We start from the raw sequence: 56,867 nt of genomic DNA, 5'->3' as shown, positions 1-56,867 counted from the left end.
GCTGACTCCGAGCCTGTTCACTTTGCGTACGACCCGAGACGCAGGTTTCCGTTTTCGCGCCGGGCAGTTTGCGAGGTTGGGAGTGACCAAGGATGACGGCACTACCGCATGGCGGGCCTATTCCATGGTGTCTTCGCCGTTCGATGAGTTCCTCGAGTTCTTTTCCATCGTGGTGCCCGGCGGGGAGTTCACCAGTGAGCTGAGCCGGCTCAAGGCGGGCGATACATTGCTGGTGGACCGCCAGGCCTTCGGCTATCTGACGCTGGACCGGTTCGTTGATGGCCGGGATCTCTGGCTGTTATCCACAGGCACCGGGGTGGCGCCGTTTCTGTCGATCCTGCAGGACTTTGAAGTGTGGGAGAAATTCGAACGGATCATCCTCGTCTATAGCGTGCGGGAGGCGCGGGAACTGGCCTATCAGCAGCTGATCGCCGAACTTATGCAGCGTGACTACCTGGCCGAGTACGTTCACAAGTTCCAGTTCATCCCCGTGGTGACGCGCGAGCCGCATGCCGGTGCCCTGAACGGGCGCATCACCACCCTTATTGAAAACGGCGAGCTGGAGCAGGCGGTAGGTGTCGCGCTGGATCCGGCCCATTCGCGGGTCATGCTCTGCGGCAATCCACAGATGATCGATGACACCCGGGCGCTGCTCAAGGAGCGGGGCATGAGCCTCAGCCTGACGCGGCGGCCAGGGCAGGTGGCGGTGGAAAACTACTGGTAAGGAAACGGCGCCCTCAGGCGCCGTTTCAGTCTTCAAGGCCGGTTGTTCTGGGCCTTGAGCAGATCGCGGATCTCACCCAGCAGTTCTTCTTCCTTGGTTGGCACCGGCGGCAAGGTCGGAGCTACTGCCTCTTCGCGTTTCAGGCGGTTGATGGCTTTGACACCCATGAAAATCGCGAAGGCGACGATGATGAAGTCCAGAATGCTCTGGATGAACTTGCCGTAAGCCATCACGACCGCAGGGGCGTTGCCCTCGGCGGCTTTCAGGGTTATCGCCAGGTCACTGAAGTCCACCCCGCCGATCAGCAGGCCGATTGGCGGCATGATCACATCACCGACAAACGACGAAACGATCTTGCCGAAGGCCGCACCGATGATGATACCGACGGCCATGTCGACCACATTGCCTTTGACCGCGAAGGCCTTGAACTCGCTGAGCACGCCCATAGTTATTTCCTTGTTACAGATGAGTTTGGTGTACGCAGTGTAAATCAGCAAAACGCGTCCTGCGCGAAACACCTTCTTACAATGCTCGCTTTTATCGACACATCAATTCGCGATTAGTTTGCAAAGTGCCACTAATCGCGCGCGATTTACTCCGTAAAGTACTGATTGAGAAGCCATTTTTCTCAATCGCGGGAGTGTGGATTTTCTATTTATGTTCGCCGTCGTGACTCTCTAGCCTCTGGTTGGCGCACCTGGATGCGCCTCAAACAACAGAGGAACCTGAAATGAATTCCATGCTTGCCTCCGGGGATTTCCCCTCCGCCGTACCGTCGGCGTATTGGCCGCCAGTCTGCTGTCCTTTTCCGTAAGCGCCGCACCCCTGACCCGGGACAACGGTGCAGCGGTAGGCGACAACCAGAACTCGCAAACCGCCGGTGCCAACGGCCCGGTGCTGTTGCAGGACGTGCAACTGATCCAGAAGCTGCAGCGCTTCGACCGCGAGCGTATTCCCGAGCGCGTGGTGCATGCCCGGGGCACCGGTGCTCATGGCACGTTCACGGCGACCAACGACTTGAGCGACCTGAGCAAGGCCAAGGTGTTTACCGCCGGCCAGGTCACACCGGTGTTCGTGCGTTTTTCGGCGGTGGTGCACGGCAACCACTCTCCGGAAACCTTGCGTGACCCACGGGGTTTCGCGACCAAGTTCTACACCGCTGACGGTAACTGGGATCTGGTCGGTAACAACTTCCCGACATTCTTCATCCGCGACGCGATCAAGTTTCCGGACATGGTGCATGCCTTCAAACCAGACCCGCGCACCAATCTGGATGACGATTCCCGTCGCTTCGACTTCTTCTCCCATGTACCTGAAGCCACTCGTACATTGACCGAGTTGTATTCCAACTCAGGGACACCGGCCAGTTATCGTGAAATGGACGGCAACAGCGTGCATGCCTACAAGTTGATCAACGACAAAGGGGAGGTGCATTACGTTAAGTTCCACTGGAAAAGTTTGCAGGGGATCAAGAATCTCGATCCTGAACAAGTCGTAAAAGTTCAGGGGCGCGACTACAGTCATATGACAAATGACCTGGTGGCGAATATCGAAAAGGGTAACTTTCCGAAGTGGGACTTATACATTCAGGTTCTGAAACCGCAAGACTTGTCCAAGTTTGATTTCGATCCACTTGATGCAACCAAGATTTGGCCCGGTATTCCAGAGCGAAAAGTTGGACAAATGGTCTTGAACCGTAATCCATCGAACGTCTTCCAGGAAACTGAACAAGTGGCCATGGCACCTTCGAATGTTGTGCCGGGGATTGAGCCTTCGGAAGACCGTCTGCTGCAAGGCCGGATATTTGCCTATGCCGACACCCAGATGTATCGCCTTGGTGCCAATGCCCTGCAATTGCCGATCAATGCCGCCAAAACCGCCGTCAATAATGGCAATCAGGACGGCGCGATGAATGCCGGTGCGAGCACGTCGGGCGTCAACTATCAGCCAAGCCGTCTGCAACCGCGTGAAGAGACGCCTGGTGCGCGATACAGCCAGGCCGCGCTGCAGGGCAGCACGCAACAGGCGAAGATCCAGCGTGAGCAGAACTTCAAGCAGGCTGGTGATCTGTATCGCTCGTTCAGCAAGAAGGAGCGCCAGGATCTGATCGAGAGCTTCGGTGGGTCGCTGGCGAGCACCGATGACGAGAGCAAGCACATCATGCTGTCCTTCCTCTACAAGGCCGATCCGGAGTACGGCGCCGGTGTGACCAAAGTGGCCAAAGGTGACCTGGATCGGGTCAAGGCCCTGGCGGCCAAACTGGCCGACTGATTCCGGCCCTATCAAACCCCGGCAATCGCCGGGGATTGATCGACAACAGCGCCGCGCGTCTGGCCAGCGGGGAAATGCGCACCGACGCGCCGCGCTGATCGGCAACGGCTGCGTTATCATCGTGGTTTTTGCCGGGGGTTCAGATGGCCAAGGCCAAGCGCATGTACGGCTGCACCGAGTGCGGCGCAACCTTTCCCAAGTGGGCCGGGCAGTGCGGCGAATGCGGCGCCTGGAACACCCTGACCGAAACCATGGTCGAGAGCGGCGGTGCCGCCGCCCCGAGCGGACGCACCGGTTGGGCCGGGCAGCAAGCCCAGATCAAGACCCTGGCCGAAGTCAGCATTGAAGAGATTCCGCGTTTTTCCACTGCCTCCGGCGAACTGGACCGAGTACTTGGCGGCGGTCTGGTGGACGGTTCGGTGGTGCTGATCGGCGGCGATCCCGGTATCGGCAAGTCAACGATTCTGCTGCAGACCCTGTGCAACCTCGCCAAGAGCATGCCGGCGCTGTACGTCACTGGTGAGGAATCCCAGCAGCAAGTCGCCATGCGCGCACGTCGACTTGGGCTGCCGCAGGATCAACTGCGGGTCATGACCGAAACCTGCATCGAAACCATCATCGCCACCGCCCGCCAGGAAAAACCCAAGGTGATGGTGATCGACTCGATCCAGACGATCTTCACCGAACAACTGCAATCGGCACCGGGCGGCGTGTCCCAGGTGCGCGAAAGTGCGGCGTTGCTGGTGCGTTATGCCAAGCAAAGCGGCACGGCGATTTTCCTGGTCGGCCACGTGACCAAGGAAGGCGCACTGGCCGGCCCGCGCGTTCTGGAACACATGGTCGATACCGTGCTGTATTTCGAGGGTGAGTCCGATGGGCGGTTGCGTCTGCTGCGGGCGGTGAAAAACCGTTTCGGCGCGGTCAACGAACTCGGCGTGTTCGGCATGACCGACAAGGGCCTGAAAGAAGTCTCCAACCCTTCAGCGATTTTTCTCACCCGCGCTCAGGAAGAAGTCCCGGGCAGTGTGGTGATGGCAACGTGGGAAGGAACCCGGCCGATGCTGGTGGAAGTCCAGGCGCTGGTGGATGACAGCCATCTGGCCAACCCGCGTCGGGTGACGCTGGGTCTGGATCAGAATCGTCTGGCGATGCTGTTGGCGGTGTTGCACCGGCATGGCGGCATTCCGACCCACGATCAGGACGTGTTCCTCAACGTGGTCGGCGGGGTGAAGGTGCTGGAAACCGCGTCCGACCTGGCGCTGATGGCTGCGGTCATGTCGAGCCTGCGCAATCGGCCGTTGCCTCATGACTTGCTGGTGTTCGGTGAAGTCGGTTTGTCTGGTGAGGTACGCCCGGTGCCGAGCGGTCAGGAGCGTTTGAAAGAAGCCGCCAAGCACGGCTTCAAGCGCGCGATCGTGCCTAAAGGCAACGCGCCGAAGGAAGCGCCGGCAGGGTTGCAGATCATTGCGGTGACGCGTCTGGAGCAGGCGCTGGATTCACTCTTCGAGTGATCAAAGCTCCATTAACGCGCCAAGCTCCCGTTCGAGCTCGGCCTCATCCCCGAGGTTGAGCTCGATCAGACGTCGCAGGCGCTGGATCGATTCCAGGCTGATGTGCCGGCACTGGAAGCCCAATTGCCCGTGATCGTCGTGTGCCAGTTGCACGTCCATCTGGATGTCGGTGTCGTCGCTCAGGTGAATGTCGACGTTGAAGTCCTGCGTTTCATCCCCCAGCCACGGCTCCGGCCGTTCGATCAACAACCCCTTGAGCGACAGGTCAATCAGCTTCACCGGCCAGATGTATTCACCCTGGCTCAATTCGGTTCTGGCATCGAACGCGATACGTTTGAAGCGGCGACGCTCGGACGGGTGCTCGCTCATGGCGCGATCCTCTTGACGGTACGCTGACTATAGACCCGCCACGTCAAACGCTGCCAGTCGGGCAGGGCGTCAGACCAATGTCGGGTATGGTCTTTGCCGCCAGTAGCGCTAAACTCGGGGTGGCTGTCTTTCTTGTCCACCCTGGCTGGAATAATAAAATGAAAAATAATAATAGCCCGCTGCGCCACTTACCCTGGCTAGTGCTGGCAATCGTAGGAGCGTGCGCCCTGGGCGTAGTGGCATTGCGCCGAGGCGAGGCGATCAACGCCTTGTGGATCGTGGTCGCCGCCGTGGCCATTTATCTGGTTGCGTACCGTTACTACAGCCTGTTCATCGCAAACAACGTGATGCAACTCGATCCACGCCGGGCCACCCCCGCCGTGCTCAACAACGACGGTCTGGACTACGTTCCGACCAACAAACACATTCTCTTCGGACACCACTTCGCGGCCATCGCCGGTGCGGGACCACTGGTCGGCCCGGTACTGGCGGCGCAGATGGGCTACCTGCCCGGCACGCTGTGGCTGATCGCCGGCGTGGTGCTGGCGGGCGCGGTGCAGGACTTCATGGTCCTGTTCATGTCCACCCGTCGCAACGGTCGTTCTTTGGGCGACATGGTGCGTGAAGAAATGGGCCGCATCCCCGGCACCATCGCGCTGTTCGGCTGCTTCCTGATCATGATCATCATCCTCGCGGTGCTGGCGCTGATCGTCGTAAAAGCCCTGGCCGAGAGCCCGTGGGGCATCTTCACCGTGATGGCGACCATCCCGATCGCGATGTTCATGGGCATCTACATGCGCTACATCCGTCCGGGTCGCATCGGCGAAATCTCGGTGATCGGCGTGATTCTGCTGCTCGGCTCGATCTGGCTGGGCGGGCAGATTGCCGCTGACCCGGTGTGGGCCAAGGCCTTCAGCTTCACCGGCGTGCAAATCACCTGGATGCTGATCGGTTACGGCTTTGTCGCGGCCGTACTGCCGGTCTGGCTGATCCTCGCGCCACGTGACTATCTGTCCACGTTCCTGAAGATCGGTACCATCATCGCCCTGGCGATCGGCATCCTGGTTACCATGCCCGAGCTGAAAATGCCGGCGCTGACCCAGTTCGTCGACGGCACCGGCCCGGTATGGAAGGGCGGTCTGTTCCCGTTCCTGTTCATCACCATCGCTTGCGGTGCGGTATCGGGCTTCCACGCACTGATCTCGTCCGGCACCACGCCGAAACTGCTGGATAACGAAACCAACGCCCGCTACATCGGTTACGGCGGCATGCTGATGGAATCGTTCGTGGCGATCATGGCCATGGTTGCCGCTTCGGTGATCGAGCCTGGCGTTTATTTCGCCATGAACAGCCCGGCTGCCGTGGTCGGTGGCGATGTGGTGGCCGTTGCAACTGCAGTCAGCAATTGGGGTTTTGCAATTACCCCGGATGCGCTGCAAGCCGTGGCCCACGACATTGGCGAAACCACCATCCTGGCCCGTGCCGGTGGTGCTCCGACCCTGGCGGTCGGTATCGCGCAGATCCTGCACAGTGTCCTGCCGGGTGAAAACACCATGGCGTTCTGGTACCACTTCGCGATCCTGTTCGAAGCGCTGTTCATCCTGACCGCTGTGGACGCCGGCACCCGTGCCGGGCGCTTCATGCTGCAGGATCTGCTCGGCTCCTTCGTGCCGGCGCTGAAGCGTACCGAATCCTGGACCGCCAACCTGATCGCCACCGCCGGTTGCGTGGCGATGTGGGGCTGGTTGCTGTATCAGGGTGTGATCGATCCGCTGGGCGGCATCAACACCTTGTGGCCGCTGTTCGGTATTTCCAACCAGATGCTGGCCGGTATCGCGCTGATGCTCGGCACCGTGGTCCTGATCAAGATGAAGCGCCAGCGCTACATCTGGGTCACCCTGCTGCCGGCTGCCTGGCTGCTGATTTGCACCACGACCGCAGGTTTCATCAAGCTGTTCGACGCCAACCCGGCCGTCGGCTTCCTGTCGCTGGCCAAGAAATACAGCGATGCACTGGCCGCAGGCCAGGTGATCGCACCGGCCAAGAGCGTCGAGCAGATGCAGCACGTGATCTTCAACGCTTACACCAACGCAACGCTGACCGCGCTGTTCCTGTTCGTGGTATTCAGCATCCTGTTCTATGCGCTCAAGGTCGGCATCGCCGCCTGGGGCAAAAAAGAGCGTACGGATAAAGAATCGCCATTCCAGGCCCTGCCGGACGCGTAACCAGAGGATTGCACCATGTTCAATGACCTGAGTCGCCTCGGTAAATACCTCGGTCAGGCCGCGCGCCTGATGGTCGGCATGCCCGACTACGACACGTACGTCGAGCATATGCAAACCAAACACCCGGACAAACCGGTGATGAGCTACGAGATGTTCTTTCGCGAACGTCAGGAAGCCCGTTACGGTGGCAAGGGTGGGCCGAAGTGCTGTTGAGCCGCTGATCGCGGTTCACCGGAAGTGAGGTGGGAGCAGGTCTTTCGGCCTGCTCCCATTTTTATTTGTGCAATTGAAGGAGATCCAGTTTGTCTTCTCCCATCCCGGTCACGGTGCTCAGCGGTTTCCTCGGCGCCGGCAAGACCACCTTGCTTCGTCATCTGTTGAAAGCCGAGCACGGTCTGAAAATCGCCGTGATCGAAAACGAATTCAGCGACGCCGGCATCGACACCCAACTGCTGGGCGACGAGCCGGTGCAAGTCATGACCCTGGCCAACGGCTGCGTCTGCTGCACCATCCACACCGACCTGACCAAAGCCCTGTACCTGCTGCTCGAACGGCTGGACAGCGGTGAAATCGCCTTCGATCGGCTGGTCATCGAGTGCACTGGTCTGGCCGACCCGGCCCCAGTGGCGCAGACCTTTTTCATCGACGAAGAACTGCGCGAGCGTTACCTGCTCGACGGCATCATTACCCTCGTCGACGCGGCCCACGCCGAGCTGCACCTGACCCAGACCATCGCCCAGGCACAGATCGGTTTTGCCGACCGCTTGCTGGTGAGCAAGACCGATCTGGTGGACGAGGCCGCATTCACTGCGCTCAGCGAACGTCTGACCCGCATCAACCGCCGTGCGCCGATCCGTGTGGTCGAACACGGCAACATCGATCTGGCCGAATTGCTCGATGTGCGCGGTTTCAACCTGAATGCCGATCTCGGTGGCGGGGTGAGTCTGCGGCCGGTCAGCAAGGCGCCGTCCATCGACCGGATTTCCAGCCTGGTGCTGCGTACTGATCAGCCGCTGGATATCGATCAGCTCAGCGAATTCATGAATGAACTGCTGGAAGAGCACGGCAAGCAACTGCTGCGCTACAAAGGCGTGTTGAACATTGCGGGTGAGGATCGGCGGCTGGTGTTTCAGGGCGTGCTGAAACTCTACGGCTTCGACTGGGACACCGAGTGGGCCGAAGGCGAGGCGCGGGAAAGCGTGATCGTGTTTATCGCCGACGATTTGCCGGAAGAGAAGATCCGGGCAGGGTTTGCCAAAGTGGCGGCGAACTGAGTCCGCCGCTGTCTCAGTGCGTGGAGCCGCTGAGAATCGTCTGCTCCAGATGATCCAGATGACGGTTCATCAGCGACACGGCCTCGGCGGTGTCATCACGCTCGATCGCCTCGACGATCCGGGCGTGATCCTGCCAGCCGCAACAGCTGTGCGTGGTTTCAGTGCATCGCGCAATCGCCAGTGAGGTCAGCGGCACCAGCGTGCCGAGAAAATGCGCCAACGGTGCATTGCCCGCCATTTTCGCCAACTGCAAATGAAACTCCCCGGACAGACGAATTGCCGCACCGCGTCGGTCTTTATCCACAGCCTGGCGCTCACGCTCGATCAGGGCGCGCAGGCGTTTCAGATCTTCAGCCTGCGCATGCTGACAAGCCAGCCGCACCAGCGTGTTCTCGGCCAGACGCCGGGCGTGCAAGGCCTGGCGGGTCTGTTCGACGTCCGGCGCAGCAACCCGCGGCCGATGGTTGGCCCGCAGCACGATGATCTGTTCGTGGGACAGTTGGGTCAGCACCCGACGCACGTCGGCGCGGCTGACACCGAACATCTGCTTCAGGCTCTCCTCGGTAAAACGGCTGGCGGCATCGAGGCGTTGTTCGAGGATCGCGTCGAACAGTCGCGGATACAGATCCTCCACCGGCGCGTGCAGGCGGGAGAAGGGCAGGGCCGCCGAGGTCTGGCGAGGTTGCGACGGCGTGGCAAGACTGTTCATGGCCGGTCTCCAGTGTGAGGTGTTTCAGGTGTTCAGGTTGTCATCCGGGATATTCAGCTCGATGCCCATGCGCTGGCCTTCACGCAGGATGTGCCGACGCATCTCGGCGCTGGCCTGGGCGCTGTTCTTGCTGCGGATCGCGCGCACCACGGCTTCGTTTTCCTCAAGGCGTTCGGCCAGATGCTCCGGCGAATTGCGCAGCACTTCGGCGCTCTGCTTGAGGGCGTTGCTGGTCTGCTGCACCACGCTCTGGAAAATCGGGTTCGAAGTCAGGGTGAACAGTTCTTCGTGGAAGGCGATGTAGGCGCTGACCCCGGCCTCGCTGTCACCGGCTTCGAGGGCTTCGCGCATGTCCATCAAGGTCAGGCGCAGCTGTCCGACTTCCTTGCTGCTGATCGACTGCGCCACCAGACCGACGATGAACGGTTCGAGGGTGTAGCGCAGTTGCAGTACGTCTTCGAGGCTGGCACCGGCCACGGCGCTGTCGTGGCTTTGGTTGTCACTGGCCTGGGCGTCGAGCACCACCACGCCTTTGCCCGGCATCGAACGTACCAGACCGAGGGTTTCCAGGACGATCACCGCTTCGCGCAGGCTCGGGCGGCTGATGCCCAGTTGTTCGGCCAGTTCGCGCTGGCCCGGCAGCATCTCGCCGGAGCGCCACTGGCCACGGGCGAGGGCGGCCCGGAGTTTTTCTACCACTGAGTTGACGACGGTGGATGTAGTAATCACGTGTTCGCTCCATGCGCCGTGCCTGCATGTGCGCAGGCACGGCGCTCATTCAGAATTCTTTGGCCGCCGCTTGAGCGGCCGTTTTTCTCGGCTGAAAGTTATAGCCCTGCTCGCCGTTGAGCACCTTGTTCGCCCGTTGTACGTCGATGTCCTTTTCCCAGCGGGCGATGGCCACGGTGGCGACGCAGTTGCCGATCAGATTGGTCAGTGCCCGGCCGATGCCCATGAACCAGTCCACCGCCAGCACCAACACCAGACCGACTACCGGAATCGCCGGAATCGCAGTCAGCGTGGCCGCCAGAATCACCAGCGCCGACCCCGGAATGCCGTGGGCGCCTTTCGAGGTGATCAGCGACACCAGCAGAATCGTCAGCAGATCGGTCATGGCCAGCGGCGTACCGGTAGCGTTGGCGATGAACACGATGGCCAGTGTCAGGTAGATCGAAAAGCCGTCGAGGTTGAACGAGTAACCGGTGGGAATCACCAGCCCGACGGTCGAGCTGCCGATGCCCAGGTGTTCCAGTTTGCGCATGATCTGCGGCAGCACGGCGTCGGAGGACGCAGTGCCCATGACGATCAGCAGTTCTTCGCGCAGGTACTTGAGCAGCGGCCACATACGCAGACCGGAGGCACGCATCACCAGACCCAGAATCACGCTGACGAAAGCGATGCACGTCAGATAAAACAGGCCGACCAGACTGCCCAGATGTTGCAGGGAGTCGAGGCCATATTTGCTGGTAGTGAAGGCGATGGCGCCGAACACGCCGATCGGTGCCAGGCGCACGATCATGCCCATGATGCGGAAGATCACATGGCTCAGTTCGTTGATCAGCCGCGAGATCCCGGAGGCGGCTTCGCCCACCAGATTCAACGCGCTGCCGAACAGCACTGAGAACAACAGCACTTGCAGGATATTGTTGTCGGCAAAGGCGCCGAGTACCGAGGTCGGGATCAGGTCCATCAGGAACTGGGTGGTGGTGTGCATGTGCTGGCCGCGTTCGGCGATGTCGCCCATGTCGGCGGCGGACAGCTGCTCCAGATGGATGTTGGCGCCGCTGCCGATCCCGGTGCTGAAGGCGAACACCAGACCGATCACCAGGGCGATGGTGGTCAGCACTTCGAAGTAGATCACTGACTTGAGGCCGATGCGCCCGACCTTCTTCAGGTCGCCGGCGCCGCTGATGCCGCTGACCACCACGCAGAACACGATCAGGCCGATGAGCATCTTGATCAGTTTGATGAAGCCGTCGCCGAGCGGTTTGAGCTGGGCCGAGTATTCAGGAAGGGTCAGTCCGCAGACGATGCCGAGCACCAGTCCGAGAACCACTTGGAGGAAGATTGAACGCGAGCACCATCTGAGCATGGGAGGAATCCTGGTCGGTGTCCTGGCTGCCGTGCGCGGGGCGCATCAGATTCAGGACTTAATTATTGTGGTCTTACCGGTATGTCCAGTGCGGGTGCAGTCTAGGCGCTGTTTTTTACGGATCGCAAGTGAAAAATGACGAATTGGCATGACCGGTCTGACCAGTTGGGCGCAAGGCCCCGACTTTGAGCCATTCGTGGTTCGAAACTTTTTTACGGGCGAAAAAAAACCGGCCATCGCTGGCCGGTTTTTCATGCTGCGGTTTCAGCGTCGCAATTAAGCGCCGTATACCGGCAGTTTCTTGCAGATGGCTTTGACTTTCTCACGAACGGCGTCGATCACCGCTTCGTTGTTCAGGTCAGCCAGGATGTCGCAGATCCAGCCCGCCAGCTCTTTGCACTCTGCTTCCTTGAAGCCGCGAGTGGTCACGGCCGGAGTACCGAAGCGCAGGCCGGAAGTGACGAACGGGGAGCGTGGGTCGTTTGGCACGGAGTTCTTGTTCACGGTGATGAACGCTTTGCCAAGAGCGGCGTCGGCGTCTTTACCGGAGATTTCCTGCTTGATCAGCGACAGCAGGAACAGGTGGTTTTCAGTACCGCCGGAAACCACGTCGAAACCGCGCTCGATGAACACGCCGGCCATGGCCTGGGCGTTTTTCACCACTTGTTGCTGGTAAGCCTTGAACTCAGGCTGCAGCGCTTCCTTGAAGCAGATCGCTTTGGCAGCGATCACGTGCTCCAGCGGGCCACCCTGGGCGCCCGGGAAAACGGCGGAGTTCAGCTTCTTCTCGATGTCGGCGTTGGCCTTGGCCAGGATCAGGCCACCACGTGGACCGCGCAGGGTCTTGTGGGTGGTGGTGGTCACGACGTCAGCGAAAGGAACCGGGTTCGGGTAGACGCCAGCGGCGACCAGACCGGCCACGTGAGCCATGTCGACGAACAGGTAGGCGCCAACCTTGTCGGCGATGGCGCGGAAGCGCGGGAAGTCGAGGATCTGCGAGTAGGCAGAGAAACCGGCCACGATCATTTTCGGCTTGTGTTCAACAGCCAGGCGCTCGACTTCGTCGTAGTCGATCAGACCGTTGGCGTCGATGCCGTACTGGATGGCGTTGTACAGCTTGCCGGAGGAGGAAACGCTGGCGCCGTGGGTCAGGTGACCGCCGTGAGCCAGGCTCATGCCCAGGATGGTGTCACCGGCCGACAGCAGCGCCAGGTAAACAGCAGCGTTGGCCTGGGAACCGGCGTGCGGCTGAACGTTGGCGTAGTCGGCACCGAACAGCTCCTTGGCGCGGTCGATGGCCAGTTGCTCGACAACGTCGACGTACTCGCAACCACCGTAGTAGCGCTTGCCCGGGTAGCCTTCGGCGTACTTGTTGGTCAGTACCGAGCCTTGAGCTTCCATCACCGCTGGGCTGGTGTAGTTCTCCGAAGCGATCAGCTCGATGTGTTCTTCCTGGCGCTGGGCTTCTTGCTCCATGGCGGCAAAAAGATCGGCGTCGTACTTGGCAATAGTCAAATCACGGCTGAACATGGCGGTCCTCAAGGATCGGGGGCAGAAAAGGGGGGCATTCTAACCCAACGGGTTTTGGATGGCATATGAAACGACATCATGTCGCAGACAAGTGGCATTCAAGCAGCGGCAAGCTTCAAGCTGTAAGCCCTGAGCAGAAGCTTATCCGCCGTTAACTTGTAGCTTGTTACGTGAAGCCTGTAGCTGCTCCAGGTCAATCGAACATGAACAGCGCGTCATTACTGAACTGCGCTTCGAAGCGGGTGGCCGGCATCGGTCGCCCGAACAGATAACCCTGAACCTCGTCGCAACCGTGCTCGCGCAGGAAGTCCAGCTGTTCATGGGTTTCCACACCCTCGGCGATTACCGCCAGGTTGAGGCTGTGGGCCATGGCGATGATCGCCCGGGCAATCTGCGCGTCCTGCTCGCCGGACGGCAGGCCGTCGACGAAGGTGCGGTCGATCTTCAGCACGTCGATCGGGAATTGCTTGAGATAGTTCAGCGACGAGTAACCGGTGCCGAAGTCGTCGACCGCGATGCTCAGGCCGAGGTTCTTCAGGCCGGCAAGGATCTGCATCGCCTCGCTGACTTCACGCATCAGGATACTTTCGGTCAGTTCCAGCTCCAGGCACGCCGGCGGCAGGCCGGTTTCCTTGAGGATGGTGGCGATCCGCGTGCCGAGCTGGCCGTCGGAGAACTGCCGGGCGGAAATGTTCACCGAGACCTTCGGCACGCGCACGCGGCTCTGATGCCAGGTCTTGAGTTGACGACAGGCTTCGCTGATCACCCAGTCGCCGACGTCCACCACCAGCCCGAGTTCTTCGAGCACCGGAATGAAGTCCCCCGGCGGCACCAGCCCGCGACGCGGATGACGCCAGCGCAGCAGGGCTTCGGCGCCGGTCAGGCGTTTGCCGTCGCCGCTGAACTGCGGCTGGTAATACAGCACGAATTCGTTCTGTTCGAGGGCATGACGCAGGTCGCTTTCCAGTTCCAGGCGTTCCAGCGCACTGGCGTTCATGTCGGCCTGATAGAACTGGAAGTTGTTCTTGCCGCGCTCCTTGGCGTGGTACATCGCGGTGTCGGCGTTCTTCATCAGCTGACTGAGTTCGTTGCCGTCCTGCGGGCTCAGGGCGATGCCGATACTGGCGGTGACGAAGAATTCGCGACCCTCCAGCACGAACGGCCGCACCAGGCTGCCAAGAATCTGCTCGGCCACATGGATCGCACGGTTCAGCGCCATCTCTCGGCTGGAGCGGTGCTGCAGCAGCAATGTGAATTCGTCGCCGCCCATCCGCGCCACGGTGTCGTCATCGTCGACGCAGGCCAGCAGCCGGGTGGCCATATCCTTGAGCATGCGGTCGCCGGCGGCGTGACCGAGGGAGTCGTTGATCGGTTTGAACCGGTCGAGGTCGAGGAACATCAGCACCACCCACGACTTCTGCCGGTCCGCCGATTGCAGCGCGGTATGCAGGCGATCCTGGAACAGCGTGCGGTTCGGCAGATGGGTCAGGGCGTCGTAGTAGGCGAGGCGGTGAATGCGCTGTTCGCTGGCCTTGCGCTCGCTGATGTCGCTGAAGAAGCACACATAGCTGGCCAGATCGCCTTCGTCATCGAGCACCGCCGTAATGCCGACCCACGCGGGGTAATGCTCGCCGTTACGGCGCTTGAGCCAGACTTCGCCTTCCCAGGTGCTGTGCTGATGCAGTTGCTTGAGCACGTAACGCAGGTGTGCATCCTGTTGTTCGTCGACGGTGAGCATGTTTGGCAACTGGTCGAGCACTTCGCTCACCGCGTAACCGCTGACGCGGCTGAACGCCTCGTTGGCCTGAACGATGTAACCGGCCGGGTCGGTGATCAGGATCGCTGACGTCGAATGCTCGAATACCGTGGCCGCCATGCGCAGGTCTTTTTCGGCGCGGCGCTGCTGGCTGATGTCGCGACCGACCCCGAGCACGCCTTCGAAGGCGCCATGTTCGTCCCACACCAGCACCAGGCGCAGTTCGATCGGGATCTTGCGGCCATCGGCGCGCAGGCAGTCGAACAGGAACATCTGGGTCTGCACCTGACTGCGCAGGATTGCCAGTTGCTCGGGCTTGTCCAGGGCTTTGCTGACCCGGTCCATCAGGTGGTAGATGCCGTTCAGTTGCTGCGGGTTGGCGATGGTCGATTGCCAGCCGTTCTGGAAAATCCACTCGGCATCGTAGCCCAGCACCGCTTGCACCGACGGGCTGACGTAATTGAGCGACAGCTTGCTGTCGGTGGAGAAGATCACGTCGCTGATGCTTTCGGCGAGCATCCGGTAGCGCTGCTCGCTGTCGCGCAGGGATTCGCTGGCCTCGATCTGCTCGGTGATGTCCTTGGCCACGCCGATGATCCGCGTGACCTGATCGTGTTTGTCCCGGGCCAGCGCCTGTTCGCGGATATCGAAACGCCGCCACTTGCCGTCGCGATGACGGAATCGCAACTGGCATTGCAGTAACTGGCTGTAACCGGCGTGACGCTGCATCTGCCGCGAGCGGTGGTAATAGTCGGCGTCTTCCGGGTGCAGGAGGATTTCCCAGAAATACTCGCCCATCTGATGCAGCTCGCTGCGGTTGTAACCGAGGGTCTGGCCCAGGTGGTGGTTGCTGAAAATCATCCGCTGGCTGATCACATCCTGCACGTACAGGTGATCTGGCACGGTGCGCACCACGTCCGACCAGAAGCCTTCGCGCTCCAGCAGCGACAGTTCGATCAGCTTGCGGCTGGTGATGTCGTTGATGCTCAGGATCACGGCTTTGTAGTCGTGCTGTTCGTGAGGCAAACGCAGCACCAGCCACAGGTGCTGGTCGCGGCCGTTGATGTCCGGCAGTTTGATTTCCAGTTCCAGCTGCTTTTGTTGCTGGAGCACGGCGTCGAGCACCTGATTGCCGATGGCGCACTGACTGTGCGGGTGACCGTCGATCAGCAGCTGCCAGGCGTGGTCGCAGGAATTGACGTTGAGCAGTTGCAGCGCCACCTGATTGACCTCGGTGACTCGCAGTTCCTGCAGCAATTGCTGGCGTTGCTGCGGCTGGTCGAGCCAGGCCTTGAGCTGGTCGCTGGTCTGGATCTGGGCCTTTTCGAAAACCTGTTTCAGTCCCGAAAGATCCAGCACGCACAGAGCCACACCGGTGCCTTCGAAAATGTCCTGATAACGGCGGCGTCCTTCATGCACCTGGCGCTGACGGCGGCGCATGTTGAGCAAGGCAATGAACGGCAGCAGGGACAGCGCCAGGCCCAGCAGGCATTTGCCGATAAACGCCGGCAGCAGCTCTTCGAGCACATGTTGCCGGTCGAAAAGCCCGCGCAGTTGCCAGTCGCTGCTGCTCAGCGGCACCGTCAGCACGCTGTTGGCCAGATCTTCGGGTGTCAGTGTGCTGGCCTTGGTAGAAGGCAGGCCTTCGTCACGACTGATGATCTGGTGATTGATGCGGTTTTCCACCAGCCACAGCGGGCGGATGCCGGTCTCGCCCTGTTTGGTCAGCGAGGCAAAGAAGGTCGGGGTCAGGCGCAGCGCCCAGTAGCCGCGCGTGCTGCCGCTGGCCTGATGCAGCAACAGATGCACCACCGAGCCGTCATCGGCGTTGCTGAAATAATGTGCCTGGGCGTGGCTGCGGCGCACCAGATCGCTGAGGTAGTCGGCGTCCTTGCTGTCGGTGGCGCTATCGCTGAGGATTTTCCCCGACGGGCTGAGCAAGGCCATGCTCTGCAGGTCAGGCAGGGATTTCTGCAGCTTGCGCAACAGCGCCTGCTGTTCGTCGGCAGACTGAGGCTGTTCGACGATCGGTAGCAGATTGAGCGCGATCTGCGCGTTCAGCGACATGTTGAGGCTGACTTGCGAGGCGAGATCGGCGGTGTAATCGATGGTGTACTGACGCTGGTTTTTCTGGGTTTCGCGCAGTTGATCGAGCAGTTGCCAGAACAGCAATGCCAGCAGCATCAGCACCAGCGTCGCCAGCGCGCCTTTCAATGTTCCGCGCAGGGACGAGCCGGGCGCCGGTTGGGTGCTGCTCACAGAGGCTGGCGGAGTGACATTGGACAAGCTGTAATCCTGCGGTTTGGCTGGACTGGCGCGACGTGCACTATAAGCCGGACGCCCAAAGGGCGGCTAGCATGCCTTGAGTTGTGGCGAAGTGCCAGCCCCGCTCGGCTGGACTGCCTTCTGTCATTAAGGTAGCTTTGCCGGTTACGCGGGAGCGTTCCAGCTCCTAGACTCAGACTTTTTCAGCGCGCACGCATTGATGGCCATCAAGTGGTCAAGTGAACGACGCGCATCGGTCTGGCCGGGCATCGCCTGCGCTCCAATCATTCATCTGTCACTGACCCAAGGTTCTCCATGGCTCAATACGTCTTCACCATGCATCGGCTGGGCAAAGTTGTTCCGCCGAAGCGGGAAATCCTGAAAAACATTTCTCTGTCCTTCTTCCCGGGCGCCAAGATCGGCGTACTCGGCCTCAACGGTTCGGGTAAGTCCACGCTGCTGAAAATCATGGCCGGCGTCGACACCGAATTCGAAGGCGAAGCACGCCCGATGCCGGAACTGAACATCGGTTATCTGCCGCAAGAGCCGCAACTTGATCCGACCAAGACCGTGCGTGAAGTGGTCGAGGAAGCGGTCAGCGTGATCAAGGACGCGCAAGCGCGTCTGGACGAGGTCTACGCCGCCTACGCCGACCCGGACGCCGACTTCGACAAGCTGGCCGCCGAACAGGCCAAGCTCGAAGCGATCCTGCAGGCCAGCGACGGTCACAACCTGGAGCGTCAACTGGAAGTCGCCGCCGATGCGCTGCGTCTGCCGGCCTGGGACGCGAAAGTGGAACACCTGTCCGGTGGTGAAAAACGTCGTGTGGCCCTGTGCCGTCTGCTGCTGTCCGCCCCGGACATGCTGCTGCTCGACGAACCGACCAACCACCTGGACGCCGACTCCGTTGCGTGGCTCGAACACTTCCTGCACGACTTCCCGGGCACTGTGGTAGCGATCACGCACGACCGTTACTTCCTGGATAACGTTGCCGGCTGGATTCTGGAACTCGACCGCGGCGCGGGCATTCCTTACGAGGGCAACTACTCGGGTTGGCTGGAAGCCAAGTCCGATCGTCTGGCCCAGGAATCCAAGCAGCAATCGGCTCACGAAAAAGCCATGAAGGAAGAACTGGAGTGGGTGCGCAAAGGCGCCAAGGCCCGCCAGTCGAAATCCAAGGCACGTCTGCAGCGCTTCGAAGAAATGCAGTCGCAGGAATTCCAGAAGCGTTCGGAAACCAACGAGATCTACATCCCGGCCGGTCCGCGCCTGGGTGACAAGGTCATCGAATTCAAGAACGTCACCAAGGGCTACGGCGATCGCGTGTTGATCGACAACCTGTCGTTCTCCATGCCGAAAGGCGCCATCGTCGGCGTGATCGGCGGTAACGGTGCCGGTAAATCGACCCTGTTCCGCATGCTGATGGGCAAGGAAACTCCGGACTCCGGCAGCATCGAGATCGGCGAAACCGTGCAACTGGCCTGTGTGGACCAGAGCCGTGAAGACCTGGACGGCAGCAAGACTGTGTTCCAGCAGATCTCCGACGGCTCCGACCAGATCCGCATCGGCAACTACGAGATCCCGTCGCGTACCTACGTCGGTCGCTTCAACTTCAAGGGCGGCGATCAGCAGAAGTTCGTCAAGGACCTGTCCGGTGGTGAGCGCGGTCGTCTGCACCTGGCGCTGACCCTGAAGGAGGGCGGCAACGTCCTGCTGCTCGACGAACCGTCCAACGACCTCGACGTTGAAACCCTGCGTTCCCTGGAAGAAGCCCTGCTGGACTTCCCGGGCGCCGCCATTGTGATCTCTCACGACCGGTGGTTCCTTGACCGCGTCGCGACGCACATCCTGGCGTACGAAGACGACTCGCAGGCTGTGTTCTTCGAAGGCAACTACACCGAGTACGAAGCCGATCGCAAAAAGCGCCTCGGCGAAGCAGCGGCCCAGCCACACCGGGTACGCCACAAGAAACTGGCCTGATTTCAGGTTGGTTGCATGAAAGAGCGGAGCCTTCGGGCTCCGCTTTTTTTTGCCTGCAATCCGTCGTGATTTATAGCGTGTGTACTATTTGTTTTCATAAATGCGACATTTTTGTCTGTTGCTGTGTACAGATCGTTTGTTACAGTCCGGCTCAATCTCTTCCAACGACAACAAATTTGCCGAGACTTTTCCCATGATCGAATCCGTCGAATCCTTCCTCGCCCGTCTGAAAAAACGCGATCCGGATCAACCCGAATTCCACCAGGCCGTCGAAGAAGTCCTGCGCAGCCTGTGGCCGTTTCTCGAAGCCAATCCGCACTATCTGACCTCGGGCATTCTGGAGCGCATCTGCGAGCCGGAGCGGGCGGTGGTGTTCCGGGTGTCGTGGGTCGACGATCAGGGCAAGGTTCAGGTCAATCGCGGCTTCCGCATCCAGATGAACAGCGCCATCGGCCCGTACAAGGGCGGTTTGCGCTTCCATCCCTCGGTGAATATGGGCGTGCTGAAATTCCTCGCCTTCGAACAGACCTTCAAGAACTCCCTGACTTCGTTGCCCATGGGCGGCGGCAAGGGTGGTTCGGACTTCGATCCGAAGGGCAAGAGCGACGCCGAAGTCATGCGTTTCTGCCAGGCGTTCATGAGTGAGCTGTACCGCCACATCGGCGCCGACGTGGACGTACCGGCGGGCGATATCGGTGTCGGCGCACGGGAGATCGGTTTCCTGTTCGGCCAGTACAAACGCCTGAGCAACCAGTTCACCAGTGTACTGACCGGCAAGGGCATGACCTACGGCGGCAGCCTGATCCGCCCGGAAGCCACGGGTTTCGGTTGCGTGTATTTCGCCGAGGAAATGCTCAAGCGTCGCGAGCAGACCGTCGAAGGCAAGCGTGTGGCGATCTCCGGCTCCGGTAACGTCGCGCAATACGCGGCCCGCAAAGTGATGGACCTGGGCGGCAAGGTGATTTCCCTGTCCGATTCCGAAGGCACGCTGTATTGCGAGGCCGGCCTGAGCGAAGAGCAGTGGCTGGCGCTGCTGGAGCTGAAAAACGTCAAGCGTGGGCGGATCAGCGAGTTGGCGGCCGCATTCGGTCTGGAATTCCGCGCCGGTCAGTTGCCATGGTCTTTGCCGTGCGATATCGCACTGCCGTGCGCCACCCAGAACGAACTCGACGCTGAAGCTGCCCGCACCCTGCTGCGCAACGGCTGCATCTGTGTGGCCGAGGGCGCGAACATGCCGACCACCCTTGAGGCTGTGGATATCTTTATCGAGGCGGGCATTCTGTTCGCGCCGGGCAAGGCATCGAATGCCGGCGGCGTGGCGGTCAGCGGTCTGGAGATGTCGCAGAACGCCATGCGCCTGCTGTGGACGGCGGGCGAGGTGGACAGCAAGCTGCACGGGATCATGCAGTCGATCCACCACGCCTGTGTGCATTACGGTGAGGAAAACGGCCGGATCAACTACGTCAAAGGCGCGAACATCGCCGGCTTCGTCAAGGTCGCCGACGCGATGCTGGCGCAGGGCGTGGTTTAAGCACTGTGCTTCAAGAACGATCGATGCGGATCACTTCGATCAGTTGATTGCCGGCCGGACGCTGCCACAGCACTTCGTCGTTGAGTCGCGCGCCAAGCAGCGCGCGGCCCAGCGGTGAGGCCCAGTTGATCAGGCCGTTGGCGGCATCGGCCTGGTCTTCGCCGACCAGTTGTACCCGGCGCTCGGTGTTGTGTTCGTCGGCGTAGGTCACCCAACTGCCGATCTGCACTTTTTCGTTGGAAGTCGGTGCGGGGGCGACCTGAGCGCTGCCGACCCGTTGATTGAAATAACGCAAATCCCGCTCGAGATCGGCCAGCCGCTGTTTGTCGGCCTGTTCGCCCATGGCCGTTTGTTCTGCGTGCAGCGTCTGCAGCTCGGCGACTTTCGCCTGCAACTGGGCAAGCCCCTGTGGCGTGACATAATTGGGCTGCTTGCTGACCTGCCGTTCGACCGGCTGATCGGCTTGCGCAGCGGCGTTGTCTTCGTTGACGAAAGCACGGCTCATGGTGACCTCCTGTGACAACCGTTGGGCCATGGTCGCAGGCTAAAGGTTTCGCTGGATGTCTGGAAACGACCTACTGCGAACGATAAGCCCGCGCGGCGCCCTGATCCCTCTGTTGCTGCCAGGCCCGCTCGCGCTCGTCCCAGTGTTCGTTGCGATACTCCTCGCGATCCTTGTTTTCCAGCATCGCCTGGCACTGGCGGAAACCGTCGCTCCAGCCCTCGGCGTATTGCGGATCCTTGAGATAGCGCGGCACGTTCTTGCGAAACTCGCCGCTGATCGAACCGGCTGCCTGACGACCGCTGATGCAACCGTCATCGAAACCGTCGGCGAACGCCGGTGGATAACCCTTGGCGATCAGATCTTCGTGGGTGCTTTGACAGCCACCCAGCAACAGCAACACACCCACAAATCCCGCACACCGCCACATCTGACTCTCCCGCGCCGTTCTCCGGCTTACAGGGAAAGTCTAGAAGCGGATTCGTCGACGGGGTGTGAAAGGAAGATCAAAACCTCAGTAGTGATACCACTTCACCTCAAGCATCACTTCGGTCTCCGGCGTTGCCAGATGGCTGAATTCACGCTGGGCACTCAGGCGCAAGCCCAGGTTGCGGGACAATTCCCATTGTTGATTCAGGCTCAGGCTGCGGCGCACTTCGCCGTTGAAGAAGTAATCGCCCTTGGCCTCGACACTGAGATTGCCCAACGGGTTTTTCCACAACACGCCGGTATTGAACCCGCCTGCGGGGGAAACGAATCCGGCGAAATCATTATTGTGTTCAACGCGCACCGTGCCGAGGGCAAATCCCAGTACATCGTCACCCAGGGCCCAGGTTCCACCGCCGCCACCGTTGACATGGCTGACCAGCGTCTCGTCGTCATGCTTGCCCGGCACCCGCTCCAGACCTCCGGTGACTTGCCACGACAACGGCTGCAGCAGCGCATTGCGCGGCGTCAGCGAGCGGATGGTCGCCAGATCCAGTTGCTGGAACTGCCAGTGATTGCCTTCGTACTGGCGCAGTTTCATCTGCAGGATTTCGATCTGCGCGCCGAGGGGGAAACTCTCGGCGTTGTCGTTGAGGTCGTGATAGGCCATGCGCAGACCGTACTCGCCAAACGCGCGGTCGCCACGAGTGCCGATACCGGCCTGCCAGGTGCGTGATTCGTGGCCGTCCTCGGGCAGGCCCGGTTGCGGGATTTGCAGCTCCGGTGCCGGGTTCTTGTTGATCGCCCGCAGCAATTCGAAACTGCGCTGGGCCCGTTGCGGATCGCGCTCCTGGCCGTTGGCGCGGTAGCGTTCCAGTCGATAGGCAGCGTCGACGATGAGGGCTTGCCGGTCACGGGGCAGGGCCATGAAAGCCGGATCCTGCAACTGTTGCTGGTCGGCGCTGACTTTCAGCACCCAGTCCTGTTCTTCGCCGGTCAGGGGCTCGGCGCGGCTGAGCAATTCACGCTCGCGGGACGGGCGGTATTCGATGTGCTCGACCAGTCCGGCTTCTTTCACCGCTTTGACGGTGTCGGTGGGGATCGCGGTCAGCGGGAATTGTTCGGTCAGGCGCAGGCTCGGACGGGCGACCTGCAACAGTTCGAGCAGGCGATAGGAGCAGTTTTCATCGAAGAAGAAGTAGTCGAACTGAATCTGCTTGAGCTCCCACACATGTTCGACCATCCGTGCGGTTTCGGCTTGTGTCAGGTTGAGCCGGTACTCCCACAGGTCGCGGTTTTCCAGGCTGCGGTACTCCGAGAGTTTTTCCTGATACGGCACCAGCGCGAACAGTCCCGGATAACCGCCCATCAGACCTTTCCAGGCATACAGGATGCTGTTGTCCGAGCCTTCGATATAGGCGCCGAAATTGATCGCGTAGCTGAGCAGCGAAGTCTTGTCGCTCTGCACATCGGCCTGATCGATGCGCAGCAAGGTGTGGCCGAACATCGACGACGGGCTGTTGAGGTAGGCCGCCGGGAAAATCATTACCGCGCTGTGGGGCGAGACATCCTTGAACCATTTCTTGAATTCGGCGCAGTCCGGCGCCGGCAGGTCGGTCAGGTTGAGCTGATCTTTCAGCCAGCGCGTGCGGGCCGGGTAGACGCACTGGGCGTGTTGCTCACCAAGACTGGCCGGGGCGTACAGAGCCTGGACGGTGGCGGCCAGTTCATGGTCGGGGTGTTCGTTGCCGTCGGCGGCGAGGAAGAACTTTTTGTCGCTGACGTAGCTGCGCCAGCCGCCGAGCTTGGCGGTTTCGTAATGGCCGAGGGAAATCCAGAAGCGGTCGTTGGCCAGTTGCTGCAAACGTTGAGGGTCGATGTGGGGCGCGGCGGACAGCGGGGCGCAGACACACAGCGCCAGCCAGGCAAGGCGTTTGAGCATAGGTGGCAACTTAAGTCGAAAGAAACAAAAGACCCAGGGAGGGCGGGCCGAAAAAACAAAACCCGCTTCCCGAAAGAAGCGGGTGGGGTCGAGCTTAAGCCTGAGTCGCGTACTTGGCCAGACGAGGGTCTGCTTTCAGCACGGCCAGGGTGTTGGTATGCACGTCTTCGGCGGTCACGTCAGCCTTGCTGAAGATCTGCTGGAAGTGCTCGTGAGTGACGGCGGCGAAGTGCGCACGGTCTTCCGGCGCCACGCCCAGTACCACGGCATAGGTCGTCAGCGCTTCGCCGTTGCCTTTTGCCATGTCTTCGGACAGCTCGTTCATCATGCCATTCATGGCAAACCAGGATTTGCCACCGTAGGTCAGCGAGGCGTTGGTGGAGCAACCGTTGGTGCCCGACGTCATGCCGAACGTGGCGTTGCCCGAGGTGCCGTTGGTGGTGGATGCCAGGAAGTGAGCCGGGGTGCCACGCTGACCTTCGAACAGCATGTTGCCCCAGCCGCAATCCGGACCGCCTGGCGCCTGAGCCATGGCGTTGATGGATACAGCGGTGAAGAGAGTACCGAGAAGAATCCGTTTCATAGCTTTGTTCTCTTTTATGTGCGTACCAATGGACAGGGTTCTGGCCCCGCTCTCTACATCAAAACGCCACTTGGCGAGTTTTCGTACAGACCTTCTGGCGCCAGTGGGCCGGTATTAGTTCCAGCCGCGCAGTTTGGAGTTTAGGCAGGTTCCCGTGGTTCCGTGATTTTTTGCAGCATATTCGTGATCCAGCCCGGTTTTGCGGGGCCGGCCTTGGGGTTGGCCGGTTGTCTATGCTTTGTCGTGTGGCGCGCCTTGCCAGTGGGGCACGGGCAGCGCCAGAATGCCGCTATCTGCCCCGCCTGATTGTTAAGGAAGCCCGATGCCTGATCCTGTTGCTGCCAGCTTGCGTCTAGCGCCCGAAGCGCTGACCCGTCCGTTTTCCGCTGAACAGTTCAGCTTCACTACCACCAATGATCTGGAGCCCTTTCGCGGTGTGCTTGGCCAGGAACGTGCGGTCGAAGCCTTGCAGTTCGGTGTGGCCATGCCACGCCCCGGTTACAACGTATTCGTCATGGGCGAGCCCGGCACCGGCCGTTTCTCGTTCGTCAAACGCTACCTGAAGGCCGAAGGCAAACGCCTGCAGACCCCGGCGGACTGGGTCTACGTCAACAATTTCGACGAGCCGCGCGAGCCACGCGCCCTGGAGCTGCCATCGGGCAGCGCTGCGGCGTTCATCGGTGACATCAACGGCTTGATCGACAACCTGCTGTCGACTTTTCCTGCGGTGTTCGAACACCCGTCCTACCAGCAGAAGAAGAGCGCCATCGACCGCGCCTTCAACCAGCGCTATGACAAGGCACTGGACGTCATCGAGCGTCTGGCCCTGGAAAAAGACGTCGCCCTGTACCGCGACAGCAGCAACATCGCGTTTACCCCGATGCTTGAAGGCAAGGCGCTGGACGAAGCCGAATTCGCCCAGTTGCCGGAGTCCGAGCGCGAACGTTTCCACGAGGACATTTCCGGCCTCGAGGAACGCCTGAACGAAGAACTCGCCAGCCTGCCGCAATGGAAGCGCGAATCGAGCAACCAGCTGCGTCAGCTCAACGAAGAAACCATTACTCTGGCGTTGCAGCCTTTGCTCGCACCGCTGTCGGAGAAGTACGCGGAAAATGCCGCGGTCTGCGGTTACCTGCAAGCGGTTCAGGTCTATCTGCTGAAAACCGTGGTCGAGCAACTGGTCGACGACAGCAAGACCGACGCCGTTGCACGCAAGCTGCTGGAAGAGCAATACGCGCCGAGCCTGGTGGTCGGCCATCCGGCCAGCGGCGGTGCGCCGGTGGTGTTCGAGCCGCATCCGACTTACGAAAACCTGTTCGGCCGCATTGAATACACCACCGATCAGGGTGCGCTCTACACCACGTATCGTCAGTTGCGTCCCGGTGCGTTGCACCGCGCCAACGGTGGTTTCCTGATCCTTGAAGCGGAAAAAATGCTCGGTGAGCCCTTTGTGTGGGATGCGCTCAAACGCGCCCTGCAATCGCGCAAGCTGAAAATGGAATCGCCACTGGGCGAGATGGGCCGTTTCGCGACCGTGACGCTCAACCCGCAGTTCATTCCGTTGAATGTCAAAGTCATCATCATCGGTGCGCGTCAGCTGTATTACACGCTGCAGGACCTCGATCCGGACTTCCAGGAGATGTTCCGTGTCCTGGTGGATTTCGACGAAGACATCCCAATGGTCGACGAAAGCCTGGAGCAGTTCGCCCAATTGCTGAAAACCCGCACGTCGGAAGAAGGCATGGCGCCGTTGACCGCCGACGCGGTGGCGCGTCTGGCGACTTACAGCGCACGTCTGGCCGAACACCAGGGGCGTTTGTCGGCGCGGATCGGTGATCTGTTCCAACTGGTCAGCGAAGCGGATTTCATCCGTCACCTGGCCAACGATGAAATGACCGACGCCGGCCACATCGAGCGCGCCCTGAAAGCCAAGGCTACCCGTACCGGCCGGGTGTCGGCGCGGATTCTCGACGACATGCTGGCGGGGATCATCCTGATCGACACCGACGGCGCGGCGGTCGGCAAGTGCAACGGCCTGACAGTGCTGGAAGTCGGCGACTCGGCGTTCGGTGTGCCGGCGCGGATTTCCGCCACGGTGTATCCGGGCGGCAGCGGCATCGTCGACATCGAACGCGAGGTCAACCTTGGCCAGCCGATTCACTCCAAGGGGGTGATGATTCTCACCGGGTATCTGGGCAGCCGTTACGCTCAGGAATTCCCGCTGGCGATTTCCGCGAGCATCGCCCTGGAGCAATCCTACGGTTATGTCGATGGTGACAGTGCGTCGCTGGGCGAGGCGTGCACGCTGATTTCGGCCTTGTCGAAAACCCCGCTCAAGCAGTGCTTCGCGATCACCGGTTCGATCAACCAGTTCGGCGAAGTGCAGGCGGTGGGCGGGGTCAACGAGAAGATCGAAGGCTTCTTCCGTCTCTGTGAAGCGCGCGGGCTGACCGGTGAGCAGGGCGCGATCATTCCGCACGCCAACGTCGCCACGCTGATGCTCGACGAGAAAGTGCTGGCGGCGGTGCGCGCCGGGCAGTTCCACGTTTACGCGGTGCGTCAGGCGGATGAAGCGCTGAGCCTGCTGGTGGGCGAGCCTGCCGGTGAGCCGAACGAGGAGGGCGAGTTCCCGGAAGGCAGCGTCAACGCGCGCGTGGTGGAACGTCTGCGAGTGATTGCCGAGATGATCAGCGAAGAAGACTTGAAAGAAGCCGAGAAGGAACTGGCGCAGGAGGCACTGGCCGAGGCCAAACCGGCGTAAGCTAGGCTGCAGTCAGAAAAATGGGAGCCTGTGCTCCCATTTTGTTTTGTCGCGAACGTCGGCAAATGTGCCATCACTCTGGCGTCAATATTCACACAATGACCATTCGGCGCCTTCTGGTTCTGCGCGGTTGGCGCGGCGGACTTTTCTTCTATTCTCAGCTCAAGGACATCGACAGTATCACGGGATCGAAACAGTCCTTCAGCAAGGGCTGAACACCGGCTTTACCGAGGGTCGCCGCCATGTCGCGCAACCTCTGCCTCACCCGTCAGTGCCTGGGTCTCGTGACCCGAATCGAATGCGCCATCAAGCCGTTGGCCGGCGATACCGGCATGTGGACTTTACTCTTCGCCGCCGGCATGGCCGGTGAACAACCTTCCGCCATCAAGGCCCAGGGCCCGTTCCACGGGCCGGTCGCCGCCGAATCGATCCTCGATACCATCGTCGAAAGCCTGACGATGCACGGCTACGAACTGGCCAATGATCCGCAGATCTGGTCCTTGCACCTGCAAGCCCAGTTGCGGCAGATCAACGGCGGGCGCGGACGCAATCTCGGCGTTTTCGATCATTAGCGACGATCAAGGTGCAGCGCCCTGGGTCTGCGCCTTCTCAAGCTTGACCTCAAAGCCGTACTGCACGGTGGCGAGGTCGGTTCGCTGATAGGTTTCCACTTGCGTCGGGCGGCCGTAGAAATAATGCACGCCGAACAGCGCCGGGCCTTCTGCGCTCGTGTCGTGGCTGACCGAAAGGATCTGCTTCAGGTAATTGCCGCTGTCGTCCTTGACGAAGAACCGCCATTCGTTGGCCGGAAACAGTTTCAGGTCCACCACCAGTTCGTTGTTCCTGATTTCCAGGCCTTTGGGCAATGCCTTGGCTTCGTAGGACTGTTTCGCCACCGTGGCGAGGAACAGGGGCATCGAACCGACGGCCACTGCCGGGGTTTCCGGGAACAGGTTCAAGTCATACGTGATGGTCGCTTGCAGCGGATCCACCTGATAGGCCTCGGCTGGCAGTTCGATCGGCTCGTCGAGTTTGCCGTTGTGTTTTTCGGTGAAAAACGTCACCGGGCTTTCGCCGGGCGCCAGGTCGTCGCCCAGCAGTTCGTCATTGAAGGTCTTGCGGTGATCGAACTCGATGCGCGCGGCGCTGGGTTCTTCGACCGATTGACGGATATGGATGCTCTTTTTCAGTTCATCTTCGGTCAATGACGCACCCTTGAGCCAGTTGGGGGCCTGGTCGTCGTAGACGGTGATCGCCAGATCCAGCGGCTGCACGGTTTTCGCCGTGGTGTGCGAGTCGAATTCGCGGATCGGCAGGTCCAGTGGCTTGCGGGTGACTGTCGCCTCGGAGAAGTCCAGCACGCTGACTTCAAGGGTGTCGATCGGGCCGTTGAAGTAGACCTTGTTATAGCGGCGCGTATGCTGCTGTTCGAAGTTGCGCTGGTCGTCGTTCAGCTGTTTCTCGAGATCCTCGCTCCAGGCCTTTTGCTGTTGCAGGTGCGCCAGTTGTTTCTGGTAAAAACCGACCTGCTCGGGGCTTTCGTTGATGGCGCCGGCGCGCACCAGATATTGCCCGGTTGTATCGCGGGCCTGGACGATCAGCGGATTGAGCTGCGTGCTGGCGACTTCCGGGGCAAGCGGCAGGCTGTTGCTGAATTCGACTTCGGCGTAGTTCTTTTCCAGCTTCAGCAGTTTCACGCTGAGGTTGGCGTCGGTTAGGGTCTGGCCGACGTCTTTTTTGCCCAGATCGAAACTGTGCAGGCGTTTCGGGGCGATGACTTCCACCTGACCTTGCAGGCTCACGGGACGCGGCCGGGTTTTCTTGTCGACGTCCAGACCTTCGATGAACGGGTAGGTCACGGTCAGGTCGTCGGGATTGGTGACGTTGGAACTGGACGGGCTCAACTGGATGCCCGGATCGGTTTCCGACCATTCCGGCTGGTAGGCGATGACTCGTTTGTTGCTCAGGGTCACCGATTGCCATTCCACGCCATGGGGGAAGAGGAACCCGCCCGGAATGTTGAGATTGAAAGGGAATACCGGCTGCAGGTCGGTGAGGTAATCGGAGCTGGCGTCCTTGTGCAGCACGAACAGGCCGTTGATGAAGGTGTCGACCAGCGCTTGAGGCGTCGGGTAATGCTTGAGGACGCCGAGGGCGTCTTCGCCGTATTCGGTCCTGGGCGGTTTGTTGTCGAGACGTTGCTGCGCGCGCTCCAGCAGCAGTAGCGAGCCGCCGAGTTCGGTCACGGCATCCTTGAGCTTGGGATCGGTGATGGCGTCCAGCGACTGTTCGAACTGCGCGGTCTTCTGTTCGAGGCTGAGCGGGTGTTTTTTTTCTTCACCGGGTGAGCAGCCTCCGACCGATAAGGCGAGGCAAATTCCGGCAGTCATTAACGGCAATCGCACATCCATTTCCAGTCGTCCTGTCCACTGTCGCTGGGCTGTCAATGGTTTGGACACTAGCAGAAAAACTTTGACACACACACGCAGGTGGCGGATTTTCGGGCGGTTTCTGGCTGTCATGGGGGGCTGATATACTCGCCGCCGATTACAACCCCCTTGTGTGAGAGTCAATGGAACGCTTTATCGAAAATGCAATGTACGCCACGCGCTGGCTGCTGGCGCCGATCTACATCGGGCTGTCCCTCGGGCTGCTGGCGCTGGCATTGAAATTCTTCCAGGAAGTGTTTCATGTCATTCCCAACGTGTTCTCCATGGCCGAGTCCGAGCTGATTCTGGTGCTGCTGTCGCTGATCGACATGGCGCTGGTCGGCGGCTTGCTGGTGATGGTGATGATTTCCGGCTACGAGAACTTCGTGTCCGAGCTGAACATCGACGAAGGCAAAGAGAAGCTCAGCTGGCTGGGCACCATGGACTCCTCGTCGCTGAAGATGAAAGTGGCGGCGTCGATCGTGGCGATTTCCTCGATCCACCTGCTGCGGATCTTCATGGACGCCAAGAACGTCGATCCCCAGCATCTGATGTGGTACGTGATCATCCACATGACCTTCGTGGTCTCGGCGTTTGCCATGGGTTACCTGGACAAGCTCACCAAGCACTGATGAGTTGTCGAAAGCTGTAACAAAACCGCCCGTCTGTTGCGAAACAGACGGGCGGTGTCGTTTGTGGCTTGTGCTTTGGTGCGCCGAGGCATATCCCTGTAGGCGTCCCGGCTCGCCACAGCGTGAGGTGCGCTCATGAACCTGCAAGAGTTGAATGCGTTTGCCATCGCCAGGAAGGTCGATGAGCTGAACCTGATCTCCATGGAGGGTGGAATCTACTTGCTCGAGGCGCGGATGCATGGCGCGGCGTACCCGTTGAGCGATCCCCAGGGCAAGATGCTGATGCTGCGCTCGGTGGAGCATGCCCGGGATGTCCTGCACAACTTTCCGGTGCTGCCGTTCAACCTGGTCCACACCTCGGTGCACGACGAAATGTGCGGACTTGGTGCCAGTGCGGAAGAAAGCCTGAAAGTCCCGCTGGCCTGGCGCTCGGCACTGTAGGCCCGAGGGCCTGATCAATGGCGGAACATCTGTGCTAGTCTGCTCGCCCTTTTGGTTCCGGGCGCGCCGGGACGCGCTGTGCACGCACGGCATGTCCTGAGGCCGTCCGCACAGCGGAGCAGTGTCATGTCCGAAGTAAATCTGTCCACCGACGAAACCCGCGTCAGCTACGGTATCGGCCGTCAGCTGGGTGACCAGCTGCGCGACAACCCGCCACCGGGTGTCAGCCTGGACGCCATCCTGGCCGGTCTGACCGACGCATTCGCCGGCAAGCCAAGCCGCGTGGGTCAGGAAGAGCTGTCCGCCAGCTTCAAAGTGATCCGCGAGATCATGCAGGCCGAAGCCGCTGCCAAGGCTGAAGCCGCCGCTGGCGAAGGTCGTGCGTTCCTGGCTGAAAACGCCAAGAAAGACGGCATCACCACCCTGGCTTCCGGTCTGCAATTCGAAGTGCTGACTCAGGGCGAAGGCGCCAAGCCATCCCGTGAAGACAACGTGCGTACTCACTACCACGGCACACTGATTGACGGCACTGTGTTCGACAGCTCCTACGAGCGTGGCCAGCCTGCAGAATTCCCGGTTGGCGGCGTGATCGCCGGCTGGACCGAAGCCCTGCAACTGATGAATGCCGGCAGCAAATGGCGTCTGTACGTGCCGAGCGAACTGGCTTACGGCGCTCAAGGCGTTGGCAGCATCCCGCCGCACAGTGTTCTGGTGTTCGACGTCGAGCTGCTCGACGTTCTGTAATCCCGTTACCCTGCACAAGCGTGGCTTGTGCAGGGTTTCTCCGCCGTCCTCATACTTCGATCTTGTGATGCAGCTCACTGGTCGGGCGCAATGCCCGGGCATAGCAGAACAGGAACAGATTGCGCACCAGCTCCTTGAGCACCATCGGTTCGCTGGAACTCAGGCCGCTGACGTCCAGATCCCCTTGATCCTGTAATTCATGCAGGGCTTCTTCTTCCAGTACCGCGCAGACTTCACCGGTTTCCCGATGCAGGATCCTGAGGTATGGGTGCGGGCGATCCAGCCAGGCGTCGATCAAATAAGTCATGGTTCTCATCTCCATTGAAAGGTTTCAATGAGAATAATTCTTATTCGTTAAATAGCAAGCGCCTATTGGCGGTTCGTGATTTTTTATGGGTAAAGATTGCGTAAGGTCAAAACGGCTGGCGTTTGGCTATTGCGTGGTTTTGCTGGGGATAGCGGGGGAGGGTGGAGCTCCATCCCACGGCGGGCGCGGGATGGAAGACAGCAGACTCAGACTTTTCTGACGAACTCGGATTTGAGTTTCATCGGGCCGATGCCGTCGATCTTGCAGTCGATGTCGTGGTCGCCGTCACACAGGCGGATGTTCTTCACCTTGGTGCCGACCTTGACCACCAGCGAGGTGCCCTTGACCTTCAGGTCCTTGATCACGGTGATGGTGTCGCCGTCCTGCAGGACGTTGCCGACCGAATCTTTCTTCACGGCATCATCGGACGCCACTTCGGCTTCGCCGCCGGCAGACCACTCGTGGGCGCACTCCGGGCACACCAGTTGGGTGCCGTCTTCGTAGGTGTATTCGGAATTGCATTTCGGGCAGGGTGGCAACGTGCTCACTAAGGCTCCTTGGTTTGAGGATCGCTAAAAGTCGCACATTGTATAGGGTTTTAATCCCTGATGGCAGGCAACAAAAAACCGCAGGCTCCATCGGAGGCTGCGGCTTTTTGATGATGCGGCGTTGATCAGTGCGTGCGGGCGACCGCGAACTCGCTCAGTTCAACCAGTGCATCGCGGTATTCGCTGGCCGGCAGCGCTTCGAGGCACTTGATCGCACGGGCCACATAATCGCGAGCCAGTTGTGCGGTGTACTCCAGCGAACCGGACGCTTCCACGGCAATGCGGATGCTTTCCAGGTCTTCGATCCCGCCTTTCTGGATCGCCTGGCGTACCAGTGCGGCCTGCTCTGGCGTGCCTTCGCGCATGGTATAGATCAGCGGCAGGGTCGGCTTGCCTTCGGCCAGATCATCACCGACGTTCTTGCCCAGGGTTTCGGCGTCGCCCTTGTAATCGAGCAGGTCGTCGACCAACTGGAATGCCACGCCCAGGTGATCGCCGAAGGTACGCAGGGCTTCGCTCTGCTCGGCGGTCGCACCGGCCAGCGCTGCGGCGCTGTGGGTCGAGGCTTCGAAAAGCATCGCGGTCTTGCCGCGAATGACTTCCATATAGGTTTCTTCGGTGGTGCTGGCGTCACGGACCTTGGACAGCTGCAACACTTCGCCTTCGGCGATGATGCGCGTGGCCTGGGACAGGATCTTCATCACCGGCATCGAACCCAGTTCGACCATCATCTCGAACGAGCGCGAATACAGGAAATCGCCGACCAGCACGCTCGGGGCGTTGCCCCACATGGCGTTGGCGGTCGAGCGGCCACGGCGCATGCCGGACATGTCGACCACGTCGTCATGCAGCAGGGTGGCGGTGTGCAGGAATTCGATGGTGGCGGCCAGCAGACGCAAGTCGTCGCCTTCGCGACCGAGGGCCTTGCCGCACAGCAGCACTAATAAAGGACGCAGGCGTTTACCGCCGGCCGACGTGATGTAATCGCCGATTTTCGATACCAGCGGCACTCGGGAAGTCAGCTGCTTCTTGATGATGCCGTCGACGGCGCTAAAATCGTCCGCCACCGCGCGGTAGAAAGCTTGGGGTTGCATCAGCGACAGGTGCTCCAGAAGGGTTGCGCGGCATGCTAGGACCCACGTCCGGGCCTGTCAAGGCGCGATGGACGGCCCCTTGCATGAGTCTTGTAGCTTGCGTACAATCGCGCACCCTGAACTTCCTGGGCAGCACCTGCCTTACGCAATTGCACTTGGGCCGTTCCAGCCCCATGCAGCCATGCCAGCCAATACCTCTTCTTATAAAGAGCTGGGTGAGCAGGATTATCGGAGAAATACCATGTACGCAGTAATCGTTACCGGCGGTAAGCAATACAAGGTCGCTGAAGGTGAATACCTGAAGATCGAAAAACTGGAAGTCGCTACTGGCGAATCCGTGACTTTTGACCGCGTTCTGTTGGTCGCCAATGGCGACGACGTGAACATCGGCGCACCTGTTGTTGCTGGCGCAACCGTCAAGGCTGAAGTGATCTCCCAAGGTCGTCACGATAAAGTCCGCATCATCAAGTTCCGTCGCCGTAAGCACCACATGAAGCGTATGGGCCACCGCCAGTGGTTCACCGAGATCAAAATCACCGGTATTCAGGCTTAATTACAGCCTAATTCCTCACTAGGAGAATTGAACTCATGGCACACAAAAAAGCTGGTGGTAGTACCCGTAACGGTCGCGACTCAGAAGCCAAACGCCTTGGCGTGAAGATGTATGGCGGCCAGGTCATCAAGGCCGGCAACATCATCGTGCGTCAGCGCGGCACCCAATTCCACGCTGGCTACGGCGTTGGCATGGGTAAAGATCACACCCTCTTCGCGAAAATCGAAGGCGTGATCAAGTTTGAAGTAAAAGGCGCCTTCGGTCGTCGTTACGTGAGCGTTGTCGCAGCCTAACTGCGAGAGTGCTGGAGAAGCCCTGTCTTGCGACGGGGCTTTTTCGTTTGTGGGGTGAGTCTCTTGCAAAGCTGTTTGTATGGGCTGCCGGCGTGCGATGCAGGTCGTGGATTGGGGTCGCTGCGCTCATTTTTGCAAGAGTCTTATGTCTTGATTGTTTTTCGGCTCGTCCGTACGGCGAGAGGCGTTGGTTATGAAGTTTGTTGATGAAGTATCGATCCGCGTAAAGGCTGGCGACGGCGGCAATGGCTGCATGAGTTTCCGTCGGGAAAAATTCATTGAAAACGGCGGCCCGAACGGTGGTGACGGCGGCGACGGCGGTTCCATCTTCATGATGGCCGACGAAAATCTGAACACCCTGGTGGACTACCGCTACACCCGGCACTTCGATGCCGAGCGTGGCTCCAACGGTGGCAGCACCGACTGCACCGGCAAGAAGGGTGAAGATCTGGTTTTGCGCGTGCCGGTCGGCACCACGATCATTGACTCTGCTACCCAGGAAGTCATCGGCGACCTGACCAAGTCCGGTCAGAAGCTGATGGTGGTGCAGGGCGGCTGGCACGGTCTGGGCAACACCCGTTTCAAGTCCAGTACCAACCGCGCGCCGCGTCAGACGACGCCGGGCAAGCCGGGCGAGCAGCGCGACCTGAAGCTGGAAATGAAGGTCCTGGCTGACGTCGGTCTGCTGGGTCTGCCGAACGCCGGTAAAAGTACCTTTATCCGTTCCGTTTCGGCCGCCAAGCCGAAAGTCGCCGATTACCCGTTCACTACTCTGGTGCCAAACCTGGGTGTGGTCAGCGTCGACCGCTGGAAAAGCTTCGTCATCGCCGACATTCCGGGTCTGATCGAAGGTGCTTCCGACGGCGCGGGTCTCGGTATCCGTTTCCTCAAGCACCTGGCGCGTACCCGCCTGCTGCTGCACCTCGTGGACATGGCGCCGCTGGACGAAAGCAGTGCGCCGGATGCTGCTGAAGTGATCGTCAACGAGCTGATCAAGTTCAGCCCGTCCCTGGCGGAGCGTGATCGCTGGCTGGTGCTGAACAAGTGCGACCAGATCCTTGAGGAAGAGCACGAAGAGCGCGTCAAGGAAATCGTTGAGCGTCTGCAGTGGGAAGGTCCGGTCTACGTGATCTCGGCCATTGCCAAAGAAGGCACCGAGCGCCTGACCCGCGACATCATGCGTTACCTCGAAGATCGTGCCGATCGCCTGGCCAATGACCCGGCCTACAAGGAAGAGCTGGCCGATCTCGATCAGCGCATCGAAGACGAAGCCCGTGCCCAGTTGCAGGCGCTGGACGACAAGCGTGCCCTGCGTCGCAGCGGCGTGAAGTCGGTCCACGACATCGGCGACGATGACTGGGACGAAGAAGATGTGGATGACGAAGACGGTCCGGAAATCATTTACGTGCGTGACTGATTCGTTGAAGTAAACTTAAGCGCCGCTCAATCGAGCGGCGTTTTGGTATCTGGAAATCGATTGTTGGTCACGAGTAATCACGAATAACGTCACGGGCAGCGCTGGGTCGCGCTGTCCTCAAGCTAAGGTTGAAGATGATGCGGAGCAAGGTGACAGGTGCGCAGCGTTGGGTCGTGAAGATCGGCAGCGCTTTGCTGACAGCGGATGGCAAGGGTCTTGATCGCAAGGCGATGGGCGTCTGGGTCGAGCAGATGGTGGCTTTGCATGAGGCTGGCGTCGAGTTGGTGCTGGTGTCCTCCGGGGCAGTGGCGGCCGGCATGAGCCGTTTGGGCTGGACCGCACGACCCAGTGCGATGCACGAGCTCCAGGCTGCCGCGGCAATCGGTCAGATGGGCTTGGTGCAGGCCTGGGAGTCGAGCTTTGCCGAGCACGGTCGGCACACGGCGCAGATTCTCCTGACTCACGACGACCTGTCCGACCGCAAGCGCTACCTGAACGCCCGCAGCACCTTGCGTGCGCTGGTTGAGCTGAAAGTCATTCCGGTGATCAACGAAAACGACACTGTGGTTACCGACGAGATCCGTTTCGGCGACAACGACACGCTCGCTGCGCTGGTGGCCAACCTGGTCGAGGCTGATCTGTTGGTGATCCTGACGGATCGCGACGGCATGTTCGACGCTGATCCGCGCAACAACCCCGACGCGCAGCTGATTTACGAAGCGCGTGCCGATGACCCGACCCTGGATGCGGTGGCGGGCGGTACCGGTGGTGCGCTGGGTCGTGGCGGCATGCAGACCAAGCTGCGCGCGGCGCGTCTGGCGGCGCGTTCCGGGGCGCACACCATTATTGTCGGTGGGCGTCTGGAGCGGGTGCTCGATCGTCTGAAGGCGGGCGAACGCATCGGTACGCTGCTGTCGCCTGAGCGCGGCATGCTGGCGGCGCGCAAGCAGTGGCTGGCCGGGCATCTGCAGACCCGTGGCACGCTGGTGCTGGATGATGGCGCGGTTTCTGCGTTGTCGGAAGGTCACAAGAGTCTGCTGCCGGTCGGCGTCAAACTGGTTCAGGGTAGCTTCCGTCGCGGTGAAATGGTGGTTTGCGTGGCGCCGGACGGGCGTGAGATTGCCCGTGGCCTGGCCAACTACAGCGCGCTGGAAGCACAAAAAATCATCGGTCAGTCGTCGGATGCGATTGTCGGTTTGCTGGGTTACATGGCTGAGCCGGAACTGGTTCACCGTGACAACCTGATTCTGGTCTGAGGAAAAGCGCAATGCGCATGGCAAAAGGATTGTTGGGCTTGCTGATGGCGTTGCCATTGCTGGCCTCGGCCGAGGAGATCGGCCAGGTATCGACGGTGTTCAAGTTTGTCGGGCCGAATGACCGGATCGTGGTCGAGGCTTTCGATGATCCAAAGGTTGAAGGTGTGACCTGCTATCTGTCGCGCGCCAAAACGGGTGGCGTGAAGGGTGGCTTGGGTCTGGCCGAGGATCGTGCGGAGGCATCCATTGCTTGTCGTCAGGTCGGCCCCATCAACTTCAAGGGTGAGTTGAAGGATGGCGAAGAGGTGTTCAAGGAGCGCACTTCGCTGGTGTTCAAGACCATGCAGGTTGTGCGTTTCCTCGACAAGAAGCGCAATACCCTGGTGTATCTGGTCTACAGCGACCGCCTGATCGAGGGCAGTCCACAGAATGCGGTGACGGCGATTCCGATTCTGCCGTGGGTGCCAGTCCATTGATTTGGACGTAAATAAAAAGAGGAGCCGGTTGGCTCCTCTTTTTTTGCGTTTGTTTTCAGCAAATCGCAGGCAATAAAAAACCGACCCTAGGGTCGGTTTTTTAATGACTACGTCGCTTAGGCAGCTTCTTTCAGTGCCTTGACGTGGCCATTCAGGCGGCTCTTATGGCGAGCAGCCTTGTTCTTGTGGATGATGCCTTTATCGGCCATGCGGTCGATAACTGGCACAGCCAGAACGTATGCAGCTTGAGCTTTTTCAGCGTCTTTTGCGTCGATGGCTTTAACTACATTCTTGATGTAGGTACGAACCATGGAACGCAGGCTGGCGTTGTGGCTGCGACGCTTCTCAGCCTGTTTTGCACGTTTTTTGGCGGAAGGTGAGTTGGCCACCGTCGAGCTCCTCGAAAGACTTTTTAGGAAATAGCAAACAAAATAGGCCGCGAATCATGCCGATGAAGAGATGTCTTGTCAAGGGCGCTTGAGACGTTCCGCTAAGTGGTAGGTATAAAGAGGCGGGATATTTATTTCCGGCGCTTGACCTGTAAACTCGCGAGCTTTGGCTCTGTGCTGTTGCGGCGCGGAGTATCGCACAAGTAGGCGCATTGTTCGCCTGCTGTTTATCGACAGGCACAAATTCCTTCAATGAATCTGCTCAAATCGTTGGCCGCCGTCAGCTCTATCACGATGCTTTCCCGGATTCTCGGGTTTGTCCGCGACACGCTCATTGCGCGTACATTCGGCGCCGGAATGGCGACCGACGCCTTCTTCATCGCCTTCAAACTGCCCAATCTGCTGCGGCGAATCTTTGCCGAGGGCGCGTTTTCACAGGCATTCGTGCCGATTCTTGCCGAATACAAAAGTCAGAAGGGCGAGGAGGCGACCCGTACCTTTATTGCCTATGTGACAGGGCTGCTGACGCTGGTGCTGGCGCTGGTGACGGCGCTGGGCATGATTGCCGCGCCCTGGGTGATCTGGGCCACGGCTCCCGGTTTTACTGATACGCCGGAAAAATTCCAGCTGACCTCCGATCTGCTGCGAGTGACCTTCCCTTATATATTGCTGATCTCCCTGTCATCGCTGGCGGGCGCAATCCTCAATACCTGGAACCGTTTCTCGGTGCCGGCGTTCGTGCCGACCCTGCTGAACATCAGCATGATCGTGTTCGCGCTGTTCCTGACGCCGTACTTCAATCCACCGGTCATGGCGCTCGGCTGGGCGGTGCTGGTCGGTGGCCTGGCGCAGTTGCTCTATCAACTGCCGCACCTGAAAAAGATCGGCATGCTGGTGCTGCCACGTCTGAACCTGCGTGACACGGGTGTCTGGCGAGTGATGAAGCAGATGCTGCCAGCGATAATTGGTGTGTCCGTCAGCCAGATTTCCCTGATCATCAACACCATTTTTGCTTCATTTCTGGTGGCGGGCTCGGTTTCGTGGATGTACTACGCCGACCGCCTGATGGAGCTGCCGTCCGGCGTGCTGGGTGTGGCGCTGGGCACGATCCTGCTGCCGACCCTGGCCAAGACCTACGCCAGCAAGGATCGTCACGAGTACTCGCGGATTCTCGACTGGGGCCTGCGCCTGTGTTTCGTGCTGGTGCTGCCGTGTGCGCTGGCGCTGGGGATTCTGGCGGAGCCGTTGACGGTTTCGCTGTTCCAGTACGGCCAGTTCAGCGGCTTTGACGCGGCCATGACCCAGCGGGCGTTGATTGCCTATTCTGTCGGTCTGCTCGGGATTATCGTGATCAAGGTGCTGGCGCCAGGCTTCTATGCGCAACAGAACATCCGTACGCCGGTGAAAATCGCAATCTTCACCCTGGTGGTCACGCAGTTGTTCAACCTGGTGTTGATCGGGCCACTGGCCCATGCCGGTCTTGCACTGGCGATCAGTGCCGGTGCCTGCCTGAACGCCGGGCTGCTGTTCTATCAACTGCGCAAGCAGCAGATGTACCAACCACAGCCGGGCTGGCTGAAATTCGGTTTGAAGTTGCTGCTCGCGGTGGCGGTGATGTCGGCTGTCCTGTTGATCGGCATGCATTTCATGCCGGCGTGGGATCAGGGCCACATGTTGGAGCGCTTCCTGCGCCTGGGCGTGCTGGTGGTTGCTGGCGTGGTCGCTTATTTCGGTATGTTGCTGTTGCTCGGTTTCCGCCTGCGTGACTTCAATCGCAAGGTGTTGAGCTGAGGTTTCACCCTTGAAAGACGGGCGCGGGCCGGCAGTTTTGTCGGCTCGTTCACTTTGGGTTACGGTGTTGCCTGTCGTCGGCCGTCGGGTGTGGTTATAATCGGCCACTTTATGAGCAAGAAGCGCGTTATGCAGCTGGTTCGAGGCCTTCACAACTTGCGCCCCCAGCATCGGGGCTGCGTCGCCACTATTGGCAACTTTGACGGTGTTCACCGTGGTCACCAGGCCATCCTGGCCCGACTGCGTGAGCGTGCGCTCGAGTTGGGCGTACCCAGCTGCGTGGTGATTTTCGAGCCGCAGCCACGGGAATTCTTTGCCCCGGAGACCGCGCCGGCGCGTCTGGCCCGGTTGCGCGACAAGCTGCAACTGCTGGCCGCCGAAGGCGTCGACCGGGTCTTGTGCCTGGCCTTCAATCAGCGCTTGAGCAAACTCAGCGCCAGTGAATTCGTCGATACGATTCTGGTGGATGGCCTGGGTGTGCAGCATCTGGAAGTCGGCGACGATTTCCGCTTCGGTTGCGACCGCCTCGGCGATTTCGATTTCCTGCTGCAGGCCGGGCAGGTTCACGGTTTTACCGTGGAAGCCGCGCAAACCGTCGAGCTGGACGGCATTCGTGTCAGCAGCACCCAGGTGCGCAACGCGTTGGCCGCCGCCGATTTTGCCCTGGCTGAACGCTTGCTTGGCCGCCCGTACCGGATTGCCGGTCGCGTGCTGCATGGCCAGAAACTGGCCCGCCAACTGGGTACGCCCACGGCGAACATTCAACTCAAGCGCCGTCGCGTGCCGTTCACCGGGGTTTATCTGGTCGACGTCGACATCGACGGCAAGACCTGGCCCGGCGTCGCCAATATCGGCGTGCGGCCCACGGTGCAAGGTGATGGCAAGGCCCACCTTGAAGTACATCTTTTGGATTTTGCCGGCGATCTGTATGACCGGCGTTTGACGGTGGTTTTCCACCAGAAGCTGCGTGAAGAGCAGCGTTTCGCCTCCCTGGAGGCATTGAAAACGGCGATCAGCGCGGATGTCGCCGCCGCCCGTGCACTAGCCGCACCTAGCGCCCATCGCTAATGAAGAGCCTTAAATGACCGACTATAAAGCCACGCTAAACCTTCCGGACACCGCCTTCCCAATGAAGGCCGGCCTGCCACAGCGCGAACCGCAGATCCTGCAGCGCTGGGACAGTATTGGCCTGTACGGAAAGTTGCGCGAGATTGGCAAGGATCGTCCGAAGTTCGTCCTGCACGACGGCCCTCCGTACGCCAACGGTACGATCCACATCGGTCACGCACTGAACAAGATTCTCAAGGACATGATCATCCGCTCGAAGACCCTGTCGGGCTTCGACGCGCCGTATGTTCCAGGTTGGGACTGCCACGGCCTGCCGATCGAGCACAAGGTTGAAGTAACCCACGGCAAGAACCTGGGCGCGGACAAGACCCGCGAACTGTGCCGTGCCTACGCCACCGAGCAGATCGAAGGGCAGAAGACCGAATTCATCCGTCTCGGCGTGCTGGGCGACTTCGCCAACCCGTACAAGACCATGGACTTCAAGAACGAGGCCGGTGAAATCCGCGCCCTCGCCGAAATCGTCAAGGGCGGTTTCGTGTTCAAGGGCCTGAAGCCTGTGAACTGGTGCTTCGACTGCGGTTCGGCCCTGGCCGAAGCGGAAGTCGAGTACGAGAACAAGAAGTCCTCGACCATCGACGTGGCGTTCCCGATCGCTGACGAAGCCAAACTGGCTGCTGCATTCGGTCTGCCTTCGCTGGCCAAACCTGCTGCCATCGTGATCTGGACCACCACCCCGTGGACCATCCCGGCCAACCAGGCGTTGAACGTCCACCCGGAATTCAACTACGCGCTGGTCGATATCGGCGACAAACTGCTGGTTCTGGCCGAAGAGCTGGTCGAGTCCTGCCTGACCCGTTACGGCGTTGAAGGCACCGTTCTGGCCACCGCGCCGGGTTCGGCGCTGGAGCTGATCAATTTCCGTCACCCGTTCTACGACCGTCTGTCGCCAGTGTACCTGGCCGACTACGTGGAACTGGGCGCCGGCACCGGCGTGGTTCACTCGGCCCCGGCCTACGGTGTGGACGACTTCGTGACCTGCAAGAAGTACGGCATGGTCAACGACGACATCCTCAACCCGGTTCAGAGCAACGGCGTTTACGTGCCGTCGCTGGAATTCTTCGGCGGCCAGTTCATCTGGAAGGCCAACCCGGCCATCGTCGACAAACTGACCGAAGTCGGTGCGTTGATGCACACCACCGTCATCGAACACAGCTACATGCACTGCTGGCGTCACAAGACCCCGCTGATCTATCGCGCTACCGCGCAGTGGTTCATCGGCATGGACAAGGAACCGGTATCCGGCGACACCCTGCGTCAGCGCTCGCTCAAAGCCATCGAAGACACCAAGTTCGTTCCGGCCTGGGGCCAGGCGCGCCTGCACTCGATGATCGCCAACCGTCCGGACTGGTGCATCTCCCGTCAGCGTAACTGGGGCGTGCCGATCCCGTTCTTCCTGAACAAGGAAAGCGGCGAACTGCACCCACGCACCGTCGAGCTGATGGAAGAAGTCGCCAAGCGCGTCGAAGTCGAAGGTATCGAAGCCTGGTTCAAACTCGACGCTGCCGAACTGCTGGGCGATGAAGCGCCGCAGTACGACAAGATCAGCGACACCCTCGACGTCTGGTTCGACTCGGGCACCACGCACTGGCACGTCCTGCGCGGTTCGCACCCGATGGGTCACGAGACCGGCCCGCGTGCCGACCTGTACCTGGAAGGTTCGGACCAGCACCGTGGCTGGTTCCACTCGTCCCTGCTGACCGGTTGCGCCATCGACAACCACGCGCCGTACCGCGAGCTGCTGACCCACGGCTTCACCGTGGACGAGTCCGGCCGCAAGATGTCCAAGTCCCTGGGCAACGTGATCGCGCCGCAGAAAGTCAACGACACCCTGGGCGCCGACATCATGCGTCTATGGGTCGCGTCGACCGACTACTCCGGCGAAATGGCCGTGTCCGAGCAGATCCTGCAGCGCAGCGCGGATGCCTATCGCCGTATCCGTAACACCGCGCGCTTCCTGCTTTCCAACCTGACTGGTTTCAACCCGGCCACCGACCTGCTGCCGGCCGAAGACATGCTGGCACTGGATCGCTGGGCGGTGGACCGTACCCTGCTGCTGCAACGCGAGCTGCAAGAGCACTACGGCGAATACCGTTTCTGGAACGTCTACTCGAAGATCCACAACTTCTGCGTGCAGGAGCTGGGTGGTTTCTACCTCGACATCATCAAGGATCGCCAGTACACCACCGGCGCCGACAGCAAGGCCCGTCGTTCGTGCCAGACCGCGCTGTTCCACATCTCCGAAGCGCTGGTGCGCTGGATCGCACCGATCCTGGCCTTCACCGCCGACGAGCTGTGGCAGTACCTGCCGGGCGAGCGCAATGAATCGGTGATGCTCAACACCTGGTACGAAGGTCTGACCGAGTTGCCGGAAGGCTTCGAGCTGGGTCGCGAGTACTGGGATCGCATCATGGAAGTGAAGGTCGCGGTCAACAAAGAGATGGAAATCCAGCGCGCGGCCAAGGCCGTCGGTGGCAACCTGCAAGCCGAAGTGACGCTGTACGCCGAAGACGCCCTGAGCGCCGATCTGGCCAAGCTGAGCAACGAGCTGCGCTTTGTACTGATCACCTCGACCGCCAGCGTTGCGCCGTTCGTGCAGGCTCCGGCAGAAGCGGTGGCCACCGAAGTCAGCGGCCTGAAGCTGAAGATCGTCAAGTCGGCCTTCCCGAAATGCGCCCGTTGCTGGCACTGCCGTGAAGACGTCGGCGTAAACCCGGAGCATCCGGAAATCTGCGGCCGTTGCGTGGACAACATCGATGGCGCCGGCGAGGTTCGTCACTATGCCTAATGCCGTTGGCCGTTTCGGACGGCTGAGCTGGCTCTGGTTGAGCTTGCTGGTCCTGGTCATCGACCAGGCCAGCAAGTTTTACTTCGAAGGCAAGCTCGAGATGTACCAGCAGATCGTGATCATTCCCGATTACTTCAGCTGGACCCTGGCCTACAACACTGGCGCTGCATTCAGCTTCCTGGCTGACAGCTCCGGCTGGCAGCGCTGGCTGTTCGCCCTGATCGCAGTCGTGGTCAGTGCGGTGCTGGTGGTCTGGCTCAAGCGCCTGGGTCGCAACGAAACCTGGCTGGCCATCGCGCTGGCGCTGGTGCTGGGCGGTGCGCTGGGCAATCTGTATGACCGCATTGCCCTGGGCCATGTGATCGATTTCATTCTGGTGCACTGGCAGAACCGCTGGTACTTCCCGGCGTTCAACTTCGCCGACAGCGCCATCACCGTTGGCGCGGTGATGCTGGCACTGGACATGTTCAAAAGTAAAAAAACCGGAGAAGCCGTTCATGACTGAACAGGTATTGGCTGAGCAACGCATCGGTCAGAACACGGAAGTCACCTTGCACTTTGCATTGCGCCTGGAGAACGGCGACACGGTCGACAGTACCTTCGACAAGGCCCCGGCGACCTTCAAGGTCGGCGACGGCAACCTGCTGCCGGGTTTCGAAGCGGCGCTGTTCGGCTTCAAGGCGGGTGACAAGCGCACCCTGACCATCGAGCCGGAAAACGCATTCGGCCAGCCGAACCCGCAGAACGTGCAGGTCATTCCACGTTCGCAGTTTGCGGACATGGAACTGTCGCCGGGTCTGCTGGTGATCTTCAACGATGCGGCCAATACTGAGCTGCCGGGTGTGGTGAAAGAGTTCGACGACGCGCAAGTGACCGTCGATTTCAACCACCCGCTGGCCGGCAAGACGCTGACCTTTGACGTGGAAATCTTCTCCGTCAAAGCGCTGTAAACGCTGTTCTGCGGGGGCCGGACCGGCCCCCGCATTGATCTGAATTTTTCGCGCGCAAGACACGAGGCACAGCATGCAAATCAAACTCGCCAACCCCCGTGGCTTCTGCGCCGGCGTGGACCGGGCGATCGAAATCGTCAACCGCGCCCTGGAAGTCTTCGGGCCGCCGATCTATGTGCGTCATGAAGTGGTGCACAACAAGTTCGTCGTCGAGGACCTGCGCAGTCGTGGCGCGATCTTCGTCGAAGAACTGGATCAGGTGCCGGACGACGTCATCGTGATCTTCAGTGCCCATGGCGTCTCGCAAGCCGTGCGCACCGAAGCCGCCGGTCGTGGCCTGAAAGTGTTCGACGCTACGTGCCCGCTGGTGACCAAGGTGCACATCGAAGTCGCCAAATACAGCCGCGACGGCCGTGAATGCATCCTGATCGGCCACGCCGGTCACCCGGAAGTCGAAGGCACCATGGGCCAGTACGACGCCAGCAACGGCGGTGCGATCTACCTCGTCGAGGACGAGAAAGATGTTGCCGAACTGCAGGTGCACAACCCTGAAAAACTCGCCTTTGTCACCCAGACCACGCTGTCCATGGATGACACCAGCCGTGTCATCGACGCACTGCGTACGCGTTTCCCGGCCATCGGCGGACCGCGCAAGGACGACATCTGCTACGCCACCCAAAACCGTCAGGACGCGGTCAAGCAACTGGCCGACGAATGCGACGTGGTGCTGGTGGTCGGCAGCCCGAACAGCTCCAACTCCAACCGCCTGCGCGAGCTGGCCGAACGCATGGCCACGCCGGCGTACCTGATCGACGGTGCCGAAGACCTGCAAAAGAGCTGGTTCGATGGTGTCGAGCGTATCGGCATCACCGCCGGTGCTTCCGCGCCGGAAGTGCTGGTGCGTGGCGTGATCCAGCAATTACAGGCCTGGGGTGCCACCGGTGCCGACGAGTTGGCCGGGCGTGAAGAGAACATCACCTTCTCGATGCCTAAAGAGCTGCGCGTCCGTTCGATCTGACGGCTTTATCCTTTCGACACAGCGCCTGTTCAGCCTTTTCGCTGGTCAGGCGCACGCGACCGGTTGCTGCCAGCACCAGTTGAAGCTGGCTGACCGGTTCGCGGGTCGAACAGATGTGTAGTTTCCCTGCCTGAAACGCCCGCCCGGGCATCAGCGGTTGCCCCAGACTGCTGAATCGTATGTACCGACTGACAAACCAGTTGCCGACAATGGGCACTTGCCCATCACTGGAGTGCTCGACCAGCAGCGGATTGCTGCTGTCCTCCGCGCCCTTGCCACTGACATCCAGAATGATCCGCCAGCCCTGGCTCCAGTCCCCGTCGATGCCGTGAATCACCACGCTCTGATTGCGGGTGATCGCCTGGGTGCGGGCGTTGCGTATCCCGTTCATCAGTGACTCGGCGACTTGTTGGCGGTGGTTTGACTCCATCAGTGTTGTCAGCGCCGGGCCGACCAGCGACAGAACAATTGCGCCGATCGCCAGTCCCATGAGCAGTTCGACCAGACTGAAACCCTGTTGCGGCATGAGCATTTCCTCCTTGAAGCAGGGTGCTCGACGCGATCCGTGCGCCGGGCAGGGCAAATCAACCGACGTAAGCCGGCCGAATGTTCTAGGTTTACAGGGCAGGTATAGCCGACGGCAACGGAGGGCATCGATGGATCATCGTACAAAAGGTTTCACGCTGATCGAGGTGCTGGTGGCGGTCGCATTGGTGGTGATCCTGATCACGATGGCCGTCCCGGCGTTTACCCGATCGATCCAGGGCAGCAAGGCCGACACCGAAGTCGGCGACCTGCAGCGGGCGCTCAACTATGCGCGACTGGAAGCCATCGATCGCGGGACCACCATCCGCTTGCGGCCAACCGCCGGGGGCAGCGTCTGGACCGGCGAGTTGTCGGTCTACGACAGTACTGGCACTTCGGCCAATGTATTGCGGGTTGTTCCAGCGATGAGCAGTGGCGCGACTCTGACGCTAACCTCAGGAGTGACCACGCTGGATTTCAACAATCTGGGGGGGCTGGCAGCACCGTCCACGGCGGTGGTGTTCAGTTATACGCTGGGAACCCAAAGCAGGACGCTTAACGTGTGTCTGAACGGACGAATTCAATCGGGTGGAAGCTGCGGATGAGGGCAGGGAGCAGAGTTGCACAGGAAGGCATGTCGCTGATCGAAATTCTCGTCGCGTTGCTGGTGCTGACGGTCGGGTTGCTGGGGGCGGCGGCGGTTCAGCTCAATGCGCTGAAATACACCGACAGCTCGCGGATGACCAGTCAGGCGAGTTTCATCGCCTACGACATGATGGACCGCATCCGCGCCAACTCCGGGGCCGACTACACCGTCACGCCGCCGACCTCGGGCAACCTGAGCGTTACCCGGGACCAGGATCTCTACGACTTCACCACCAACATCGTCAATTTCGGCGGGCCGACCGCCACCGGCAGCATCACCCTCAACCAGCGGGTGTACACCATCACCATCAACTGGAGCGATTCACGGGCCGCCAACACCGCGAGCGCTCCGCGCAGTTTTGTCCTGACCAGTCGCGCCACGGTCGACCCAGTGGCATCGCCATGAAGCGGCATAGCCAGGGTTTCGGCCTGATCGAAATGCTCATCGCCCTGGCGCTGGGGCTGATCATCGTACTGGGCGTCGTGCAGACTTTTCTCGCGGCCAAGAATACTTATGTCAGTCAGAACACCTCGGCGGCCATGCAGGAAGATGCACGGTTCGTGCTGAGCAAGATGATTCAGGAAATTCGCATGGTCGGGATGTTCGGCTGTCTGGGGACGATTACCGACGCCAGCACCAGCGGCGACTTCAATGCCGCGCAGATCACGCCGATCAGCTGGGACAACACCAATCTCAAACTGACGTTGGTCACTGCCGACGTCGGCAGTGGCGGCGGAACACCGACCTGGACGGTGGTTTCCGATTGCCGCAACAGCGCAACGGCCTACAGCAACCTGCAGACGCCGGCGGCCGGGCAAATCGCCTTCCCGATCCGTCGTCTGGTCTACAGCTTCAGCAACAACCAGATTCTGATGGGCACCGGTGGTGGAACGCCGACCCAGCAGGTATTGGTGAACAACGTCAGCGCTTTTACGGTGATGTTCGGCCTCGCCACATCGGCGACTGATGTCTCAGCCTCGACCTACAGCAGCAATCCCGGCGATCCGGCGCGCATCCGCAGCGTACGCCTGACCCTGACCCTCACCGACCCGAACAACCGGGTCGCCAACCAGACCTTCAACGTGGTTGCCGCTCTGCGCAACCGCTTGCAGTGAGGGCCGGCCGATGAATGTTTCTCTCCATCAACGAAGAACCCAGCGTGGCATGGTGTTGTTGGTCAGCCTGGTATTTCTGTTGCTCCTGACGGTGATCGGCCTGTCATCGATGCAGAGCGCCAACCTGCAGGAAAAGATGGCCGGCAGCGTGAGCCTGCGCAATCAGTCGTTCCAGACCGCCGAGGCGGCGCTGCGTATTGGCGAGAGTGCGGTGCAACTGAGCACGTATTCGCTGGCGGTGTGCGCCAATACCACTCAGTGCGCACCGCCGGCCGAGTCCACGGTCGTGACTGCTGCGGGGCTCAACTCGACATCCGGAGTTACATGGATCGCTGCCGGCAACGGTTTCTACGGGGTACAGAACATCGGCACCACGCTCACCGCGGTGAACGTTCCGAGCAACACCTCGGCGACGCTGTACCGGGTAACGGCTGTTGGCATCGTCGGCAGTTCACGCAGTGTGGTGGAGAGTGTCTATGCGAAGTACTGAACGACGCTCTGGCTGGCGGCCGTGGTTGGCGGGGTTTCTTGCGGGTTTGTATCTGGCCGCGCCGGCGTATGCGTTCACGCCGTCTGACTCACCATTGCTCAGTGCCGCCGCCGTGCCGCCGAATGTCATCTTGTTGATCGACGACTCGGGCAGCATGAACAGCATTATTTACGCTGCGGGTTTCGATCCTACGGTCACCCGCACACCGGCCCGGCAGTGCAACGCGGTGCTCGGGTTGTGCCTGTCTTCGACGGCCATCACCGGTGATCCGGTGTTTCTGTCGAGCCTGCCGACCTCCGGCTGCTCCGGCGGTGCCTATGCGTTCTACAACAACAGCCTGGCACCGCTGTGTCTTAAACTGCCGGACCCGGTCGGCGGCGGCAATACCCGGTATTACGGGGATTACATCGCCTACGTGGTCGGCCTCGCCATCAGCAACGGCACCCGTGATTTCACCACCGGGGCGATTCCCAACGACTACCGGATCAACGTCGCACGCAACGTTTCCACCGCACTGGTGACCAGCAACCGTAACCTGCGTTTCGGCCTGTCGACATTCAACCCGGCCACCAGCAACAACCCGGGCAACGGCGGTTACATCGCCCGTTCCGTCAGCGACCTGGCGCCGGTCAGCGGCAGCGTGACCCAGGCCCAGGCCGACAGTAACTACAACGCACTGATCTCGGCGATCAGCGGCCTGAGCGCCGTGGCCAATACACCCTTGGCGGAAACCTATTACGAAATCACCCGCTACATGCGCGGCATGACGCCGTACTACAACACCACGCCGAGCACCTACACCAGTCCGATCCAGTACCGCTGCCAGAAAAACTACGGGGTGGTGATTACCGACGGCCTGCCGACGTACGATCGCACGTTCCCCACCAATGACCCGCTGGGCGGCAGCCGTCTGCCGAACTGGGACGGCATCAACAATGACGGCAACAACCTCAACGGCGATAACGAGGGCGACACGCTGTACCTGGACGACATCGCCAAGTTCGCCTTCGACATCGACATGCGTTCGAGCGGTGTCGATGCAGCCGGCAAGAGCTGGAGTTCGCCGGACTTTCCCAAACAGAACATGAACACCTACACCGTGGGTTTCACCGCCGCCAATGACATGCTGTCGGACGCGGCGAACTACGGCCAGGGAAAGTATTACCAGGCCACCGACAGTGCCGGCCTCAACACGGCGTTGTCATCGGCATTGAGCGACATCACCTCCAAGGCCGGCTCCGGCGGCAGTGGGGTGACGAGTGCTACGACGCTGGTGAGCGGCAGCAGCTATTTCCAGACCAGTTACGACCCCCGGGACTGGCGCGGTACCATCAAGTCCTTCGGCTTCACCTCGAGCGGGACGGTCAACACCTCGACGGTGCTGTGGACGACCGACACCGCCATCGTCCCCGGCGCCACGGCACCGACCTATCAATCGTGGAATACCTTGAGCAACGCGGCAGTGACACTGGCTTACGGCAACTTCTCTGCAGCGCAGCAGACAACGCTCGGCCAGAGCCTGCCCAGCGGCATCAGTGGCAGCGACCTGGTGGAGTGGAGCAAGGGCACCAACAAGACCGGGCTCAAGGTGCGCAGCGTATTGCTGGGCGACATCATCAACTCGCCGCTGGTGCTGGCCGCGCCCACGGACAAGACCGCCTCCGACCTGTCGGGCGACACCACCTACACCAGTTACCTGACCACCAAGGCCGCGAACATGAATGCCAACCTGGTGGTGAACGGCAACGACGGTTTCGTCAGCGTCATCAACCCGGCCAACGGCACCCGGCGTTACGCCTACATGCCATCGAGCGTGCTGCCGTCGTTGCGATTGATCGCCGACCCCAACTACATCAACGGCGTCAGCCACAAGTTTCTGGTGGACGGGCAGGTCGGTGTCTATGACGCGCAGTTCGGCACGGCCTGGAAAACCCTGGCCATCGGCGGCACCGGGGCCGGTGGCAAGACGTTCTATGCCTTGCAGTTGTTCGACGCCTCGGCGGGGAACATTCTCAATGCGTTGTGGGAAGTGAGTGCACCGACCACTGCCAGCACCGCGAACGCTTTCAATGATCTGGGTTATGCCTATGCCCGTCCGGAAGTGGCACGCTTGGCCGATGGTCGCTGGGCGGCTTTCATCGCCAATGGCTACGGCAGCAACTCGGGGGTGGCGGCGTTGTATGTGCTGGATGTGCGCGACGGTTCGCTGATCAAGAAAATCGTCATCGACAGTACCGAAACCACCAATGGACTGTCGTCGGTGAAGCTCAAGGTCAACTCGCAGAATGTGGTGCAGGCCGCGTACGGTGGAGACTTGAAGGGGCGCCTGTGGAAATTCGACCTGAGCGCGACCACCACCGACAGCTGGGGCGTGGCGTTTTCCGGGAAACCGCTGTTCACCACGGCGGGCGGCACGACGCAACCGATCACCGCGCAGCCGTTGCTGGCGGACAACTCATTGGGGGGCAAACAGATTTTCGTCGGTACTGGCAAATTCAACGAAACCGCCGACAAGACCAACAAGGATCTGCAGGCGTTCTATTCAGTGTGGGATGCCGATGGCGGTTCGGGGCAACTGACGGTCAGCAGCCTGCAGGCCCAGGCCATCACCGGTGTGTTCTCGGGCAGTTCAGGGCAGTTCATTACCACGACCCAGAATGACACCACTTATCCGGCGGAAAAAGGCTGGTATCTGCCGCTGGTGTACAACAACGTATTGACCGGCGAGCGGGTGATCAATCAGGCGAGTCTGGTGCTGGGGCGAATCGTATTTACTACGGCCAGCGTCGATACCACTGACCCGTGCTCCAGCTTCGGTACCGGCAAACTGGTCGAACTCGATGCGTTCAGCGGTAAGATGCTCAACTATGCGGTGCTCGACACCAACGCCGACGGCGTGGTCGACACCAATGACACGATTTCCAGCGGTGTGGTGTTCAGTGGCGGCATTCCTACGCTGAACGCCATCGTCAATGGCGCATCGCGCAAGATCGTGAACGATTCCAGTGGCGGGATCACCACCCTGGTGGAAAAATCCGGCGGCGGCAGCCGTCGTATCATGTGGCGACAAATACAGTAAGCGAGAGTTGAGGCATGCGCAGATCCATCCGCGGATTCACCCTGATCGAAATCATGATCGTGATTGCGATCATCGGGATCATCATCACCATTGCCGCACCGAGCTATACCGAATACCTGAAAAAGGGCCGCCGCGCCGAAGTGGCCTCGCTGCTGAACGAGCAGGCGCAGACCCTCGAACGCTTCTACACCCGTAACAATGTTTACACCGGTGTCACCGGGCTCAGCACGGGCAATGATTTCTACACCATCACCCCGACCATCGCTGACCAGACTTACCTGCTGACCGCGACCCGCAAGGCGGGCACGACCATGGCCGGCGACAAGTGCGGGGACTTCACCCTCACCAACACCGGTGTACGCAGCATGATCAACGCGACTGCCGGGCTTGCCACCAAGGATTGCTGGGGCCGCTGAGCCGCTTTCATTCGGGCGCCTTTTGCGCCCACTGTCTTTTTTACGGTTGGAACAAACATGACCAGGCAACAGCAAGTGGTGATTGTCGGTGGCGGGGTGATTGGCCTGCTGACCGCGTACAACCTCGCCTCCGAAGTGCGCAGCGTGGTGCTGCTGGATCGCTCGAACGTCGGCCAGGAATCGTCCTGGGCCGGCGGCGGCATCGTTTCTCCGCTGTATCCATGGCGTTATAGCCCGGCGGTCACGGCGCTGGCGCACTGGTCGCAGGACTTTTATCCACAGCTGGGCGAGCGATTGTTTGCCGACACCGGCGTCGATCCTGAAGTCCATACCACCGGCCTGTACTGGCTGGACCTGGACGACGAAGCCGAAGCGCTGGCCTGGGCCGAGCGGGAAAACCGTCCGCTGCGGGCTGTGGATATCTCGGCGGCCCATGATGCGGTGCCGGTACTTGGCGGCGGTTTTTCCCGGGCGATCTACATGGCTGACGTGGCCAACGTACGCAACCCACGGCTGGTGAAATCGCTGAAAGCGGCGTTGCTGGCATTGCCGAACGTGACGATTCACGAGCAGTGCGAGGTCAGCGGGTTTGTCCGTGAGGGCGAGAAGGTTGTCGGTGTGCAAACGCCGAAAGGCGTGATCAACGGCGATCAGGTGGTGCTGACGGCGGGGGCGTGGAGCGGCGAGCTGCTCAAGACGCTGAATCTGTCGCTGCCGGTGGAACCGGTCAAAGGCCAGATGATTCTCTACAAGTGCGCGGCGGACTTCCTGCCGAGCATGGTGCTGGCCAAGGGGCGTTATGCGATTCCGCGTCGCGACGGGCACATCCTGATCGGCAGCACGCTGGAGCACGAAGGTTTCGACAAGACCCCGACCGAAAACGCTCTGGAAAGCCTGAAAGCCTCGGCCGTGGAGTTGCTGCCGGCGCTGGCGGATGCCGAAGTGGTGGGGCACTGGGCCGGGTTGCGTCCCGGCTCGCCGGAGGGGATTCCCTACATCGGGCGGGTGCCAGGTGTTGATGGTTTGTGGCTCAACTGCGGGCATTACCGCAACGGACTGGTGCTGGCACCTGCCTCCTGTCAGTTGTTTGCCGATGTGATGCTGGGGCGAGCGCCGATCATCGATCCGGCGCCGTATGCCCCGACCGGGCGCATTTAATCCAGGCCGAGCTTCTTGAGCCTGTAGCGCATCGAACGGAATGACAGATTCAACCGCTGGGCGGCAGCCGTACGGTTCCAGCGGGTTTCTTCCAGCGCCTGAAGGATCAACTTGCGCTCCACGTTCTCCAGATAATCTTCGAGGTTGTCGATCTGTGTGAGATCGGCAATACCGCCCTCGGCTGCGCAATTGCCTTCGCTCAGGCGCAGGTCGTCGGCCTCGATCGTGCGGTTTTCACACAGGGTGTGCGCGCGCTCGAGGACGTTCTCCAACTCCCGGACATTCCCCGGGAAACGGTAGTTCTTCAAGGCCTCCAGCGCTTGTGGATGCAGGCGCGCCGCCGGCTGGCCAGTGCCGTGGGCCAGACGCTTGAGCACATGGCTGGCCAATGCCTCGATATCGTCACGACGTTCGCGCAGAGAAGGCACCCGCAGTTCGATCACGTTCAGCCGGTAATACAGATCCTGCCGAAAGCGCTCGGCGGCGACTTCCGCGTCCAGATCCTTGTGCGTGGCGCAGAGAATACGCACATCGACCACGGTTTCCTGCTGGCCGCCGACGCTGCGCACGGCTTTTTCCTGAATCGCCCGCAACAGCTTGACCTGCATCGACAGCGGCAAGTCCGCCACTTCATCGAGAAATAGTGTCCCGCCATGGGCGGCCTGGAACAGGCCCGGCTTATCGTCCACCGCGCCAGTGAAGCTGCCTTTGCGGTGCCCGAAGAACTCGCTCTCCATCAATTCCGAAGGAATCGCCCCGCAATTCACCGGTACGAACGGTTGGCTGGCGCGCGGGCCCTGCTCGTGAATCAGCCGGGCAACCAGTTCCTTGCCACTGCCGGACTCGCCGCTGATATAGACCGGCGCCTGACTGCGGGCCAGCTTGTCGATCTGCTTGCGCAGGTTGCGCATCGGCAACGAGTCACCGAGCAGGCGCCGGTCAATCGAGGTGCAGACGCCGCCGGTCGCCGGCATGCGCAGCGCCGAAGCGACCAGCTCGCGCAGTCGAGTGAGATCCACCGGTTTGGTCAGGAAGTCGAAAGCCCCGGCTTTCAGGGCGTTGATCGCCGTTTCCAGGCTGCCATAGGCTGTGATCATCGCCACCGGCAATTGTGGGTGGCGTTGCTGGATGTGCTGCACCAGGTCCAGTCCGGTGCCGTCCGGCAGGCGCATGTCGGTCAGGCACAGGTCGAAGGTGTCGCGGTTCAGTAGCGCCTGGGCTTCGCCGAGGTTGCGTGCGCTGAAGGTGTCGAGTTTCATCCGTCCCAGGGTGATTTCCAGGAGTTCGCGGATATCCGGTTCGTCGTCGACGATGAGGATTTTTGCCGTGGGCTCGTGTTCAACTTTGTTTCCGTCCGTGAGCAAAGGTGATGCGAAAGCAGCCGCCGCCTTGGCGTGGTTTGAAGTCTAGGCGGGCCTGGTTGCTTTCGCACAACTCACGGGACAGATAAAGCCCAAGGCCGGTGCCCTGGCTGCTGGTGGTGAAGAAGGGTTCGAACAGATGCGCCTGCTGATCCAGCGCCACGCCGGGGCCGTTGTCCTGGACTTCGAGCACGGCCAGCTGGCTCTCGGGGTCGATGAACAGCCGCAGCCAGACCTGCGCCGGATCGTGCAGCAGGGCGCTGTGCCGCCAGCCGTTGCGCAACAGATTGTCGAGAATTTGCGTCAGTTGCCCCGGGTCCATCAGGGTCCGGAAATCCCCGGATTCGATGTTCAGATGAATCCGTTGGTGCTCGCTGGCCTGTTCGCGGCTTTCCTCGACGAAGTGCGCGAGCCATGGCTCGAGATCCAGCCGTTGCGGCGCGCTCTGCTGGCGGCGGGACAGTTGCAGGACGTTTTCAATGACTCGGTTCATGCGCTGGGAGTGATCCTGGATGATCTGCGTCAGACGCCGGTCCGCGCCGTCGAGTTCCTCGGATTCCCGCAGCAACTGTGCGGCATGACTGATGGCACCCAGCGGGTTGCGGATCTCGTGGGCGATGCCGGCGGTCAGGCGCCCGAGCGCGGCGAGCTTCAGTTGCTGGGCTTGCTGGGCGATTTGCGCGAGGTCCTCGAGAAACACCAGGGTCTGGCGGTTCGGGCTCTGCTCCAGGGCGATGAAGCTCGGTTGCAGTTCCAGGCCGTTGGCGGCGATTTTCAGGCTCTGCGGGCGCAGGGTCGGGTTGTTCAGCCACAGGTTCAGGCGCTCGACCAGTGCGATCGAATATTCATCGATCAAATGACCTTCAAGGGGCGACTGCGCCAGCAGCGTCCGGGCGCTGTGGTTGACCAGTTGTACCCGGCGTTGTTCGTCGAGTACCAGAATGCCGGTGCGCATGCGTTGCAGGATCAAGGCGTTGAGAGCCTCGAGGCTGACCACCTCGCTGGCCCGTTGCTCGGCGAGGGTTTCACTGACTTCGAGGCGGCGGATCAAGCCTTGCACCAGCAGCGCTCCGGCAAAACACAGAGCGCCGAGGGTGCCCGCCTGCAGGTATTCGTTGGCGCTCAGGGGATGACTGAAGCTCAGCAGGAAGCTGAGACCGACAATGCCGAGTGCACCGATGGCCGCGATCAGCACGCCGATACGGCGTTTCAGTAGCGTGTTGCTGATAGCTACCGAGACGATCAGCAGATTGCCGACCGGGCTGGCTACGCCGCCGGCGGCGTAGAACAAGCCGCACAGCAGCAGGATGTCGACCAGGGCCAGCCCGAACAACTGGGCCGGACGGCGGATGTTCTCCAGGAACACCACCAGCAGGATATTCAGCACGAGGTACAACCAGCTGCCATTGCGCAGCAGCTCGTCGTCGGCCGACGTCAGCAGGCGGTTGTCCATGTTGCTGGAGATCAGCAGCACCAGGGTGATGCCGACGCTCAGACGGTAGAGGTGATAGAGGCGCAGCAGTCGCTGGGCCTGTTTGCGAGTGGCGTCGGTCGCCTCAGCGATCACTGGAGCCGGGGCCTTGCTCGAGATGAGCCTGGCTGCAATACCACTGTTGACGAAGGCTCAGCGCGCGGTCGCGTGGCAGGTGCACACCGCAATGGGCGCAACGCACCATGGGGGCGGCATCCTGTTCGCGGGGGATTGCGTGGGTGCGACAGGCGCCTTGAATTTGCGCCAGAGCCAGACGGCGGCAGCGATCAGGGCGATCCAGAAGAGTAGACGAAGCATGATGGGCGGCTTTTTGACTGATGATCCGGCAGTTTAGCCAAGGTCTTGGCAGGCGCACAGCGCAATAAAACGCGGCAATAAAAAAGGGAGATCCGAAGATCTCCCTTTCTGGTGCTTGCGCTGTGATCAGTCGAACACACCGAAAGTCATGTAGCTGAACCACGAACGGTCGTCGTTGTTGCCGGCGGCACCGTGTTCTTCTTCTTCGATCACTGCACCGTTTTCGTCTTTAGGCTTGAGCTCGTTCGGGATCGCGTCTTTCGCGTCCTGGAACTGCTTCTGTACGTCCTGGTTGGCGCGGGTCTCTCCCGGCGGCAGCGGCGGACGGGATTCGATCAGGCCCAGAGTGGCCTTGCTCAGCCACGAACGGTTGTCGGCTTCGGCGACCGACGGTACGAACTGACCGTCTTTCAGGCTCGGATGGTTCGGGTAGTTGAGCTTCAGGGTTTCCAGGCTGGTGGCCGCCAGCTCGTCCAGGTGCAGACGCTGGTAGGCTTCGGTCATCACCGCCAGGCCGTCGCCGACCGATGGGGTTTCCTGGAAGTTTTCCACTACATAACGGCCACGGTTGGCGGCGGCGACATAGGCCTGACGGGTCAGGTAGTAGTCGGCCACGTGGATTTCGTAGGCTGCCAGCAGGTTGCGCAGGTAGATCATGCGCTGCTTTGCGTCCGGCGCGTAGCGGCTGTTCGGGTAACGGCTGGTCAGCTGGGCGAACTCGTTGTAGGAGTCGCGGGCAGCACCCGGGTCACGCTTGGTCATGTCCAGCGGCAGGAAGCGCGCCAGCAGGCCGACGTCCTGGTCGAACGAGGTCAGGCCCTTGAGGTAGTAGGCGTAATCGACGTTCGGGTGCTGTGGGTGCAGACGAATAAAGCGCTCGGCGGCGGACTTTGCAGCTTCCGGCTCCGAGTTCTTGTAGTTCGCATAAATCAGTTCAAGTTGTGCCTGATCTGCGTAGCGACCGAACGGATAGCGCGACTCCAGAGCCTTCAGCTTGGCGGTGGCACTGGTGTAACTGTTGTTGTCCAGGTCCTTTTGAGCCTGCTGGTACAGCTCGGTTTCGCTCAGGTTTTCGTCTACGACTTCCTTCGATGAGCAAGCAGCGGTCAATGCGAGGATGGCGATCAGCAGCAGGTGTTTCACTTGCATGGCGGCTTGCGTCCCTATGACGGCCGCTGTCTTGGGCGGGGCCGTCCTGTTATGATGAGCGCCCCGTTGAAAAGCCCCGGGGCAAAAGACGCCGTATTTAACCACAAGCGCGCAGCCGAAACCAAAGGCTGTAGCCGACGCCCAGTCCGAGCATGTCCGATAAAATTGAACTTCGCGCAGAGGTGCCGTCCGAATTGGGCGGCCAACGCCTCGATCAAGTCGCCGCCCAACTCTTCGCAGAGCACTCCCGCTCGCGCCTTTCCGCCTGGATCAAAGAAGGTCGCCTGACTGTGGACGGGGCGGTCATCCGCCCGCGCGACATCGTTCATGGCGGTGCCGTCCTTGAGCTGACCGCCGAGCAGGAGGCCCAGGGTGAATGGGTCGCCCAGGACATCGAGCTCGACATCGTCTATGAAGACGACGACATCCTGGTGATC

Annotated in this window: 53 protein-coding genes and 1 pseudogene (2 of these 54 only partly in view); 33 read left to right on the top strand and 21 right to left on the bottom strand. The window is 60.6% G+C overall.

Features of this window, described 5'->3' with window-relative positions; genetic code table 11:
• On the top strand, window positions 1-724 hold the 3' portion of the coding sequence (locus R1A29_RS24865) for a ferredoxin--NADP reductase (protein WP_438299840.1). The gene continues 53 nt to the left of window position 1, outside the view; only the last 724 of its 777 coding nucleotides appear in the window; the start codon falls outside the window, past its left edge; its stop codon occupies window positions 722-724.
• Between the two features lie 32 nt (window positions 725-756).
• Here the strand turns inward: R1A29_RS24865 and mscL are convergent, their stop codons facing one another.
• On the bottom strand, window positions 757-1,170 hold the full coding sequence (mscL, locus tag R1A29_RS24860; RefSeq protein ID WP_438299839.1) for a large-conductance mechanosensitive channel protein MscL: 414 nt from the start codon (window positions 1,168-1,170) through the stop codon (window positions 757-759).
• Window positions 1,171-1,507: 337 nt separating this feature from the next.
• Here mscL and katB point away from each other — a divergent pair, with 337 nt between their 5' ends.
• Together katB and radA are read left to right on the top strand one after the other, a co-directional pair.
• Window positions 1,508-2,995 carry a catalase KatB gene (gene katB / locus R1A29_RS24855; protein WP_438299837.1) on the top strand — a complete coding sequence of 496 codons (1,488 nt, stop codon included), beginning with the start codon at window positions 1,508-1,510 and terminating at the stop codon, window positions 2,993-2,995.
• A 143-nt stretch (window positions 2,996-3,138) separates the two neighbouring features.
• Window positions 3,139-4,506, top strand: a complete 1,368-nt coding sequence (gene radA / locus R1A29_RS24850) for a DNA repair protein RadA (RefSeq protein ID WP_114885656.1) — start codon at window positions 3,139-3,141, stop codon at window positions 4,504-4,506.
• Here radA and R1A29_RS24845 read toward each other — a convergent pair whose 3' ends face one another.
• The gene (locus R1A29_RS24845) at window positions 4,507-4,875 is read right to left on the bottom strand and encodes a PilZ domain-containing protein (RefSeq protein ID WP_085712214.1); all 369 of its coding nucleotides are present in this window, start codon (window positions 4,873-4,875) and stop codon (window positions 4,507-4,509) included.
• A 158-nt stretch (window positions 4,876-5,033) separates the two neighbouring features.
• On the opposite strand from R1A29_RS24845, the gene R1A29_RS24840 reads away from it, so the two are divergent.
• From R1A29_RS24840 to yjiA, 3 genes are all read left to right on the top strand, one after another.
• Window positions 5,034-7,100, top strand: a complete 2,067-nt coding sequence (locus R1A29_RS24840) for a carbon starvation CstA family protein (RefSeq protein WP_119430129.1) — start codon at window positions 5,034-5,036, stop codon at window positions 7,098-7,100.
• Window positions 7,101-7,115: 15 nt separating this feature from the next.
• Window positions 7,116-7,313 (top strand): YbdD/YjiX family protein, encoded by a 198-nt coding sequence (locus tag R1A29_RS24835; protein ID WP_003228401.1) that lies wholly within the window; start codon window positions 7,116-7,118, stop codon window positions 7,311-7,313.
• Window positions 7,314-7,402: 89 nt separating this feature from the next.
• Window positions 7,403-8,374: a GTPase gene (yjiA, locus tag R1A29_RS24830; RefSeq protein ID WP_045121631.1), complete on the top strand. Its 972-nt coding sequence runs from the start codon at window positions 7,403-7,405 to the stop codon at window positions 8,372-8,374.
• A gap of 13 nt (window positions 8,375-8,387) precedes the next feature.
• Here the strand turns inward: yjiA and R1A29_RS24825 are convergent, their stop codons facing one another.
• Genes R1A29_RS24825 through R1A29_RS24815 form a run of 3 tightly spaced genes read right to left on the bottom strand, consistent with a single transcriptional unit; the run spans window position 8,388 to window position 11,175 of the window.
• Window positions 8,388-9,083, bottom strand: coding sequence for a GntR family transcriptional regulator (locus tag R1A29_RS24825; protein ID WP_438299836.1), 696 nt, complete (start codon window positions 9,081-9,083; stop codon window positions 8,388-8,390).
• 24 nt (window positions 9,084-9,107) lie between these two features.
• Complete coding sequence (locus R1A29_RS24820; protein ID WP_085732868.1) at window positions 9,108-9,812, bottom strand: FadR/GntR family transcriptional regulator; 705 nt, start codon at window positions 9,810-9,812, stop codon at window positions 9,108-9,110.
• A gap of 49 nt (window positions 9,813-9,861) precedes the next feature.
• A complete protein-coding gene (locus R1A29_RS24815) occupies window positions 9,862-11,175 on the bottom strand; it encodes a C4-dicarboxylate transporter DctA (protein WP_085732867.1) in 1,314 nt (437 codons plus the stop codon).
• 148 nt (window positions 11,176-11,323) lie between these two features.
• Between R1A29_RS24815 and R1A29_RS24810 the strand changes: the two genes are divergently transcribed.
• A complete protein-coding gene (locus tag R1A29_RS24810; RefSeq protein ID WP_438299835.1) occupies window positions 11,324-11,455 on the top strand; it encodes a hypothetical protein in 132 nt (43 codons plus the stop codon).
• On the opposite strand, the gene glyA is transcribed toward R1A29_RS24810, so the two are convergent.
• Entirely contained in the window at window positions 11,452-12,705 is a 1,254-nt protein-coding gene (gene glyA / locus R1A29_RS24805; protein ID WP_007950978.1) for a serine hydroxymethyltransferase, read from the bottom strand. The two genes, R1A29_RS24810 and glyA, sit on opposite strands and share 4 nt — an antisense overlap.
• A 193-nt stretch (window positions 12,706-12,898) precedes the next feature.
• Window positions 12,899-16,747, bottom strand: coding sequence for a cyclic di-GMP receptor MorA (gene morA, locus R1A29_RS24800; RefSeq protein ID WP_248743711.1), 3,849 nt, complete (start codon window positions 16,745-16,747; stop codon window positions 12,899-12,901).
• Between the two features lie 294 nt (window positions 16,748-17,041).
• Here morA and ettA point away from each other — a divergent pair, with 294 nt between their 5' ends.
• Both ettA and gdhA read left to right on the top strand, forming a co-directional pair.
• Entirely contained in the window at window positions 17,042-18,706 is a 1,665-nt protein-coding gene (gene ettA / locus R1A29_RS24795) for an energy-dependent translational throttle protein EttA (protein WP_007950976.1), read from the top strand.
• Window positions 18,707-18,899: 193 nt separating this feature from the next.
• On the top strand, window positions 18,900-20,237 hold the full coding sequence (gene gdhA / locus R1A29_RS24790) for an NADP-specific glutamate dehydrogenase (RefSeq protein ID WP_134828165.1): 1,338 nt from the start codon (window positions 18,900-18,902) through the stop codon (window positions 20,235-20,237).
• A 10-nt stretch (window positions 20,238-20,247) separates the two neighbouring features.
• Here gdhA and R1A29_RS24785 read toward each other — a convergent pair whose 3' ends face one another.
• The 4 genes from R1A29_RS24785 to R1A29_RS24770 form a co-directional block, all read right to left on the bottom strand.
• Window positions 20,248-20,742, bottom strand: a complete 495-nt coding sequence (locus R1A29_RS24785) for a GreA/GreB family elongation factor (RefSeq protein ID WP_438299834.1) — start codon at window positions 20,740-20,742, stop codon at window positions 20,248-20,250.
• A 70-nt stretch (window positions 20,743-20,812) separates the two neighbouring features.
• Window positions 20,813-21,169 (bottom strand): hypothetical protein, encoded by a 357-nt coding sequence (locus R1A29_RS24780; protein ID WP_438299833.1) that lies wholly within the window; start codon window positions 21,167-21,169, stop codon window positions 20,813-20,815.
• 84 nt (window positions 21,170-21,253) lie between these two features.
• Complete coding sequence (locus tag R1A29_RS24775) at window positions 21,254-23,107, bottom strand: Lnb N-terminal periplasmic domain-containing protein (protein WP_438299832.1); 1,854 nt, start codon at window positions 23,105-23,107, stop codon at window positions 21,254-21,256.
• Window positions 23,108-23,201: 94 nt separating this feature from the next.
• Window positions 23,202-23,690 (bottom strand): DUF3015 domain-containing protein, encoded by a 489-nt coding sequence (locus tag R1A29_RS24770; protein ID WP_007950971.1) that lies wholly within the window; start codon window positions 23,688-23,690, stop codon window positions 23,202-23,204.
• Window positions 23,691-24,012: 322 nt separating this feature from the next.
• Here R1A29_RS24770 and R1A29_RS24765 point away from each other — a divergent pair, with 322 nt between their 5' ends.
• Window positions 24,013-26,451, top strand: coding sequence for a Lon protease family protein (locus R1A29_RS24765; protein ID WP_119430135.1), 2,439 nt, complete (start codon window positions 24,013-24,015; stop codon window positions 26,449-26,451).
• Window positions 26,452-26,693: 242 nt separating this feature from the next.
• Window positions 26,694-27,023 (top strand): PA4575 family protein, encoded by a 330-nt coding sequence (locus R1A29_RS24760; RefSeq protein WP_085712201.1) that lies wholly within the window; start codon window positions 26,694-26,696, stop codon window positions 27,021-27,023.
• Between the two features lie 6 nt (window positions 27,024-27,029).
• Here R1A29_RS24760 and R1A29_RS24755 read toward each other — a convergent pair whose 3' ends face one another.
• Window positions 27,030-28,862, bottom strand: coding sequence for a hypothetical protein (locus R1A29_RS24755; protein ID WP_438299831.1), 1,833 nt, complete (start codon window positions 28,860-28,862; stop codon window positions 27,030-27,032).
• 161 nt (window positions 28,863-29,023) lie between these two features.
• Between R1A29_RS24755 and R1A29_RS24750 the strand changes: the two genes are divergently transcribed.
• The 3 genes from R1A29_RS24750 (at window position 29,024) to R1A29_RS24740 (ending at window position 30,697) form a co-directional block, all read left to right on the top strand.
• Entirely contained in the window at window positions 29,024-29,512 is a 489-nt protein-coding gene (locus R1A29_RS24750) for a TIGR00645 family protein (RefSeq protein WP_065257512.1), read from the top strand.
• Between the two features lie 135 nt (window positions 29,513-29,647).
• The gene (locus R1A29_RS24745) at window positions 29,648-29,953 is read left to right on the top strand and encodes a DUF6482 family protein (protein ID WP_114885633.1); all 306 of its coding nucleotides are present in this window, start codon (window positions 29,648-29,650) and stop codon (window positions 29,951-29,953) included.
• A gap of 126 nt (window positions 29,954-30,079) precedes the next feature.
• On the top strand, window positions 30,080-30,697 hold the full coding sequence (locus tag R1A29_RS24740) for an FKBP-type peptidyl-prolyl cis-trans isomerase (protein ID WP_085712198.1): 618 nt from the start codon (window positions 30,080-30,082) through the stop codon (window positions 30,695-30,697).
• A gap of 49 nt (window positions 30,698-30,746) precedes the next feature.
• Here the strand turns inward: R1A29_RS24740 and R1A29_RS24735 are convergent, their stop codons facing one another.
• The 3 genes from R1A29_RS24735 to R1A29_RS24725 all read right to left on the bottom strand — a co-directional run bounded on the left by R1A29_RS24735 (window position 30,747) and on the right by R1A29_RS24725 (window position 32,646).
• On the bottom strand, window positions 30,747-31,004 hold the full coding sequence (locus tag R1A29_RS24735; protein ID WP_085712197.1) for a PA4570 family protein: 258 nt from the start codon (window positions 31,002-31,004) through the stop codon (window positions 30,747-30,749).
• Window positions 31,005-31,210: 206 nt separating this feature from the next.
• Window positions 31,211-31,552, bottom strand: coding sequence for a zinc ribbon domain-containing protein YjdM (locus R1A29_RS24730; protein WP_007950963.1), 342 nt, complete (start codon window positions 31,550-31,552; stop codon window positions 31,211-31,213).
• A 125-nt stretch (window positions 31,553-31,677) separates the two neighbouring features.
• Window positions 31,678-32,646: a polyprenyl synthetase family protein gene (locus tag R1A29_RS24725; protein WP_085712196.1), complete on the bottom strand. Its 969-nt coding sequence runs from the start codon at window positions 32,644-32,646 to the stop codon at window positions 31,678-31,680.
• Between the two features lie 241 nt (window positions 32,647-32,887).
• On the opposite strand from R1A29_RS24725, the gene rplU reads away from it, so the two are divergent.
• From rplU to R1A29_RS24700, 5 genes are all read left to right on the top strand, one after another.
• Window positions 32,888-33,199: a 50S ribosomal protein L21 gene (gene rplU, locus R1A29_RS24720; RefSeq protein ID WP_003228361.1), complete on the top strand. Its 312-nt coding sequence runs from the start codon at window positions 32,888-32,890 to the stop codon at window positions 33,197-33,199.
• 35 nt (window positions 33,200-33,234) lie between these two features.
• Window positions 33,235-33,492, top strand: a complete 258-nt coding sequence (gene rpmA / locus R1A29_RS24715; RefSeq protein ID WP_003228360.1) for a 50S ribosomal protein L27 — start codon at window positions 33,235-33,237, stop codon at window positions 33,490-33,492.
• 193 nt (window positions 33,493-33,685) lie between these two features.
• Window positions 33,686-34,909 carry an Obg family GTPase CgtA gene (cgtA, locus tag R1A29_RS24710; protein WP_085712195.1) on the top strand — a complete coding sequence of 408 codons (1,224 nt, stop codon included), beginning with the start codon at window positions 33,686-33,688 and terminating at the stop codon, window positions 34,907-34,909.
• A gap of 137 nt (window positions 34,910-35,046) precedes the next feature.
• Window positions 35,047-36,165 (top strand): glutamate 5-kinase, encoded by a 1,119-nt coding sequence (gene proB / locus R1A29_RS24705; RefSeq protein WP_085712194.1) that lies wholly within the window; start codon window positions 35,047-35,049, stop codon window positions 36,163-36,165.
• 11 nt (window positions 36,166-36,176) lie between these two features.
• Entirely contained in the window at window positions 36,177-36,641 is a 465-nt protein-coding gene (locus R1A29_RS24700; protein WP_438299830.1) for a CreA family protein, read from the top strand.
• Between the two features lie 116 nt (window positions 36,642-36,757).
• Here the strand turns inward: R1A29_RS24700 and rpsT are convergent, their stop codons facing one another.
• Window positions 36,758-37,030 carry a 30S ribosomal protein S20 gene (gene rpsT, locus R1A29_RS24695; protein WP_003228351.1) on the bottom strand — a complete coding sequence of 91 codons (273 nt, stop codon included), beginning with the start codon at window positions 37,028-37,030 and terminating at the stop codon, window positions 36,758-36,760.
• Between the two features lie 252 nt (window positions 37,031-37,282).
• Here rpsT and murJ point away from each other — a divergent pair, with 252 nt between their 5' ends.
• The 6 genes from murJ (at window position 37,283) to ispH (ending at window position 44,702) form a co-directional block, all read left to right on the top strand.
• Window positions 37,283-38,821 (top strand): murein biosynthesis integral membrane protein MurJ, encoded by a 1,539-nt coding sequence (gene murJ, locus R1A29_RS24690; protein ID WP_438299829.1) that lies wholly within the window; start codon window positions 37,283-37,285, stop codon window positions 38,819-38,821.
• 129 nt (window positions 38,822-38,950) lie between these two features.
• Complete coding sequence (gene ribF, locus R1A29_RS24685; RefSeq protein WP_007959537.1) at window positions 38,951-39,889, top strand: bifunctional riboflavin kinase/FAD synthetase; 939 nt, start codon at window positions 38,951-38,953, stop codon at window positions 39,887-39,889.
• Between the two features lie 13 nt (window positions 39,890-39,902).
• Window positions 39,903-42,734, top strand: coding sequence for an isoleucine--tRNA ligase (gene ileS / locus R1A29_RS24680; RefSeq protein ID WP_114885627.1), 2,832 nt, complete (start codon window positions 39,903-39,905; stop codon window positions 42,732-42,734).
• Window positions 42,727-43,239: a signal peptidase II gene (gene lspA, locus R1A29_RS24675; protein ID WP_085712189.1), complete on the top strand. Its 513-nt coding sequence runs from the start codon at window positions 42,727-42,729 to the stop codon at window positions 43,237-43,239. Before ileS ends, lspA begins: the two co-directional genes overlap by 8 nt.
• A 7-nt stretch (window positions 43,240-43,246) precedes the next feature.
• Window positions 43,247-43,684 carry an FKBP-type peptidyl-prolyl cis-trans isomerase gene (gene fkpB / locus R1A29_RS24670; protein WP_170931652.1) on the top strand — a complete coding sequence of 146 codons (438 nt, stop codon included), beginning with the start codon at window positions 43,247-43,249 and terminating at the stop codon, window positions 43,682-43,684.
• A 73-nt stretch (window positions 43,685-43,757) separates the two neighbouring features.
• Window positions 43,758-44,702 (top strand): 4-hydroxy-3-methylbut-2-enyl diphosphate reductase, encoded by a 945-nt coding sequence (gene ispH / locus R1A29_RS24665; protein WP_038361699.1) that lies wholly within the window; start codon window positions 43,758-43,760, stop codon window positions 44,700-44,702.
• Here ispH and R1A29_RS24660 read toward each other — a convergent pair.
• The gene (locus tag R1A29_RS24660) at window positions 44,674-45,228 is read right to left on the bottom strand and encodes a GspH/FimT family pseudopilin (RefSeq protein WP_438299828.1); all 555 of its coding nucleotides are present in this window, start codon (window positions 45,226-45,228) and stop codon (window positions 44,674-44,676) included. The genes ispH and R1A29_RS24660 overlap by 29 nt on opposite strands.
• A 130-nt stretch (window positions 45,229-45,358) precedes the next feature.
• Here R1A29_RS24660 and R1A29_RS24655 point away from each other — a divergent pair, with 130 nt between their 5' ends.
• Genes R1A29_RS24655 through thiO form a run of 7 tightly spaced genes read left to right on the top strand, consistent with a single transcriptional unit; the run spans window position 45,359 to window position 52,131 of the window.
• Window positions 45,359-45,832: a GspH/FimT family pseudopilin gene (locus R1A29_RS24655; RefSeq protein ID WP_114885624.1), complete on the top strand. Its 474-nt coding sequence runs from the start codon at window positions 45,359-45,361 to the stop codon at window positions 45,830-45,832.
• The gene (pilV, locus tag R1A29_RS24650) at window positions 45,829-46,278 is read left to right on the top strand and encodes a type IV pilus modification protein PilV (protein WP_134828154.1); all 450 of its coding nucleotides are present in this window, start codon (window positions 45,829-45,831) and stop codon (window positions 46,276-46,278) included. The genes R1A29_RS24655 and pilV overlap by 4 nt, the downstream gene beginning before the upstream one ends.
• Window positions 46,275-46,988: a PilW family protein gene (locus R1A29_RS24645; RefSeq protein ID WP_438299827.1), complete on the top strand. Its 714-nt coding sequence runs from the start codon at window positions 46,275-46,277 to the stop codon at window positions 46,986-46,988. Before pilV ends, R1A29_RS24645 begins: the two co-directional genes overlap by 4 nt.
• A 10-nt stretch (window positions 46,989-46,998) precedes the next feature.
• Window positions 46,999-47,478, top strand: coding sequence for a pilus assembly PilX family protein (locus tag R1A29_RS24640; RefSeq protein ID WP_408987287.1), 480 nt, complete (start codon window positions 46,999-47,001; stop codon window positions 47,476-47,478).
• Complete coding sequence (locus tag R1A29_RS24635; protein ID WP_438299826.1) at window positions 47,465-50,557, top strand: pilus assembly protein; 3,093 nt, start codon at window positions 47,465-47,467, stop codon at window positions 50,555-50,557. The genes R1A29_RS24640 and R1A29_RS24635 overlap by 14 nt, the downstream gene beginning before the upstream one ends.
• A 14-nt stretch (window positions 50,558-50,571) precedes the next feature.
• Window positions 50,572-50,973: a type IV pilin protein gene (locus R1A29_RS24630; protein WP_085712180.1), complete on the top strand. Its 402-nt coding sequence runs from the start codon at window positions 50,572-50,574 to the stop codon at window positions 50,971-50,973.
• A 57-nt stretch (window positions 50,974-51,030) separates the two neighbouring features.
• On the top strand, window positions 51,031-52,131 hold the full coding sequence (gene thiO / locus R1A29_RS24625) for a glycine oxidase ThiO (protein WP_438299825.1): 1,101 nt from the start codon (window positions 51,031-51,033) through the stop codon (window positions 52,129-52,131).
• Here thiO and R1A29_RS24620 read toward each other — a convergent pair.
• The 4 genes and pseudogenes from R1A29_RS24620 to R1A29_RS24605 form a co-directional block, all read right to left on the bottom strand.
• Window positions 52,128-53,495, bottom strand: coding sequence for a sigma-54-dependent transcriptional regulator (locus tag R1A29_RS24620; protein ID WP_438299824.1), 1,368 nt, complete (start codon window positions 53,493-53,495; stop codon window positions 52,128-52,130). The genes thiO and R1A29_RS24620 overlap by 4 nt on opposite strands.
• Window positions 53,470-55,059: a sensor histidine kinase gene (locus R1A29_RS24615; protein WP_438299823.1), complete on the bottom strand. Its 1,590-nt coding sequence runs from the start codon at window positions 55,057-55,059 to the stop codon at window positions 53,470-53,472. Before R1A29_RS24615 ends, R1A29_RS24620 begins: the two co-directional genes overlap by 26 nt.
• Window positions 55,049-55,281 (bottom strand): annotated as a pseudogene (locus R1A29_RS24610) (PP0621 family protein). Before R1A29_RS24610 ends, R1A29_RS24615 begins: the two are co-directional and overlap by 11 nt.
• Before the next feature lie 126 nt (window positions 55,282-55,407).
• A complete protein-coding gene (locus R1A29_RS24605; protein WP_248743729.1) occupies window positions 55,408-56,430 on the bottom strand; it encodes an outer membrane protein assembly factor BamD in 1,023 nt (340 codons plus the stop codon).
• 152 nt (window positions 56,431-56,582) lie between these two features.
• On the opposite strand from R1A29_RS24605, the gene rluD reads away from it, so the two are divergent.
• Window positions 56,583-56,867, top strand: partial view of a 23S rRNA pseudouridine(1911/1915/1917) synthase RluD gene (gene rluD, locus R1A29_RS24600; protein ID WP_085712174.1) — the beginning only. The gene runs 678 nt beyond the window's last position; only the first 285 of its 963 coding nucleotides appear in the window; its start codon is at window positions 56,583-56,585; its stop codon lies beyond the right edge, outside the window.

This window comes from Pseudomonas sp. NMS19W (assembly GCF_051554255.1).
GTDB lineage: Bacteria > Pseudomonadota > Gammaproteobacteria > Pseudomonadales > Pseudomonadaceae > Aquipseudomonas > Aquipseudomonas kribbensis.
Note: the sequence above shows the minus strand (reverse complement) of the source record. Positions and strands in the feature narration are given on the sequence as shown.

Bases quoted from the DNA above. Each gene is read 5' to 3' on its own strand.
- mscL (WP_438299839.1), bottom strand. From the start codon at position 1,170: ATGGGCGTGCTCAGCGAGTTCAAGGCCTTCGCGGTCAAAGGCAATGTG.
- radA (WP_114885656.1), top strand. From the start codon at position 3,139: ATGGCCAAGGCCAAGCGCATGTACGGCTGCACCGAGTGCGGCGCAACC.
- R1A29_RS24845 (WP_085712214.1), bottom strand. From the start codon at position 4,875: ATGAGCGAGCACCCGTCCGAGCGTCGCCGCTTCAAACGTATCGCGTTC.
- R1A29_RS24840 (WP_119430129.1), top strand. From the start codon at position 5,034: ATGAAAAATAATAATAGCCCGCTGCGCCACTTACCCTGGCTAGTGCTG.
- R1A29_RS24835 (WP_003228401.1), top strand. From the start codon at position 7,116: ATGTTCAATGACCTGAGTCGCCTCGGTAAATACCTCGGTCAGGCCGCG.
- R1A29_RS24825 (WP_438299836.1), bottom strand. From the start codon at position 9,083: ATGAACAGTCTTGCCACGCCGTCGCAACCTCGCCAGACCTCGGCGGCC.
- R1A29_RS24815 (WP_085732867.1), bottom strand. From the start codon at position 11,175: ATGCTCAGATGGTGCTCGCGTTCAATCTTCCTCCAAGTGGTTCTCGGA.
- R1A29_RS24810 (WP_438299835.1), top strand. From the start codon at position 11,324: ATGACCGGTCTGACCAGTTGGGCGCAAGGCCCCGACTTTGAGCCATTC.
- glyA (WP_007950978.1), bottom strand. From the start codon at position 12,705: ATGTTCAGCCGTGATTTGACTATTGCCAAGTACGACGCCGATCTTTTT.
- ettA (WP_007950976.1), top strand. From the start codon at position 17,042: ATGGCTCAATACGTCTTCACCATGCATCGGCTGGGCAAAGTTGTTCCG.
- gdhA (WP_134828165.1), top strand. From the start codon at position 18,900: ATGATCGAATCCGTCGAATCCTTCCTCGCCCGTCTGAAAAAACGCGAT.
- R1A29_RS24785 (WP_438299834.1), bottom strand. From the start codon at position 20,742: ATGAGCCGTGCTTTCGTCAACGAAGACAACGCCGCTGCGCAAGCCGAT.
- R1A29_RS24780 (WP_438299833.1), bottom strand. From the start codon at position 21,169: ATGTGGCGGTGTGCGGGATTTGTGGGTGTGTTGCTGTTGCTGGGTGGC.
- R1A29_RS24775 (WP_438299832.1), bottom strand. From the start codon at position 23,107: ATGCTCAAACGCCTTGCCTGGCTGGCGCTGTGTGTCTGCGCCCCGCTG.
- R1A29_RS24770 (WP_007950971.1), bottom strand. From the start codon at position 23,690: ATGAAACGGATTCTTCTCGGTACTCTCTTCACCGCTGTATCCATCAAC.
- R1A29_RS24765 (WP_119430135.1), top strand. From the start codon at position 24,013: ATGCCTGATCCTGTTGCTGCCAGCTTGCGTCTAGCGCCCGAAGCGCTG.
- R1A29_RS24760 (WP_085712201.1), top strand. From the start codon at position 26,694: ATGTCGCGCAACCTCTGCCTCACCCGTCAGTGCCTGGGTCTCGTGACC.
- R1A29_RS24755 (WP_438299831.1), bottom strand. From the start codon at position 28,862: ATGGATGTGCGATTGCCGTTAATGACTGCCGGAATTTGCCTCGCCTTA.
- R1A29_RS24750 (WP_065257512.1), top strand. From the start codon at position 29,024: ATGGAACGCTTTATCGAAAATGCAATGTACGCCACGCGCTGGCTGCTG.
- R1A29_RS24745 (WP_114885633.1), top strand. From the start codon at position 29,648: ATGAACCTGCAAGAGTTGAATGCGTTTGCCATCGCCAGGAAGGTCGAT.
- R1A29_RS24740 (WP_085712198.1), top strand. From the start codon at position 30,080: ATGTCCGAAGTAAATCTGTCCACCGACGAAACCCGCGTCAGCTACGGT.
- R1A29_RS24735 (WP_085712197.1), bottom strand. From the start codon at position 31,004: ATGACTTATTTGATCGACGCCTGGCTGGATCGCCCGCACCCATACCTC.
- R1A29_RS24725 (WP_085712196.1), bottom strand. From the start codon at position 32,646: ATGCAACCCCAAGCTTTCTACCGCGCGGTGGCGGACGATTTTAGCGCC.
- rplU (WP_003228361.1), top strand. From the start codon at position 32,888: ATGTACGCAGTAATCGTTACCGGCGGTAAGCAATACAAGGTCGCTGAA.
- rpmA (WP_003228360.1), top strand. From the start codon at position 33,235: ATGGCACACAAAAAAGCTGGTGGTAGTACCCGTAACGGTCGCGACTCA.
- cgtA (WP_085712195.1), top strand. From the start codon at position 33,686: ATGAAGTTTGTTGATGAAGTATCGATCCGCGTAAAGGCTGGCGACGGC.
- proB (WP_085712194.1), top strand. From the start codon at position 35,047: ATGCGGAGCAAGGTGACAGGTGCGCAGCGTTGGGTCGTGAAGATCGGC.
- R1A29_RS24700 (WP_438299830.1), top strand. From the start codon at position 36,177: ATGCGCATGGCAAAAGGATTGTTGGGCTTGCTGATGGCGTTGCCATTG.
- murJ (WP_438299829.1), top strand. From the start codon at position 37,283: ATGAATCTGCTCAAATCGTTGGCCGCCGTCAGCTCTATCACGATGCTT.
- ribF (WP_007959537.1), top strand. From the start codon at position 38,951: ATGCAGCTGGTTCGAGGCCTTCACAACTTGCGCCCCCAGCATCGGGGC.
- ileS (WP_114885627.1), top strand. From the start codon at position 39,903: ATGACCGACTATAAAGCCACGCTAAACCTTCCGGACACCGCCTTCCCA.
- lspA (WP_085712189.1), top strand. From the start codon at position 42,727: ATGCCTAATGCCGTTGGCCGTTTCGGACGGCTGAGCTGGCTCTGGTTG.
- ispH (WP_038361699.1), top strand. From the start codon at position 43,758: ATGCAAATCAAACTCGCCAACCCCCGTGGCTTCTGCGCCGGCGTGGAC.
- R1A29_RS24660 (WP_438299828.1), bottom strand. From the start codon at position 45,228: ATGCCGCAACAGGGTTTCAGTCTGGTCGAACTGCTCATGGGACTGGCG.
- R1A29_RS24655 (WP_114885624.1), top strand. From the start codon at position 45,359: ATGGATCATCGTACAAAAGGTTTCACGCTGATCGAGGTGCTGGTGGCG.
- pilV (WP_134828154.1), top strand. From the start codon at position 45,829: ATGAGGGCAGGGAGCAGAGTTGCACAGGAAGGCATGTCGCTGATCGAA.
- R1A29_RS24645 (WP_438299827.1), top strand. From the start codon at position 46,275: ATGAAGCGGCATAGCCAGGGTTTCGGCCTGATCGAAATGCTCATCGCC.
- R1A29_RS24640 (WP_408987287.1), top strand. From the start codon at position 46,999: ATGAATGTTTCTCTCCATCAACGAAGAACCCAGCGTGGCATGGTGTTG.
- R1A29_RS24635 (WP_438299826.1), top strand. From the start codon at position 47,465: ATGCGAAGTACTGAACGACGCTCTGGCTGGCGGCCGTGGTTGGCGGGG.
- R1A29_RS24630 (WP_085712180.1), top strand. From the start codon at position 50,572: ATGCGCAGATCCATCCGCGGATTCACCCTGATCGAAATCATGATCGTG.
- thiO (WP_438299825.1), top strand. From the start codon at position 51,031: ATGACCAGGCAACAGCAAGTGGTGATTGTCGGTGGCGGGGTGATTGGC.
- R1A29_RS24605 (WP_248743729.1), bottom strand. From the start codon at position 56,430: ATGCAAGTGAAACACCTGCTGCTGATCGCCATCCTCGCATTGACCGCT.